The organism is Mesorhizobium sp. M5C.F.Ca.IN.020.29.1.1, from assembly GCF_003997375.1.
In the GTDB taxonomy this organism is placed as follows: Bacteria; Pseudomonadota; Alphaproteobacteria; order Rhizobiales; family Rhizobiaceae; genus Mesorhizobium; species Mesorhizobium wenxiniae.
Genome location: NZ_RZSW01000001.1, coordinates 1 through 54,831, shown reverse-complemented (window position 1 = coordinate 54,831; position 54,831 = coordinate 1). Strand labels below are relative to the sequence as shown.

Annotated in this window: 63 protein-coding genes, 1 tRNA gene and 2 pseudogenes (1 of these 66 only partly in view); 22 read left to right on the top strand and 44 right to left on the bottom strand. The window is 63.5% G+C overall.

What is annotated here, in order from left to right; all coding sequences use genetic code 11:
- The 22 genes from EOA85_RS00320 to EOA85_RS00215 all read right to left on the bottom strand — a co-directional run.
- Positions 1 to 7,670, bottom strand: partial view of a strawberry notch C-terminal domain-containing protein gene (locus EOA85_RS00320; protein ID WP_127207916.1) — the 5' portion only. 5,146 nt of this gene lie to the left of the window's left edge; the window shows 7,670 of its 12,816 coding nt (coding positions 1–7,670); it begins with the start codon at positions 7,668 to 7,670; its stop codon lies off the left edge, out of view.
- Positions 7,667 to 8,800, bottom strand: coding sequence for a hypothetical protein (locus tag EOA85_RS00315; protein ID WP_127207915.1), 1,134 nt, complete (start codon positions 8,798 to 8,800; stop codon positions 7,667 to 7,669). Before EOA85_RS00315 ends, EOA85_RS00320 begins: the two co-directional genes overlap by 4 nt.
- A gap of 13 nt (positions 8,801 to 8,813) precedes the next feature.
- Positions 8,814 to 9,563, bottom strand: coding sequence for a hypothetical protein (locus tag EOA85_RS00310; protein WP_127207914.1), 750 nt, complete (start codon positions 9,561 to 9,563; stop codon positions 8,814 to 8,816).
- 114 nt (positions 9,564 to 9,677) lie between these two features.
- Positions 9,678 to 10,130: a hypothetical protein gene (locus EOA85_RS00305; protein WP_127207913.1), complete on the bottom strand. Its 453-nt coding sequence runs from the start codon at positions 10,128 to 10,130 to the stop codon at positions 9,678 to 9,680.
- An 11-nt stretch (positions 10,131 to 10,141) separates the two neighbouring features.
- Positions 10,142 to 10,453, bottom strand: a complete 312-nt coding sequence (locus EOA85_RS00300; RefSeq protein WP_127207912.1) for a hypothetical protein — start codon at positions 10,451 to 10,453, stop codon at positions 10,142 to 10,144.
- A 28-nt stretch (positions 10,454 to 10,481) separates the two neighbouring features.
- On the bottom strand, positions 10,482 to 11,309 hold the full coding sequence (locus EOA85_RS37180) for a hypothetical protein (RefSeq protein WP_164759423.1): 828 nt from the start codon (positions 11,307 to 11,309) through the stop codon (positions 10,482 to 10,484).
- 21 nt (positions 11,310 to 11,330) lie between these two features.
- Positions 11,331 to 12,017: a hypothetical protein gene (locus EOA85_RS00290; protein WP_127207911.1), complete on the bottom strand. Its 687-nt coding sequence runs from the start codon at positions 12,015 to 12,017 to the stop codon at positions 11,331 to 11,333.
- An 11-nt stretch (positions 12,018 to 12,028) separates the two neighbouring features.
- A complete protein-coding gene (locus EOA85_RS00285; RefSeq protein WP_127207910.1) occupies positions 12,029 to 12,607 on the bottom strand; it encodes a hypothetical protein in 579 nt (192 codons plus the stop codon).
- Complete coding sequence (locus EOA85_RS00280) at positions 12,607 to 14,055, bottom strand: hypothetical protein (RefSeq protein WP_127207909.1); 1,449 nt, start codon at positions 14,053 to 14,055, stop codon at positions 12,607 to 12,609. The genes EOA85_RS00285 and EOA85_RS00280 overlap by 1 nt, the downstream gene beginning before the upstream one ends.
- Entirely contained in the window at positions 14,022 to 15,899 is a 1,878-nt protein-coding gene (locus tag EOA85_RS00275) for a hypothetical protein (protein WP_127207908.1), read from the bottom strand. The genes EOA85_RS00280 and EOA85_RS00275 overlap by 34 nt, the downstream gene beginning before the upstream one ends.
- A gap of 9 nt (positions 15,900 to 15,908) precedes the next feature.
- On the bottom strand, positions 15,909 to 17,582 hold the full coding sequence (locus tag EOA85_RS00270; RefSeq protein ID WP_127207907.1) for a hypothetical protein: 1,674 nt from the start codon (positions 17,580 to 17,582) through the stop codon (positions 15,909 to 15,911).
- The gene (locus EOA85_RS00265; RefSeq protein WP_127207906.1) at positions 17,582 to 18,328 is read right to left on the bottom strand and encodes a hypothetical protein; all 747 of its coding nucleotides are present in this window, start codon (positions 18,326 to 18,328) and stop codon (positions 17,582 to 17,584) included. Before EOA85_RS00265 ends, EOA85_RS00270 begins: the two co-directional genes overlap by 1 nt.
- Positions 18,329 to 18,338: 10 nt before the next feature.
- A complete protein-coding gene (locus EOA85_RS00260) occupies positions 18,339 to 18,848 on the bottom strand; it encodes a hypothetical protein (protein ID WP_127207905.1) in 510 nt (169 codons plus the stop codon).
- A gap of 105 nt (positions 18,849 to 18,953) precedes the next feature.
- Positions 18,954 to 19,670: a hypothetical protein gene (locus EOA85_RS00255; protein WP_127207904.1), complete on the bottom strand. Its 717-nt coding sequence runs from the start codon at positions 19,668 to 19,670 to the stop codon at positions 18,954 to 18,956.
- Between the two features lie 75 nt (positions 19,671 to 19,745).
- A complete protein-coding gene (locus tag EOA85_RS00250; RefSeq protein ID WP_127207903.1) occupies positions 19,746 to 20,858 on the bottom strand; it encodes a N4-gp56 family major capsid protein in 1,113 nt (370 codons plus the stop codon).
- A 16-nt stretch (positions 20,859 to 20,874) separates the two neighbouring features.
- Entirely contained in the window at positions 20,875 to 21,957 is a 1,083-nt protein-coding gene (locus EOA85_RS00245) for a hypothetical protein (protein WP_127207902.1), read from the bottom strand.
- 160 nt (positions 21,958 to 22,117) lie between these two features.
- Entirely contained in the window at positions 22,118 to 22,651 is a 534-nt protein-coding gene (locus EOA85_RS00240; RefSeq protein ID WP_127207901.1) for a hypothetical protein, read from the bottom strand.
- Positions 22,648 to 23,010, bottom strand: a complete 363-nt coding sequence (locus EOA85_RS00235; protein WP_127207900.1) for a hypothetical protein — start codon at positions 23,008 to 23,010, stop codon at positions 22,648 to 22,650. Before EOA85_RS00235 ends, EOA85_RS00240 begins: the two co-directional genes overlap by 4 nt.
- Before the next feature lie 18 nt (positions 23,011 to 23,028).
- Positions 23,029 to 24,969, bottom strand: a complete 1,941-nt coding sequence (locus EOA85_RS00230) for a hypothetical protein (protein WP_127207899.1) — start codon at positions 24,967 to 24,969, stop codon at positions 23,029 to 23,031.
- A 7-nt stretch (positions 24,970 to 24,976) separates the two neighbouring features.
- Positions 24,977 to 25,717 carry a hypothetical protein gene (locus EOA85_RS00225; RefSeq protein ID WP_127207898.1) on the bottom strand — a complete coding sequence of 247 codons (741 nt, stop codon included), beginning with the start codon at positions 25,715 to 25,717 and terminating at the stop codon, positions 24,977 to 24,979.
- Between the two features lie 3 nt (positions 25,718 to 25,720).
- Positions 25,721 to 25,996, bottom strand: coding sequence for a hypothetical protein (locus tag EOA85_RS00220; RefSeq protein WP_127207897.1), 276 nt, complete (start codon positions 25,994 to 25,996; stop codon positions 25,721 to 25,723).
- A 26-nt stretch (positions 25,997 to 26,022) separates the two neighbouring features.
- A complete protein-coding gene (locus tag EOA85_RS00215) occupies positions 26,023 to 26,244 on the bottom strand; it encodes a hypothetical protein (RefSeq protein ID WP_127207896.1) in 222 nt (73 codons plus the stop codon).
- A 105-nt stretch (positions 26,245 to 26,349) separates the two neighbouring features.
- On the opposite strand from EOA85_RS00215, the gene EOA85_RS00210 reads away from it, so the two are divergent.
- A complete protein-coding gene (locus EOA85_RS00210) occupies positions 26,350 to 28,281 on the top strand; it encodes an acyltransferase family protein (protein WP_127207895.1) in 1,932 nt (643 codons plus the stop codon).
- On the opposite strand, the gene EOA85_RS00205 is transcribed toward EOA85_RS00210, so the two are convergent.
- The 22 genes and pseudogenes from EOA85_RS00205 to EOA85_RS00110 all read right to left on the bottom strand — a co-directional run bounded on the left by EOA85_RS00205 (position 28,278) and on the right by EOA85_RS00110 (position 43,225).
- Positions 28,278 to 30,650, bottom strand: a complete 2,373-nt coding sequence (locus EOA85_RS00205; protein WP_127207894.1) for a hypothetical protein — start codon at positions 30,648 to 30,650, stop codon at positions 28,278 to 28,280. The genes EOA85_RS00210 and EOA85_RS00205 overlap by 4 nt on opposite strands.
- An 18-nt stretch (positions 30,651 to 30,668) precedes the next feature.
- A complete protein-coding gene (locus EOA85_RS00200) occupies positions 30,669 to 32,255 on the bottom strand; it encodes a hypothetical protein (protein WP_127207893.1) in 1,587 nt (528 codons plus the stop codon).
- Entirely contained in the window at positions 32,209 to 32,832 is a 624-nt protein-coding gene (locus EOA85_RS00195) for a hypothetical protein (RefSeq protein ID WP_127207892.1), read from the bottom strand. Before EOA85_RS00195 ends, EOA85_RS00200 begins: the two co-directional genes overlap by 47 nt.
- A 7-nt stretch (positions 32,833 to 32,839) precedes the next feature.
- A complete protein-coding gene (locus tag EOA85_RS00190) occupies positions 32,840 to 33,136 on the bottom strand; it encodes a hypothetical protein (protein WP_127207891.1) in 297 nt (98 codons plus the stop codon).
- Positions 33,137 to 33,221: 85 nt separating this feature from the next.
- A complete protein-coding gene (locus EOA85_RS00185; protein WP_127207890.1) occupies positions 33,222 to 33,536 on the bottom strand; it encodes a hypothetical protein in 315 nt (104 codons plus the stop codon).
- A gap of 57 nt (positions 33,537 to 33,593) precedes the next feature.
- Positions 33,594 to 33,670, bottom strand: a tRNA-Met gene (locus tag EOA85_RS00180).
- Between the two features lie 158 nt (positions 33,671 to 33,828).
- A complete protein-coding gene (locus tag EOA85_RS37175; protein ID WP_164759422.1) occupies positions 33,829 to 34,005 on the bottom strand; it encodes a hypothetical protein in 177 nt (58 codons plus the stop codon).
- The gene (locus EOA85_RS00175; protein WP_127207889.1) at positions 34,002 to 34,346 is read right to left on the bottom strand and encodes a hypothetical protein; all 345 of its coding nucleotides are present in this window, start codon (positions 34,344 to 34,346) and stop codon (positions 34,002 to 34,004) included. Before EOA85_RS00175 ends, EOA85_RS37175 begins: the two co-directional genes overlap by 4 nt.
- Complete coding sequence (locus tag EOA85_RS00170; protein WP_164759421.1) at positions 34,343 to 34,879, bottom strand: transcription termination/antitermination NusG family protein; 537 nt, start codon at positions 34,877 to 34,879, stop codon at positions 34,343 to 34,345. Before EOA85_RS00170 ends, EOA85_RS00175 begins: the two co-directional genes overlap by 4 nt.
- Before the next feature lie 17 nt (positions 34,880 to 34,896).
- Complete coding sequence (locus EOA85_RS00165; protein ID WP_127207887.1) at positions 34,897 to 35,763, bottom strand: helix-turn-helix domain-containing protein; 867 nt, start codon at positions 35,761 to 35,763, stop codon at positions 34,897 to 34,899.
- Positions 35,760 to 36,575, bottom strand: coding sequence for a hypothetical protein (locus EOA85_RS00160; RefSeq protein ID WP_127207886.1), 816 nt, complete (start codon positions 36,573 to 36,575; stop codon positions 35,760 to 35,762). The genes EOA85_RS00165 and EOA85_RS00160 overlap by 4 nt, the downstream gene beginning before the upstream one ends.
- A complete protein-coding gene (locus EOA85_RS00155; protein ID WP_127207885.1) occupies positions 36,572 to 36,781 on the bottom strand; it encodes a hypothetical protein in 210 nt (69 codons plus the stop codon). Before EOA85_RS00155 ends, EOA85_RS00160 begins: the two co-directional genes overlap by 4 nt.
- Positions 36,778 to 37,605, bottom strand: a complete 828-nt coding sequence (locus tag EOA85_RS00150; RefSeq protein ID WP_127207884.1) for a hypothetical protein — start codon at positions 37,603 to 37,605, stop codon at positions 36,778 to 36,780. The genes EOA85_RS00155 and EOA85_RS00150 overlap by 4 nt, the downstream gene beginning before the upstream one ends.
- The gene (locus tag EOA85_RS00145) at positions 37,602 to 38,159 is read right to left on the bottom strand and encodes a GcrA family cell cycle regulator (RefSeq protein ID WP_127207883.1); all 558 of its coding nucleotides are present in this window, start codon (positions 38,157 to 38,159) and stop codon (positions 37,602 to 37,604) included. The genes EOA85_RS00150 and EOA85_RS00145 overlap by 4 nt, the downstream gene beginning before the upstream one ends.
- Entirely contained in the window at positions 38,156 to 39,601 is a 1,446-nt protein-coding gene (locus tag EOA85_RS00140; RefSeq protein WP_127207882.1) for a site-specific DNA-methyltransferase, read from the bottom strand. The genes EOA85_RS00145 and EOA85_RS00140 overlap by 4 nt, the downstream gene beginning before the upstream one ends.
- Positions 39,598 to 40,326: a sigma-70 family RNA polymerase sigma factor gene (locus EOA85_RS00135; RefSeq protein WP_127207881.1), complete on the bottom strand. Its 729-nt coding sequence runs from the start codon at positions 40,324 to 40,326 to the stop codon at positions 39,598 to 39,600. Before EOA85_RS00135 ends, EOA85_RS00140 begins: the two co-directional genes overlap by 4 nt.
- Positions 40,326 to 40,691: a hypothetical protein gene (locus EOA85_RS00130; RefSeq protein WP_245485538.1), complete on the bottom strand. Its 366-nt coding sequence runs from the start codon at positions 40,689 to 40,691 to the stop codon at positions 40,326 to 40,328. Before EOA85_RS00130 ends, EOA85_RS00135 begins: the two co-directional genes overlap by 1 nt.
- 102 nt (positions 40,692 to 40,793) lie before the next feature.
- Positions 40,794 to 41,033: pseudogene (locus EOA85_RS00125) on the bottom strand (DUF2303 family protein); the annotation flags it as partial.
- Positions 41,034 to 41,082: 49 nt separating this feature from the next.
- On the bottom strand, positions 41,083 to 41,637 hold the full coding sequence (locus EOA85_RS00120) for a hypothetical protein (RefSeq protein ID WP_127207879.1): 555 nt from the start codon (positions 41,635 to 41,637) through the stop codon (positions 41,083 to 41,085).
- A gap of 897 nt (positions 41,638 to 42,534) precedes the next feature.
- A pseudogene (locus tag EOA85_RS40025) lies at positions 42,535 to 42,810 on the bottom strand (DUF2312 domain-containing protein); the annotation flags it as partial.
- Positions 42,810 to 42,971 carry a hypothetical protein gene (locus EOA85_RS37170; RefSeq protein WP_164759420.1) on the bottom strand — a complete coding sequence of 54 codons (162 nt, stop codon included), beginning with the start codon at positions 42,969 to 42,971 and terminating at the stop codon, positions 42,810 to 42,812. The gene EOA85_RS37170 and the pseudogene EOA85_RS40025, both read right to left, overlap by 1 nt.
- Positions 42,968 to 43,225 carry a YdaS family helix-turn-helix protein gene (locus EOA85_RS00110; protein ID WP_127207877.1) on the bottom strand — a complete coding sequence of 86 codons (258 nt, stop codon included), beginning with the start codon at positions 43,223 to 43,225 and terminating at the stop codon, positions 42,968 to 42,970. The genes EOA85_RS37170 and EOA85_RS00110 overlap by 4 nt, the downstream gene beginning before the upstream one ends.
- A gap of 70 nt (positions 43,226 to 43,295) precedes the next feature.
- On the opposite strand from EOA85_RS00110, the gene EOA85_RS00105 reads away from it, so the two are divergent.
- The 21 genes from EOA85_RS00105 (at position 43,296) to EOA85_RS00005 (ending at position 54,625) form a co-directional block, all read left to right on the top strand.
- A complete protein-coding gene (locus EOA85_RS00105; protein ID WP_127207876.1) occupies positions 43,296 to 43,637 on the top strand; it encodes a helix-turn-helix transcriptional regulator in 342 nt (113 codons plus the stop codon).
- A 134-nt stretch (positions 43,638 to 43,771) separates the two neighbouring features.
- Positions 43,772 to 44,239, top strand: coding sequence for a hypothetical protein (locus tag EOA85_RS00100; RefSeq protein WP_127207875.1), 468 nt, complete (start codon positions 43,772 to 43,774; stop codon positions 44,237 to 44,239).
- A gap of 131 nt (positions 44,240 to 44,370) precedes the next feature.
- Complete coding sequence (locus tag EOA85_RS00095) at positions 44,371 to 44,559, top strand: hypothetical protein (protein WP_127207874.1); 189 nt, start codon at positions 44,371 to 44,373, stop codon at positions 44,557 to 44,559.
- Positions 44,556 to 44,897, top strand: coding sequence for a hypothetical protein (locus EOA85_RS00090; RefSeq protein ID WP_127207873.1), 342 nt, complete (start codon positions 44,556 to 44,558; stop codon positions 44,895 to 44,897). Before EOA85_RS00095 ends, EOA85_RS00090 begins: the two co-directional genes overlap by 4 nt.
- Positions 44,897 to 45,157, top strand: coding sequence for a hypothetical protein (locus EOA85_RS00085; RefSeq protein ID WP_127207872.1), 261 nt, complete (start codon positions 44,897 to 44,899; stop codon positions 45,155 to 45,157). Before EOA85_RS00090 ends, EOA85_RS00085 begins: the two co-directional genes overlap by 1 nt.
- 4 nt (positions 45,158 to 45,161) lie before the next feature.
- Positions 45,162 to 45,500 carry a hypothetical protein gene (locus EOA85_RS00080; RefSeq protein ID WP_127207871.1) on the top strand — a complete coding sequence of 113 codons (339 nt, stop codon included), beginning with the start codon at positions 45,162 to 45,164 and terminating at the stop codon, positions 45,498 to 45,500.
- Complete coding sequence (locus tag EOA85_RS00075; protein WP_127207870.1) at positions 45,497 to 45,715, top strand: hypothetical protein; 219 nt, start codon at positions 45,497 to 45,499, stop codon at positions 45,713 to 45,715. The genes EOA85_RS00080 and EOA85_RS00075 overlap by 4 nt, the downstream gene beginning before the upstream one ends.
- Complete coding sequence (locus EOA85_RS00070; protein WP_127207869.1) at positions 45,712 to 45,993, top strand: hypothetical protein; 282 nt, start codon at positions 45,712 to 45,714, stop codon at positions 45,991 to 45,993. Before EOA85_RS00075 ends, EOA85_RS00070 begins: the two co-directional genes overlap by 4 nt.
- Positions 45,990 to 47,003, top strand: coding sequence for a hypothetical protein (locus EOA85_RS00065; RefSeq protein ID WP_127207868.1), 1,014 nt, complete (start codon positions 45,990 to 45,992; stop codon positions 47,001 to 47,003). Before EOA85_RS00070 ends, EOA85_RS00065 begins: the two co-directional genes overlap by 4 nt.
- On the top strand, positions 47,003 to 47,356 hold the full coding sequence (locus EOA85_RS00060; protein WP_127207867.1) for a hypothetical protein: 354 nt from the start codon (positions 47,003 to 47,005) through the stop codon (positions 47,354 to 47,356). Before EOA85_RS00065 ends, EOA85_RS00060 begins: the two co-directional genes overlap by 1 nt.
- A 40-nt stretch (positions 47,357 to 47,396) precedes the next feature.
- Entirely contained in the window at positions 47,397 to 48,032 is a 636-nt protein-coding gene (locus EOA85_RS00055) for a 3'-5' exonuclease (RefSeq protein WP_127207866.1), read from the top strand.
- Positions 48,033 to 48,061: 29 nt separating this feature from the next.
- Entirely contained in the window at positions 48,062 to 49,150 is a 1,089-nt protein-coding gene (gene bet, locus EOA85_RS00050; RefSeq protein ID WP_127207865.1) for a phage recombination protein Bet, read from the top strand.
- A gap of 4 nt (positions 49,151 to 49,154) precedes the next feature.
- Positions 49,155 to 50,285, top strand: a complete 1,131-nt coding sequence (locus tag EOA85_RS00045) for a phage Gp37/Gp68 family protein (protein WP_127207864.1) — start codon at positions 49,155 to 49,157, stop codon at positions 50,283 to 50,285.
- Positions 50,285 to 50,563, top strand: a complete 279-nt coding sequence (locus tag EOA85_RS00040; RefSeq protein ID WP_127207863.1) for a hypothetical protein — start codon at positions 50,285 to 50,287, stop codon at positions 50,561 to 50,563. Before EOA85_RS00045 ends, EOA85_RS00040 begins: the two co-directional genes overlap by 1 nt.
- A complete protein-coding gene (locus EOA85_RS00035) occupies positions 50,560 to 51,018 on the top strand; it encodes a hypothetical protein (protein ID WP_127207862.1) in 459 nt (152 codons plus the stop codon). Before EOA85_RS00040 ends, EOA85_RS00035 begins: the two co-directional genes overlap by 4 nt.
- The gene (locus EOA85_RS00030; RefSeq protein ID WP_127207861.1) at positions 51,015 to 51,617 is read left to right on the top strand and encodes a hypothetical protein; all 603 of its coding nucleotides are present in this window, start codon (positions 51,015 to 51,017) and stop codon (positions 51,615 to 51,617) included. Before EOA85_RS00035 ends, EOA85_RS00030 begins: the two co-directional genes overlap by 4 nt.
- On the top strand, positions 51,614 to 52,096 hold the full coding sequence (locus EOA85_RS00025; protein ID WP_127207860.1) for a hypothetical protein: 483 nt from the start codon (positions 51,614 to 51,616) through the stop codon (positions 52,094 to 52,096). The genes EOA85_RS00030 and EOA85_RS00025 overlap by 4 nt, the downstream gene beginning before the upstream one ends.
- Complete coding sequence (locus EOA85_RS00020; RefSeq protein WP_127207859.1) at positions 52,096 to 52,497, top strand: HNH endonuclease; 402 nt, start codon at positions 52,096 to 52,098, stop codon at positions 52,495 to 52,497. The genes EOA85_RS00025 and EOA85_RS00020 overlap by 1 nt, the downstream gene beginning before the upstream one ends.
- 32 nt (positions 52,498 to 52,529) lie before the next feature.
- Positions 52,530 to 53,243, top strand: a complete 714-nt coding sequence (locus EOA85_RS37995) for a hypothetical protein (RefSeq protein ID WP_206523214.1) — start codon at positions 52,530 to 52,532, stop codon at positions 53,241 to 53,243.
- Complete coding sequence (locus EOA85_RS00010; RefSeq protein WP_127207858.1) at positions 53,240 to 53,479, top strand: hypothetical protein; 240 nt, start codon at positions 53,240 to 53,242, stop codon at positions 53,477 to 53,479. The genes EOA85_RS37995 and EOA85_RS00010 overlap by 4 nt, the downstream gene beginning before the upstream one ends.
- A 21-nt stretch (positions 53,480 to 53,500) precedes the next feature.
- Positions 53,501 to 54,625: a tyrosine-type recombinase/integrase gene (locus tag EOA85_RS00005; protein WP_245485537.1), complete on the top strand. Its 1,125-nt coding sequence runs from the start codon at positions 53,501 to 53,503 to the stop codon at positions 54,623 to 54,625.
- Positions 54,626 to 54,831 lie beyond the last annotated feature (206 nt).

The window sequence follows — 54,831 nt, the reverse complement described above, 5'->3', positions numbered from 1 at the left end:
ACCTGCCCGGTGCGGTGGACGCGGCCGAGCATCTGCATGTGGGTGTCGATGTTGCCTTCCGCCTGGGCGATGATCATGTGCCGCTTGCGGCGGTCCTTGACCTTCTCGGAAGCGTGCAGCGACAGGCCGGTGGATCCCGCCTGGTTGAGGATCATGGCGTCGAGCGCGCCGCCGTTGAAATCGGTGATGGCCTTGCGGCGGCCGGCGATCGACTTGGCGCTGCCGGCGCGCATCTGCAGGACCTGCGTGCCGTCGGCGCGATAGTCGATGACCATGGAACGCCCGGTGATCTCGCCGACCTTGTGCCCGGCCTGGGCGATGCGGCTCCTGATCCAGTCGATCGGCGAGACCGGCAGTGAGCCGAAATCGCCGTCCTGAATAAGCTTTTTCGCGGCCTTGAACGCTGCTACGCCAGCCGGCCCCAACTCCTCGTCGGTCAGGTAGTGCCGTTCGCTCTCGCCCTTCTTGGCGAACGGCTTCCTGATGATCAGCACGCGGCTGCGCTCGAGGTAGCGGATAAGCAGGTCGGCGAAGTTGATGCTGATGGCGTCTCCGGGCTTCAGGCCCTTTTCGCCGGCATACTCGTCGAGGAACGATTCCAGCGTGTTGGCCAGCGTGATGACAGGCTTTTCGCCCTTGGCGATGGTCTCTATGGCAAGGTTCGCCGCCACGTCGGCTTTCAGCGCCAGGAGGATCTGGTTTATGACGTTGTGCATGATCGACGTGAAGTTCGTCGAGGTCGCGCCGGCGCCGCCGGTCGAGTTGTCGCTGCTGATCTGCTTGGCGTCGGCCTTCATCTCCTTGTCGATCGCCTTGCTGGCGCCTTTGACGTGGTCTTCCGAAAACGTCTGGATCGCCTTGATCGAGGTCGAGAACCGCTCATAGGTCTTGCGGTCGACGGGCACGACCGGGCTGTCGTAGACGACGCCGTCAAACGAGCGCTCGCGCCTGACATACTGGCCAGCCTTGCTCAGCATGGTGGCGACGATCTGCTGCATCGGCACGCCGCCGCGCTGGATCAGTTCGCCGAGCTTGGTGATGTCGTCGACGGCAAGCCGCATGTCGGTCTTGGCGTAGAGGTCCATGACGTCGGGGCGCTTGGCATAGGTCGCCGACGAATAGAGCACGGCGTCGGCGGTTTGGGCGATCTCGCGGGCGAACGTCGCCCGGTTCATCGCCTTGTCGTCGACCATGCCGGCTGCGTTGCCACCGGCGTTGTGGCTCTCGTCGAACACGACGACGCCATTGGCACCGACCATCGCGCGCAGGAAGGCCATGCGCTCGGTCTGCTCGCCCTTGACGGTCTGCATCTGCGAATAGGTGGTGAACACCAGGTCGAAGCCGTCGAGTTTGCCGGCGGTTGCCATGCGGCGCATAAGCTGGGCGTGCGGTCCGGGCCCCTGCGACTTGATGAACTTGGTGCCTTCCTCGTCGAGCGGCACGCTTTCGCCTGAGTTGGTCATCAGGATCTTCGGCTCGCGGCCGAGCATCTCGACAATGCCGATGTCGACCAGGTCGCGATACATATCCGCGTAGAGGTTAGGCTTTTCGGTGACGAAGATCGGCGTCTTCTTGTTGCGCATAGCCCAGCGCAGCACCGCCGCCACCTGCCTGCCCTTGCCGATGCCGGTCTGGTCGCCGACGATAAAGCCGGCTTTCTTCCTGAAATTCTCGATCGCCAGCGCGATGCCGTCGACCTGCTCGGCCGCGAAATAGTCGCCGAGCCTGTCCTTGGGATAGCCGAGTTCCTTGGCGACGAAGGTGTCGAGGTCGCCGACCTTCTTGGAAAGAGCGGCCAGCGATTCCGAAACCGTCGTCTGCATGTTGACGGGAACCAGCGTTCCCATGCCGGACTGCCCGGATTTCGGCTTGTAGGCCACCTGCTTGTCGGCGGTGTCGATCTTGGGGGCGCGCTTGGTCTTGGCCTGCTCGCCATCGGAACCGATCGCCGCAGCGGTTTCGGCCGCCGCCTCGGTCGGCTGGATCGCTTCGCGGTTGCCCTGGCGGACCTCTTTGGGTGATGGTGCGGCGCCGAACAGATCCGCCTGCGGCGCGGGAGCGGTCGGCTGGGGCGGTTCCTTGGTCAGTAAGTCCCACACGGCAGGGGCATCGGTCGCGCGAATGACGACTGCCTCGCCAGAGGCGCCGCCGACATAGCCTTCCAGATAGGGGTTTATCGGATCATAGCGGCCCGGCCCCATGTCTGCTGTCGGTGCGTCCGGCTTCTCCGGCGCTTTACCGGCCTTGGCATCGAGCCAGCCGCGCACCCGCTCGAATGCGACCGGGCTCTCGGGATGGGCGTAGTGATCGCCGGGCGCATTGATATTTGTGGTCGAGCCAAAGACAGCCTTCCACTCTTTCGAGCGGACGATCTCCTTGACCTTGTCGGATGTTACGTCAGTGCGTCGGCCATTTGCTGCGGGCTGGTCGCCGCCATTGCGCGCTTGAACGCCTGCATCCGGTTCAGGCTGAGGCGCTGGTACAGGCTCTCGTTGCTGCCGATCAGGTCCAGGCTGAACGCTTGCGGGCTGTCCGTCCGCAATCTCGGCGATTGGTCCGGCGCCAGAAGGTTCGACGCCACGAACTGCGACGTTATCAGGCGCATTGCCTCGAGGCGCTGGCTCTGCGGCAGCTTCGACAGAAGGTCGGACATCTTCTCCACCAGAAGGTCGCGTTGCTCGATCGTATCTTGCATCGAGAAGGCCCTTTACTTCGTTCCACGAGTTGAGGACGCGCGGAACATCTGCGGCCGGCAGCCGAAGGGCGGACTTGCCCTTGCCCCGGATCACGATCACGTCGACTGGCCAGCCGGCCCCCTGCTTTTCGTAGAGCTCACCGGCCACGGTGAAATGATCGACCACATTGTACCGCGAATAGAGCGTAAGGTAAAATTCCCGTTTCGCCTTGCCGTTGTAGGCGTTCGAGCGGGCTTCCTCGGTCTTGGCGAGCTTGTTGATGCCGCCCAGGATCAGCACCGCCGAACCGTCGTCCTTCATGCGATCGAGCGCGCTCAGGCTGATGGCATGGTCGATTTCGCCGGTGGTGTAGCGATCGTCGATCCTGAACTGCTTGGTCTTGCCGCCCGCTTCATGCACCGCGCCGAAGGGCGGGTTGGCAATGACTACATCGACGCCGCCCGCCGGCAGGCTCGCGCCGGCCCTGTCGCTGGCAGCGTCCTCGCTGGTCGTGTCGAACCTCAGTTCGCGCAGCATGGCGGCGCGCTCGGGATCCAGTTCATTGGCGAACGCCTGGTCGGGTGTCGCCTCGATCAGCAACGCGCCGTTGCCGGCGGTCGGCTCATAGACGGAACCGGCCTCGCTGACGTTTGCCAGCCGCGACGCCACATAGGCCAGCGGTACCGGTGTCGAATACGCTTGGTTCTGGATACTGGTCGAGGTCCGGACCGAGAGGTTCGGCTGCCGGCGATAGAGGCTGACCAGGCGGTCAAAGGTGATCTTATCGCCACGGGTCCGCGACGCCTTGACGATCTCGCGGCCGGCGAGCACCGCACCGACCTCGACCGCCTCATCGACGGCCTTTGCCGCCTCCGTGCCTGGCTTGATGGCGCCGCCGACGCGCTCGGCCGCGAACTGGCGCGCCTGGGCGATCGACGGGAAACCATTGTCCGGCGACGAGAAATACTCGGCGAAGGCGATGCCGAGATTTAGAACGTCGGGTTTCTCGGGTGTGCCAAAGCCGGCGCTCGCGGCCGGTGCAGTTTGTCTAGCGAGCACCTTCGTCGGTTTGCCCGCCTGCTCCTTGGCATATCTGGTGTTCTCCACCATCGCCCGGCCTGCGCCGTCGTCGATGTGGAAATAGCGATCTCCAACCTTGAAAAAGCTGTCGTAGGCGTCGAGATCGATGGGCGCCTCGATGCCCTCGACGATCATCTGCACAAACTCGGCCGCATCGTCCTCGCCAGCCGGCATGTTTCGGCCACGATCGCCAAGATCGTAAAGCAGGTCGATATCCTGACCCTGACCAGAAACCATGCTGCCGACGAGCGTGACCGACTGCACTTCGTCGCCGACGACAGATTGCGCGTATTTCGTCAGCGCAGGAAGGTCGACGCGCTTGGGTTCGGCCGGCTTGGGCGTCTCGTCGACAGGCTCATACGCTGCCGAGCGCTCGCGGACGGAAACGCCACCGCCCGGCTTGAGCGTGACCGGCTCGGTGATCCTGATGCCGCCGTCGGTGGTGAAAGAGCGGACGCCGCGCTGATCTTCAAAGAGCGGGCGGTCGTCCTGGTTTACGCCGATCTGCCGCCATTGCGGCTTGGCTGCGACTTCATCCGCTCCTCGAGACGGTTCGCCGCTTCCAGATTGGTCGCCGCCCTGCGGAGTTCCTTCCGGTCCTCGACGCTCAGGTTGGGCTGGTTGAGCGACCGCTGGCGCAATTGCTTCGCCTTGTCGGTCCTCTGCTGCGGGGTCAAACGGGATGACATTGTCGATGTCCTCTGTTTGTTCACTCTGCTCCGTTTCGGCGTCGATCGCAAGAGCATGGCGTTCCATGACCTCGACGGCAGCCTCTTCCGGCCACCAGCCATCGGCAATCAGCGCCTCGATTTCCGCCATTTCGGCGGGCCGAAGATTGGCGCCGACGGCTTGAAGCGTCTGTTTCAGGTCGTCGAGAATGGCTTGGGTGCGCGATTCGCCGGGATCGCCTGGCACCTTGATGCCGGCGCCCTTGGCCTGGTCGGCGCGCGAAAACACGCGCTGGCCGCGCCGCGTGGCTTCGATCGCGTTGAGCAGATCGGGGATGGTGCTTACCTGATACTGGCCCGCCTGCCCGAGATAGCCCGCCTCTTCGGCGAGTTCGCGGGCTCGATCGAGCGTCAGGCCGCCGGAACGGACCAGACGGCCGGCACCAGGCACGAATAGATTGCGCAGGTCGAGCGAGCGCAGTTCGCCCTGATAGTCCTGAAGGCCGCCGGCTTGCGCCAGAAACTGCACGATGTCGGGCGTTCCGGCTGTACCGCCGCCGCTGCGCTTCTGCTCCGGCTTGGTGTAAGCGATGGGCTTCTTCGGGTTGCCGTTCTTCAGCCATTGCCGGAATTGCGCCACGGTCATGCCCGAGACGGCGCCGGCGCGCGTTGGGCCGCTGCCGTCCGAGAACGCCGCTTCGTAGGTGTCCATCGCCGACTGAAGGTCATTGTAACCGAGCATCACCTTATGCTCGTCGAACTTGCCGGTGCGCGGGTCGATCTGGTCGACGACGAAGACGCTGCCGGTGTTCTCCTGGCCGAGATAGACGTCGACCGCATCGCCGTCGGCGCCATTGGTGCGCTTGAGATAGCCGTAGGGCGCCGGCATCCGCACCGACCAAGGCGTGCCGCTCGGATCGATGCCGGTACGCTCCTGCCCCGCCTCTGTCTCGATGGCGATGGGCATGCCCTGCCATTCGACGTGACGCTTGCGGTAGTTGCCGGCCTCGGCCTGTGCCGGCGTCGGCTCGGCGGTCTGCTCGGCATTGATGTGGATGTCGGAGGGCCGCTCGATCACTACGGGCGCTTGGCGCGTGCCTGGCGCCGGCTGTAGCCTCGCCATGGTCGCGCCGTTCTCGGTCTTTGTCTCAAGCCCTTCGACCTTGGCGCCGGTCGGCACGGTCCGCCACGTCGCCGACGGCGTGAACTCTTCGGCGGCTTTGCGCTCGGCGACGATGTCGGACAGTTTGCGCTTGTCGGAAAGCAGGGCGTCGAGGTTGGGCCGGCTGTCGTTCGCGCCGGGGATCATTTCAGCGGTTGGGATGCTGCCTGGACGCCGCGGCGCCTGCTCGATCTGGCCGCCCATGTGGCGGCCAATGACGTCAGCCGCCCAAGTCGGCAGGCTTTCGGCACCATAGCTCGGGCCCCAATAGCGGCGCGCGCCAAGATCGATGTGGATGGCGTTATTGTAGACGCCGATGCCGGTGAAGCCCATGGCGGACGCAGCCTCGATCAGGCGCACGCGCTCGGCGATCGGCATGCCGCGCACGTCGATGTCGAGCGCATTGCCGTCCATGTGCTGTGACTGTTTCGCGCCGCCTGCCTTGGCGTTGCGGTCTGGATCGCGAAAACCGGAATTGATCGGCAATTGCGCGCCGAACGCATCCTGCAACTGCTGGAAGCGGTCGAGGACTTCCGGGCGGACGTTTTTCACGTCGGCGGACCCGGATTCTATGGTGAAGCTCTCGGGCTCCGGCACGATCGCGGCCATGCCCGTCGGCTTGTCTTCGACCGGGATCAGGCTCGGATCGGCGACGGGCGGCGGCTGTTCCGGGTTTGTTTCACGAGAAACAGGAGCCGCGGTCGGTGCCACCCCGCCAGCGTCAAGCTGCTGCAACTCCGGAAAGAAATGCTTGTTGCCCGGCATGTTGGCGTAGTGTTCGAACTGGGCGGGATCGAGCCTTTTCAGGTCGCGCATCGAGGCGATGAACTCCTGCCGCGCGGCTTCGATAGCGGCAGGATCGTTCGTCGCCGTTGCGTCATTGAACGCTTTGGCCGCGCGTGAGCGGCGCAAGGTGACGGCACCGAGCGCTTCATCGCCGGTCGGGGTTGGCGTGACCGGCATGCCGACTGCTGGCGGCTGCGGCTCGAACGCCTGCTCGACACGGGCGGTCGGATCAAACCCGGCCATCTCCTGACCGAAGGCTTCGTCGATCCTGCCGTTGACGGCTTCTTCGGACTCGGGATCAAGACCGATGATCTGGTCGGCCGGCAAAGCGCCATCAGGCACGGCTTCGACCGACCGAAGCCGTGATCCCTTCCCCTGGCGGGCCATGCCGATGCCGATTTCAGGCACGCCAGTGACGACCTCGGCCATGCCCTCCATGAGCACGTCGGCGGGCTTGCTGACCTCGCCCTCGTCGACAAACTGCGCCGACGCCTCGCCGGCTGCGCCCGTGCCGGCCTGCGCGGCGAGCTCGGCCACTGGCTTGCCGATCCTGCCGGCAATGCCGAATGAAAGCGCGTCGAAAGCCGCGATCGGGATGCCGCGCTTGATGGCGTGCTCGCGCGCCTCTGCCATGATGGCCGGATCACGGAAAGCGGCGACGACCTTGGCGTCGTCGTTGAAATCGACGCCGTGCTTGCGCATGGTGTCGATCATGGTCGCGGAATACTCGCCGGCGAAAGAACCGATGAACGTGCCGCCGACAAGGCCGGCTGTGGCGCCAGCGGCGGTGCCGGCGACAGGAACCACGGAACCGGCTGCACCACCGGCAGCGCCGCCCGCTATACCACCTGCCAGCGGCGCGATCGACTGCGGCACGCTCTCGCCGATGGTCGACAGGACCGCCTGCGGATTGCTCAGGATGGCATAGGCGCCGCCGCCCCAGCCTTTCGACTCCGCAATCTCCTTCATGCCCTGCTCGACGGCAGGCGATGGCGGATAGTTGGCGATGTCCAGTTCGTCGCGGACCAGGTCCTTGGCGGCTTCCTCGTCGGTGATGAAGCCGGTTTCCCGCTTGATCATGGTGCCGGCCTGCTGCAGGCGGTTGAAACCGCGTGCGACAGAGCCGAACGGGACGGAGCGGTCTTCCGACATCGGATCGGCGCGGCCGATCGCCGGCATCGCGGTCAAGCCAGTCGTGTCGAGCTTCTTCAAGCCCTGCGTGTCGAATGCCGACGGCGCACCAGCCGGGCGCAAGCCCGTAGTGTCGAGTTTCTTCAGGCCGAGCGTGTTGAGGGTCATTTGGTGTAAAGCTGCCCGTCAATCATGATGATGGAGCCGGCGGGCGCGCTGTTTTTGAACCAATCGACTTGCTCCTGTGTCGTTGCCTGGAACGGGCTGGCCTGCGACCCATCGCCTTGCATGGCTGGAACTGCGGCTGCGGGCGCCGCCACCGCTGGTGCTGGCTGGGCCGGGGCTGCGGCGCCTGGCTGCGGGCGCTGCTGGTTGCCCGTCTTGAGATCGTTGAGGATCTGCTCGTAGCGCGCGCGGCGATCCTCCGGCGACGTGCGAAAATCGCTCGACGGCATTTCCATGGCGGTCAGTTTGCGCGCCAGTTCCATGAACTCGACATCGGTCGGCGGCTTGCGACCCGACGCCATGGCAAAGGCGTCCTCTTCGGAATAGCCGAGCGCCCGCGCGGCATCTCGCACGACCTCGAACTGCAACGGCCTGCTGTTGGTGTTGGTCGCGCTCATGTCCGGCTCGGGCGCATTGTCGACCCGGAACGGATAGCCCGGATCGGCGCGGTTCTGCGCGCCGGTAGTGCCGTCTTGGAGCCCTTTGACCGCCTCGGTCATGAACTGCTCCTGCCGCTTGGGCGAGTTCGGATATTGCGACTTGGCCTGCTCGGAGAGCGCCTTCAACTGCTTGATGACCAGCCGGTTGTTGATGACGGCGTCGGGCAGGTCGACGCCAAGTTGCTTCGCCACGGTGCGCGCTGTCTCGACGTCGCCCTGGTCGAGCAGGTCGATGACCTTGTAGGTGCCATCGAGCTCGGCATTGTCGGCCTTGACCGCGCCAAGCCGGGTGTTCTGGCCAGCCTGGGCGATGCGATCGGCAGACGTCGCCTGATTTTCGGCCGCGGCAAGCTCGGCCTCGCCAGTCCTGATCGGCGCCTGTGCGGCCTGCTCGCGCGCGACGATGACGTCGTAGGGCGCGGTTTGCGCTGCGATATCGGCGCGGGTGCGGTCGAAATCGGCGCCGGCCTGGACCGAGCGCAGCCGCGACGGCATGGCGGCGGCGGCCTCGGCGTTCTGCTGCATCCTCGCCTCATTGGCGATGTCGGTGGTCAGGAGGTCCTGATAGGCCTGCTGGCCGCGGTGGAAGGCTGCGGTGCCGGGGTTTTCGCGAATGAACTGGATGTCGGACATGGTCTGTCGCCCCTCAGTAAAGCCCTGCGCCGGATTCGTACTTGGACATCCGGTCGGCATAGGTGCTCGCCCGCGCGCCCGATGCGATTGCGGAGCCGATGTCGCCGATCGCCTGGCCCATGAGGTTGCCGTTCGCCGTCATCGCGTTGGCGGTCGTGTTGCCCATGGTCTGCATGCCGGCGGCCTGCGTCTTGCCGATCGAGACATAGGCGTTGCCGAGATTGCTGTGATAATTGTCGTACATGGCGCCGGCGCGCGCCGATGCGGTGTCGGCCGCCTGCGCCTTGGCGTTGCCCTCCGACGACTGCAAGCCGGCAATGCCGCGCCCCGACTGGTCGTAGCTGTCGGCCAGCCCGCCGGCCGCAGCCATGGCGGCGGCACGGTTCTTTTCGAGCATCGCGTTGGTGGTGTCGTTCTCGACCTTGTTCATGAGCGCGGCGGCGGTGCGCCCGGATCCCGCGAAACCGGAAGAGCGGATGTTCTGCGCGTTGATGCGGCGCGACTCGTCGAGTTGATACTTCTGGTCCGACGTCAGCCGCATCGGATTGGCGATGACGTTGCGCAGGAACCGCATGCCCGGCTCGGCTTCGTCGCGCATCGCGCCAAGCGTCGCCTGGGCGGCATGGCTGCCTTCCTCGATCGAGCCGACGGTCGCGTCATAGCCGGACTGGATGGCGGCGCGCTGGATGTCGAGACCGGCATAGATCGCGTCGATGTACTTGTTGATCGCGTCGGTCGAAATCCGCATGCCTTCGTAGGTCATTTGGTTCGCAGCGTTCGCCGCATCGGCGTTCGCGCTCGAGCCAATCGCAGCACCGCCTATTGAGGCAGCCGCACCGATGATCGCGCCAAGCATTGTCCTGCCCCCTGTTTTCTCTTAGACGCTGGCGAGGCGCGTGCGAGCCATGCCCTGCTGGGGCGGCTGCTGCGGCTGCTGCGGTGCGGGCGCTGCCATCGGCTGCGGAGCGCCGCCCGGCTGCTCTGCGCCCTGTTCGTCGCCCATGCCGCCGGCCTGTTGAGCCATGTAGTCGATGACGAAGCCGACCTCGGGCAGAAGCTTCTTCAGCGCCATGCCGGCGCCCTCGTCGATGCCGCCGAGCAATGCTTCCTGCTCTTCGTCCGACAGCGCATCGAGGCGCTTCAGCAAGAGCGCCTGGACCGGGTTCCTCGGATCGATGTGGCGCTGCAATTCCGGCGGCAGGCCAGACTGCGCGGCCCCAGGCTGCGGAGCGCCGCCCGGGGGCGGTGCACCACCAGGCTGCGGTGCGGCTGGCTGTTGAGCGGCTTGCGGCATACCGCCGGGCTGGCCGGGCTGCATGGGCATGTTCATGGGAAATTCTCCTATGTGAGCATGTCAGGGTCGACGCCGTCGCCGATCAGGCGAAAGGCCGTGTGGACCGGGCCGCCATTGCGGAAGCCAAGATATTCGGTGGCGACGTGATGAAGGCCCCAAAGGTGAGTCGGCATCTCGATGAATCCGCGCCCGTTGAGGAATGCCTCGGCGATCTCGACCGCGCCTTGGATGGCGCGCTTGGCGACAGCGAGGCGGACACGACCGGATAGAGCGGGATTGACGCAGGTGAAGGCGATATAGGCGATCGCCGCATTGGGCAGGTAGGCGAAACTGGCGCCGGCCGGCTTGCCGTCGACCATGACGACAACGCCGCTCGGCGGCAGGCACTCAGGCGGCAGGAACTGGTTTCCATCCCTCGCCTGCAACCAACTCTTGATAAGCGGATAGTGATCCTCTTGCCGGTACGGGATCATTGCCGAAGATGGTTCCTTCGCTGACGATCCAGTCGAGGCATTCGAGGCGGTCTCGGTCTGCATTGAGTTCCCCAAGGCGCTGGTCGGGAAGCTGATCGACGGAGGTGTCCGTCTCGGCGAAGTCGGCGGAAATGTGGGTGCGAAGCACCATCAGGTGATTGGTCGTCACCAACGGATATACGGTGATCCAGCCATCTCGACCAATGTCGAATGGCTCGGCGCCGGCGGTGTCTTCGACGCGGCTGAACCGGCCCTCATCGGAAAAGACCGCATGGCTGCCGGTGACGATCTGACCCTTGTAGCGGAACGCATTGTCCGACAGCGCTTCGCCGCGGCCGATGACCATCCCGCCGAGCATGACTTCCTCGAACAGGGCGATCGTCTCGACCGGCTTCCATGAGCCGTCGGCCATGCGGACCTCCGTCCCCTTGGTGTAGCAGACCTTTTTCGGGCTTTTCGGCTTGGTGGCATGTTCCGGGCGGGGCGGCATGCCGGGCATCTGAAAGACGCTGCCAAGCCTGGTCGTCGGCGTCGTCGGCGCCGGCGTTGTTGCCGGCAGCGTCGTAGCCGGCGGTGTGGTGGCGGCCGGTGTGGTCGGCGCCGGCGTCACGGTCGTCGTTACCGGCGCGGGCGTCGGCGCGGCTGCGGGAGCCGTCGGCGTCGGAGCGGCTGCGGTCGAGCCGACGAAGCCGGTTGCCCGCTGCGCCTGACCCTGCTCTTGATAGCCGTTTTGGAGTGCCATTTTGATCTCCGTTTGATCGGTTTAGCGGAATGAAGCGACGATGTTGGCGTGGTTGGGATTGCCGCCGCCGCCCCCATTCGTCAGGGTCGAGTTGAACGCTCGTGGCGTTTCGTCTGCTAGCGGCAGGTAGAAACCACCGGACGCGAAATTGTCGATGCCTCGGACGGCCTGTTCGAAGTCTTGCGACGTACCCGTTAGATCGCAGGTCTCGGGATTCCAGCCTGCGCACAGGGCGAAGAATACAACGCCACCCGCCACCACGTCGCAGTCAGCATCGAGCGAGATATCCGATGCCGTGCCGCCATTGATCTGCGAATCGATCACCGCATCCGACACAAGATTGATGACCCGGTAGGTGAAGATATCCGGCCGGTCGACGTCGCCAGAGAAGGTCGTGGCAATGTCCACGGCAGCGCCAGCAGGGACTTCCGCCGAGATGAGCACAAAACCACGCTCGGGGCGCGTGAAACCGCCGGAGCTGAACGATGTCTGCGGATAGATTTCCGCATCCACCCCGGCAATTGTCGCCGATACAAGGGTCTCTGTGAGCGCCGAAACCCAATAGACCCAGGCAAAAACATACCTGCCGGCGTAATCGGCCCCAGCCGGGCAATCCGGCGTCAAGTGTGATGTGGCGGTCACAACCGCCGTGGTCGTAAATCCCTCAAAGCTGCACTCGACCGGAACGCTGCCGATGCCGTCGATCATGATGAACTGCATCAGGGAATGCGGCTGTATTTGATGGTGAAGCTCATGCCGGAGCACACCGCATTGGCCGATATCGTCACCGAGATGTCGGTTCCTGCCGCCGCGACATTGGCCGATGCCTGTGCCTGCGCGTCTTCGGCCGATGAAACCGCGTTGGCCGTGCCGCCCAGGGCGACGCCGTCGATCTTGAATGTTGCGGTGCAGGTGCCGGAAATGCTCTTGGTCACGGTCTCGACGATGGTCAGGCCGAACGGGACCTTGACGACGAGAAGATACGTGCCGTCGAGCGGCGTCTGAATGATGCCGCTGATTGCATCGATGCCGGCCAGGGCATCGGCATAGGCTTTGACGCTCTGCTGCGTCGGAACCATCGTGTCGCTGTCCGATGCCATGTCGTCCTCGTCGATCACGTTGGACTCCATCAGCGCGCCGGCTGCCGCGACCTGCTGTGTGGTCGGCGGGACGTTGGTGTTCTCGACATTGACGGTGTTCTGCGACATGGCGAACGCCGTCAGCCAGTCGATGATGGCCACGATGTCCTTGCCGTTGTCGCCGGTCAGGCGCGGCGGCTGCGGGACCTTGTCGACCATCAGTGCCCGATTGCCTCGGTCTTGACGCCGGCGCCGATCAACTGGACGTCGCAGTCCGACGAGCAGGTGATTTCGAACTGGAACGTCGATCCGACGCCATAGGCGCCGAACTCGATCGTTTGCACCCTGTGGCCTGCCTTGCCGAGCCCGCGGCGGATGCGCGTGCCGAACGGCTTGCCGTCGCGGCTGCAACGCACGCTGATCTGCGGATCGAAGGTGTTGGAGCCGATGCCACGCTTGAGTTGAAGCCGAAGGCCCTTCACCTGCACCTGGTTGCCCGAGACCATGTGCGAGGTCCTGATAAGCCAGCGCTGTGTCGCGCCGGCGTGGCTGAAGGTGTCGGTCTTCAGTTCGTAGATCCTGCCCTCGCCGCCGATGAAGATGCGGTCCCATAGCCGCCAGTGCGACCAGCCAGGCCAGCGGATCGGCGTTCCGGTCAGATCGTCCCAGCCATAGAGGTTCGACCACCGCTTGTTCTTGTAGTCGAACAGGAAGGTCATGCCCTTGGTGCCGTAGGGGTTTGTCGCCTTCGGCGCCTGCATGAGTAGGAATTTCTGCCCAAGAACATGCATGGGCTTATCCGGAAAGCCGCCAATCCATGCGTCGGTCCAGTCGTCGATTTGCTCGAGCAGAAGCCCGATCGCCGACGAAACAACCTCTGAAATCTGGCCCGAGAAGCGCACCAGTTCGGTCTGGCTGTTCATGGTCCACACCGCATTGTCGGCGAAGATCATGGCGTAGGGCAGCGATACGCCCTCGCCGATCGACCAGCGGCGGAAGAACGGCACGTCGGCGCCGGGGTTGCGCTCGAACTGCTCGATCGAGGCCGAGCCAGACAGCATGATCTCGCGAAACGGCGTGACGATCATGGCGTTGATGTTGTCGGCGCTGCCATCGGCGGCAAAGGTGTCGAGCGGATCCCACTGGTCCGGCGTGCCGGCGCCGGAATGGTAGAACCGCCCCGAGTTGACCTCGGCGGCGATGGTGAAGTTGTCGAGCCAGCCGACATGCGAGGCAAGCGGCGCGTTGACGCTCAAAAGCTCGGCCTTGTCGGTGCGCAGCCGGATGATCGGCCCTCCGGCGGCCATGTCCAGTTCGCGGTCTGTCTTGGAGAAGATGGTCCGTCGGCCGCCCGAAACCGGCACGCCCGGGATGCGGAACACCGTGCCGGCTCGGTTGATGCGGTAGACCGCACCCTTGCTGGTCGAGGCGATCAGGTCGCCGTTGAGGTCGTTGAGATAGACGCGGCCATTGTCGCCGAGCTCGGCGAAGTCGATGAAGCCCGGAAACCGCACCTGCACGCCCTGGTCGTTGAGAAACCCGTTCTCCATCGCCGTCTGGTAGCCGATGACCGAGTCCGGGTCGGCGTTGGCATAGACGGGCTTGTCGATCGGGAGCGGCGTCCAGTCTTCCATTACGACGACACGACCTCGACCTCGACGGTCCATTCGACCGTCTGCCCGGTGTCGCCTGTGACGCGCAACTCGATCTCGGGACCGTTGGCGGCAAAGGCGCACGCCCAATTGGCATTGGTCTCCTGCGGCGCGCGGACCTCTTCGTTGGTGCCGGCAAGCGCGACATTGGCGGCCACGAGCGCGCCATTGGCCAGCGCCGAGCCGCCGCTGCCGTCGGTGATGATCTCGTTGTCGACGAATACACCGTCGATGTCCTGCAAGGTCAGCGTGCCCGTGGCGCCGCCATCTGCGTCGGCGGTGATGCGCCCCGTGGCGCCCGACGTGGCGCCGGTCAGGATGGCGCCGAGCGTGAAGTTGCCGGTCTGCGTGTCGTAGGCGAGCGCCGAGCCTGGCCGGCGTGCCGAGACGGCGACGAAGTAGAAGCCGTCGTTGGTGCCGTTCTGCTGGCGGCCGACGACCTTGGCGGTGAGAAACACGCGCTGGCCCGGGTCAAGCTCGATGCCCCACGCCTTGGTCGCGCCGTTCGACGTGGTGACGCCGAAGCTCTCGCCCTTGTCGGTGGTGCGCGAGCGCAGCCATGCGGTTGCCGTGCCGGCGAGCGTGACGTCGTTGATCTCGCGGCAATCCAGCGCCAGGACGTTGTTGAGCGGGCTGGTCAGCGTGATGTCGACGTCGTCGATCTCGACCTCTTGGAACACGACGCTTTCGAGCGTGCCGGAAAGCTCCATCTCGCCGCCGGAAATCCGGCCGCGCAGGAAGCGGATGTTGGCGATGCTGTTGTCGCCATCGAGCGGCGAGCCGTCATCGATTTCGAGGTCGACCGTGTTGCCGACAAACACCGGATCGATGACTGTGACGCCTCGAGCGCCGATGATCGACAGCGCGGTGCCGGTGTTGGTGTCGAACTCGACGCCTTCCAGCGTGATCTGGCCGCATGGCGCATCGACGTTGCGGACATCAAGGCCGGTGACGGAGCAAAGATCGATGCGACCGCCGATCCACCGGACATTGCCGAGACGCTTGCCGAGCCCGGAATCGCCGGCATCGGTGTCGCCATGCAGTTTCGAGCCGTCGGCGCAGTCGGAGATGTAGAGCTTTTCCCAAACCATGTTTTCGCCGCCGCGAATGTGCTTGCTGGCCGCGAACCGCTTGATCTCGACATCGTCGAGCACGATCTGGTCATTGGCTACGGAATAGAGGCCGACCGATCCGGCGACCACTGAAACGCCGTCCAGTGTCAGCCGGGACAGGCCGGCGCGCGGGCCGGCGATGGTGGCGACGCGGCTTGCCTGGTTGCACTGAAGCGTCGTGGCGCCCCTGCCTTGGCCGCGCAGCACGACATTTTCAGCGAGCGAGAACGGATTGACGGTGTAGAAGCCGGGGGGCAGTTCGACAAAGCCGCCACCGGCCGCACCGGCGACACCAAGGGCTGCCTGCAGCGTGGCGCTGTTGGTGGCGGCCGACGCGCCGACCACTCCGACCTCGACGAACTCGCCATAGTCGCGCGCGTCGATGCGGCGGCCGAGACGCTCGGCCAGCGAGTATGCTTCGGACCCGCCGTCGACAGTCACGAGCAGGTCGGAGCCGTCCTCGCCCTCGAGATCGTCGATCGCCGGACGGATGACGCCGGTGCGGTCGACAGTGTCGATGTGCAATTCGACCGCCAGCCCAACATAGAGCGGGGCTGACCATTTGCCGTAGGAGGTTTCGCCGACGGTGTTGCCAAGCAGGGTTTGCGGGTTGGCGGCGACGTTCTGAAGATCCTCGTCGGAATAGACCGTGGCAAGGCTGTCCGTTCCGGCGCGCACGATCGTGACCGTCGCCAGCCCATAGCCTGGGCGCCACGTATCGAACTCGGAAAGCCGGATGGATGCCATGGGGTCCGCCTATTCGTAGAGGATGTTGACTTTGCCGGCGTCGAACGTGTCGGTGCCGCCGAGCGTCGTCAGGCGGACGCGATCGAGCGTTGCCGACAAGGACTTCGATCCGCCGCCAGACAGGGCGGAAAGGTTCGATGCGCCGGCGAGCGAGGCGACCCAGGTATTGGTCGCTGGATCGACCAGGAGAAGTGTCATCGAGCCGTGCAGGACGCTCGCTGCCGCGTGGTTGGTGCTATTCACCCCAAACCCGGTGGTGAAACTGTCGAGGGTGACGTCGTCGCTGGCCACGCTGGTGGACGCCAGGCCGACATAGCCGGTTGCCTCAATGCCGCCAGCGTCGCCGAGCTGGATCATCGGCGGCGAGGTTCCGCTGGTGGAAAGAGCGGACCATGAGACGATGATCTTCCTCGTCCCATCGGGAATGCCGGTGAAATCGATCGCGACCCCGGAGGTCGCCGCCGCCACCGCGCCGATGCCGCCGCCCCATTCCGGCGCCGAGGCGCCGGGGTTCATCCTGAGCCTTTGGCCAGCCAGCCCTTTCGGGATCCGTGTATAAGCCTTGGCACCGGACAGATAGAGCAGATCGCCGGCCACGATCCCGGCTGGCAGCGGCGCGAATATCTTCTGCCCTGCGCCGTCGCCGATCACCAGGACGTTGTCGTCGGTGTCCCATTGCGCATCGCCTTCGACCGTCGGCGTCGGCGCAGCGCTCTGCTTCAGGGTCAGCGTCGGTTGCGTGAGGGTGTTGACGGTCAGGCCGCCGTTGGCGCGCTGATAGTGGGTGCAAACGACCTGGTTCACGCCGATCGAGCGCAGCCGGATGATGTCGCCGGCCGCACCAAGGATGTTGACGCCGCCGGGCAGGATCAGGCTGGCGGCATCATGCGTGAAGGTCGGGGTTCCGGTGAGCGTCAATTCCCGCTCGACGCCGGCCGCGCCAGTGATGAAGGATGTGATCGTGGCGCCGCCGGTCAGGTTGCCGGTGCGCCCGGTCATGGCGGTGAGGTCAGTCGCAGGAGCCGACGAGATGTTGGCCGCGACGACAGCCGCGTCGTCGTTCATCTGAAGCGGCGTGCGGTTTTCGTACTGCGTGTTGGCCGCATTGCGGCGGACGTAGTTGTGAATGACGGGAACCGTCGGCATCTCGGCGTTGGAAGCCGACGATGCGCTGGCGGCGGCAGCGGCGGCGCTGGCGGCGGCAGCGGCGGCGGCGGCGGTAGCAACGGCTGAGATGGGCGAAATCTCGACCATGATGACGAGGTTGCCGGCCGCAATGTCGGCAGCGAGCGACACGGCGAGATAATCGTTGGTGACGACGTAGACGTCGCCGGTCAGGCTGTCGCGGACAATGTCGGATGAGGAATAGATCGCGGCGGCGATATAGTTGCCCTTGTAGGTGCCGCGCACCTGGATGACGCCGGTGTCGTGCGAGGCGACCGACGCGCCGCTGATCTCGGCAATGACGGCATCGGCGATATAGACCGGCGCCTCGAACTTGCCGTCGCCGTCCAGCGTCTGCGGGTTTCGCGCGGTTGTCGAGCCGGTCGGGCCGGAATAGAGCGTCGCCAGCGTCGTCGTCTTGACGCCGTTGATGTCGACTTCGAAGAACGTCGCTGTCGCGCCGATGTAGATCGGGTTGGCCAGTTGGAAATCGGGGATCGAACTGCGAAGGCTGGCCATCAGCAATCCTCCATTCCAAAGGGCTCTGTCGTCGGGGATTCCGTGTCGTGCTCGCGGTTCTCGAACGCCTCGAGGCCGGCGAACGCCTTGAGCTCCTCGCGCTCAAAGCGCGCAAGGCTCTGCTCGGGCAGTTTGACGACGGCGCCGCCGCCGATGTCGACCGCGAGCTTGTAGACCATCCAGCGCTGCCAAGCTTGCCGGAACAGCGTCTGGACCGTGCCTTCCGGCCGGGTGCCGCTGACGCCGCCCGGTGCGACGTTGGGCGCGTAGGACTGGAAATCGAGGATGATCGTGTAGACGTCCGTGTCGGTCGCCTCGATCGTCGGATAGGTGTAGAGGGTCGGATCGGGCAGCCGGTCGATATAGACCTCGCAAGGCGTGCCCGTGGTCGAGAGTTTCGACTTTTCCAGCCATGTATCGCGAGCCACGAGGGTCAGCGGCGTGCGGTTGCCGGCGGCGTCTTCCAGCCATGCCGCGACCGGGAACTGAAACCCGTTGTCGGGAAATTCCTCGATGTCGTCGGACAGCAGATAGGATTGCTGGCCCGCGACAAGCGTCAGGGTGATGCTCGCCGGTATCAAAAAGAACAGCCTGGTGGTGCCGGCGACCTGCGCCATGATCAGGTCGAGCCAAAACAGCGCCTCGCGCAGATCCTCGCCGTCGGGAGCGCTCTCCGTCGTCGGGAACTTCCCGATCAGGCGAAGAGCGCGCTCGCAGATTTCCTTGGCTTTGAGGACGCGCGACATCGCTGGCTACCTATGCCGCGTCTTCTTCGGCGTCGGCCGGCGGCGTCCAATCGTCGGGGCTGGCCTCGTTGACGCTGTTGAGCTTCTTGCGCTCGGCGATCGCGCCGATGATGAAGGCAATCACGTCCTCGCGAGAACCGTCCTTGGTGACCTTCTCGCCGCCGGGCAGGCTTACCGCGCGCAGCCAAAGGGCTTCATCGTGCAGATCGTTGTAGTTGGCGACGGTCTCGTCGGGCGCCAGCCGCAGCTTTTCGCCGGCCTGCAACTCGTCGGGCTGCTTGGGCACGCCGCGCCACGGCTGCACGTTGCCGTCGGCATCGGTCAGTTTGAACGCGGTGCTGATCTTCAGGAATTTGACGGCGACCTCGCGCGGCATCTTGTAGGGCTTGCCCGGTACGAACTTGATCGAGCGGACGACGCCGTCGACCATCATGTCGTGCTCGCGCGGCCCGCTGCTCGGCGTCGCGGTCATGTCGATGACGTGCATCATGCCGGCATCGCCGGCTTTGGGTGTGGTCATTTGAGTGGTTCCTTTTGCGGGGAGCATGGGGATTGAGGCGGCGGGTAGCCGGGCGTCCGTCCCGTCGGACACCCGGCCCCCCGCATCCGGTCGCGTAGGAGGAAACTACGCGGCCAGAAGATAAGGCAGGTAGATGAAGCCCTTGCCGGTGTCGGAACCGGCAGAGGTGGTGACGGTGATGGCCTTGCCGACCATCGAAACATCGCCTTCGGGTGCGTCGTCGCCTGCGTTGGCCGAGTCCAGCACCGAAAACAGCGCGCCCATCGTGTCCGCAGACGCGAGCAGGCTTGCCTTGATGATGCCGAGTGCGGCGACCGACACGCCGTCCATATAGCCGTCGGCGTCGCCGGTGTCGGTCGAGAGCGTGCCGACGTCGATGTCTTCGGTGGCATCGATCGCCGTGACGTGGATGAAGGGCGTCGGCAGCATCATGCCCGAAGGCACGGTGAAGCCGGTGTTCGTCTCGGTCGCTGCAGTGATGTCTGCCGCGGCAAACGGGATCACCATGCACTGGTTGCGGCCCGTCCCGACGAGGATTTCATTCGGACCGGACGGTTTGACGTTCTTCACGACGATGAACTGGCCGCCGGGCGCCTGGATATAGAGATCGACCAGGAGCACGGTTTCGGCGGTGAAGAAGTTGATGAAGCCGCGCGTCAGCGAAATCGGGTTGGCGAGAGCCGCACCGTCGGCGTCCTTGAGCGTGGCTTTCAGCGCATCGCCATTGACGGCAACAAAGGCTTTGCCGCCTGCGGTGATGATCGCCTCGAGGGTGTTCGCATCCTTCAACTGGATGCGGTATTCGAGTTGACGAAGGGTCATTTTCGTAGTCTCCGAAAATGGTGATTGAAGGGGACCGGGCAGATCATCCGCCCGGTCGCGATCACGGGTTGCGGCTTACGCTGCGGCGGCGGTCTTGACGGCGATCGTGCCGAAGTCCTCGCGGTTGTTCGAGTCGTAGATCGACTTGAACTGAGGCTTCAGCATGCCGATCTTGCGGCCCGAACCGATGCCCGGCCGGTTGCCGTAGTCGGTCTTGTCGCTTTCACGCCAGAAGGTATTGCCGATCGTGGCAATGCCGCCGGCCTGGGCGCCGAGATAGAGCGCCTGAGCACCATCGATCAGCCCGCCGGCGCCCCACTTCGAGGCCGAAGCGAGGCCGGAAGTGTTGAACACCTTGTTGTGCTGATAGATGATGGTGCCGTCGATCGTCGCCATGGCGCCGGTGAACAGCTTGTTGTCGCCGCCGGGCTTTTCCGCCGTGCGCATGATGGTCTGGTAGGTCGGGTCGAGCACCAGGTCGCGGCGCTGACGCGGGTGGATGACCATCACGTAGTAGCTGCGACCGCCCGAACGGATCGGGCGAAGACGCTTTTCAGCCGCCTGGGTGTTGGCGCGGACGATGGTCGCCCACGACATCTTGTCAGACGAGGTGATCGAGCCTTCGCTGGTCGCCGAACCGCCGTAGAGGATGCGGTTGGTCGAGGGAGCCGCCACGTCCGCGCCGAAGCGCAGCGAGGGAAGTTGCGAGCCAGTGCGGGTCGCACCGTTCGTCTTCAGCGTATAGGCACGGCCAGACAAGGTGAGGAACATCAGTTCGTCCATCTTGTCGGAGAGCCAGAACGCCAGCTTTTCCTTGGACTGAGCGCGGAACCGGATGACGGTCGCCTGCTCGGCCATTTCGCCCTTGGACTTGGTGCCGTGGCGCAGCTGGTCGATGCGGATGACCTGTGCGTCGTTGATCATCGCCTCTTCGTTGCCGTCGAGTTCGTTGTCGCCGACGACACCGTCGCCCTGAAGGTCCTGCACAAGCTGCATGACGCATTCCAGGCCACGTTCGGTTTCGGTGAGCTTCGTCACGCGCTGGATGACGGAGTTCATGTCGGAATCGGACTTGCCGATATAGCCGTTTGCAAACCAGAACGACTCGTCGCGGCCGGCTTGCCAGGTTTCTGCGGCCCACACTCGTTTCTGAGCGATGGTGAGGGCGCCGAAGTCAGTAGCGGACATTGAAGTCCTCCTATTTCTAGGTGGTGATGCCGAGGAAGCGGTTTCGCGTGGCGATCGGCAGGGCTGCCAGATCGTCGTCGCTCATGTTTTCGATGGAGGCTTCCGAGATTACTTCGCCTGCGGAACCCGTCATCGACGCCACGTTCGGGGGCATGTTCCCCTGCATGGCGATCTTGGCTGCCCGAGCCTGAGCGTCTGGACTGAGGCCGGGGGCGGCAGGCGTGGCCGGTGCTGGCGCTGCCGGTGTGGCACCGGGGATGGCCAGCGTCTTGCCCGTCAGCATCGGGCCAAACTTGTCAGACAGAACAGCGACGCGTTCGCGCAGCTTATACGAGCCAACCGGCCCTTTCGGCAGTTCGACGCGCTCGGCGGCGAGTTCATCCTTGGCCTTTTCGACGAGCCAGGCGAAGTCCTTCTCGCTGGCGATTTCCGCCAGATAGGGGTGCTGCGTCTCGAGCGTCGCGGTAAGCTGGTCAAGGTAGAGGTCTGTGGTCGCCGTCGGCTGCTGCTGCTGCGGGACCTTGGCGAGAAGGATTTCCTCGCGGATCGCTTGCTCCTGATTGGTGAGAGCCCGCTCCTGCGTCTTCAGTTCGGCGTAGGAGATTTCCCCTGCGTCGTACCGTTTGGCAAGCGCGTCGATCTGCGTGCCGACCGCAAGGAGGCGGTCCGCTGCCGGAGGCGTGGCCGGTGCGGGCGGGGTTGCCGCCGGAGCCGGTGCCGCCGGTCCTCTCACTTTCAACGCCTCGACCTGTCCAGCAAGGAACGCGTTCTGGCGAGCCAGTTCGTCGTTCTTGTTGTTGACTTCGTCGAAGCGGGCCTTCGGGATCATCGGGGCAGCTGGTTGCTGCTCCTGCTGGCCCTTGGGCTTTTCTGGTGCGCCCGGCGCGGCTGCTGCTGCCGGTTGTGCGGTCCCTGACTCCGCTGTTGCTGCTGGCTTGGCCTCCTCGGCTTGAGCGGCTGCCTTGGCATTTTGAAGTTCGAGATCGTCGAGATCGTCCGAAACGACCGCCGGCTGTTCTGCCGGGGCTGGTGCGGCCGGCGTTGCTGCCGGTGTCTCGAGTGCGGGCACAATAAGGTCCTGTCCGATTGTCTCGGCCATTGTCGTCATCTCCTGTCGCGTGATGGTGCGGAAACGCCCGTGAAGTCGGCGGCACTTCGATCCTGTATCGCCGGATCATGCGGAAGACGCCCGTCAAAGCCGGCGGCGCTCTTGGAATGGTCAACCTGCGCAAAAACGCAAACTGACCGAAAATGCTTGGCTAATGCGCGGTAGGCTGCTGCCCCTGCGCACGCTTGAAGGTCTGGCCCTCGCCGTGGTCGATCACGTCGACCATCAGCTTTTTCCATGTCTGCCATGCGCCTTCGCAGCGCTGGGCCCAGGACTCGCGGCCGGACAGCATGACGTCGGCGAAATCGAACTCTTCGCCCTCGCCGTGCTGCCACTCGACGGTGAACTGCGGATCCCCGTCGACGTCGACCCATATGATGCACATGCGATGATAGTCGGCATGGAGCAACAGGACCGAGTTGCCGGGGACCGGATGTGTGTAGACCATCACCCATGCGCCGCCGAAGTGCAGTTCGCGGTTGAGCAGGGTGAGCAGGTCGCGGCCGAATATCATCTGGTCGGGTGCGAGCTCCGGCGATCCGGGGTTGTGGTCGATGAAGTCGCCATTGTCGCGCTGCATCAGCGCGTAGTGATAGCCCTGCCCGCCTTCAAGCTCGGCCTCGCGGGTGAAACGCCGCAGCATGAACGGCGTGATCAGGCGCTCGTCGGGAACGCGGTGCATCACTTCTTGGCCCGCGCCTTGGCTTTGGCGACCGGCTGCTTGCGCGGTGCAGACTCCACCGTGGCAACGGTCGCTGGCGCATTTGCCGTGGTGGCGTCGCCGATGATGGCGTCTGCGACGTCCTTCTTGGCGTCATCGAGCATCGCCAGCGTCTCGTCGATGGCATCAATGGCTGGGGAAAAGTCCGGCACCTCAATCCGTTCCACAAGGTTGCGGTAGGAAACGCCGATGACGTCGCCTGTCTCGATATCGAGCGACCGGCCTGGCCGGATGGTGTGCACCGTGCCGTCAAGCGTCGTGACGACCACGTCGCGCTCGGATTCGGCGGCTTCCATATTCACGATCTGCACTTTGCGGGACATTGCAGTTTCCTCTTGAGGTTAGCCGGCGGGACCGGCTGGGGGTGGAAGTTGCGGCGGTGCACCAGGCGCGCCCGGAGGCACGGCGCCCGGGGCTCCTGGCGGTTGCATCATCTGGCCTTGCATCGCCTTGAAGCGCTCGATCCATTCGGTCTTGCGCGGCAGCGACGACATGTCGACGATCAGGTCGGCGAAGGCCGGCAGCGCCGGGCCGATCGCCGGACCCATCTTCTCCAACAGCGTCATCATCTCTTCGAACTGCGCATTGGCGAAGGTCGAGGAAAGCGGCTGCTCGTCGACAACGGCCGAATACTTGCCGATGGTGATGTCGTTGAGGATGCGCTTGATCCCGCTCGTCGGGTCCATCTGCATCTGGTTGATCAGGATCTGCGTGAACTTGCCGTCCTCGCCGAGCACGCGGTACATGCGCTTTTCGGTGTAGTGGTTCTGGAACAATTCCAGATGCTTGCCGCCCAGGATGGTCTTGGTCCGGGTGAAATTATCCATGTATAGCTGGATGGCGATGACGGCCTGACGCTGGCGTGCCTCGATCGCCCTGCCCGACTGGACGCGGTCGAGCTCGCCGAGCGCGCTCTCGTTGATGCCCGAGATCGTGCGGATGTCGTCCTGCGCCTTCTGCTCGAGGCGCTCATGCGCCATGGCAGGTGCGGCCGGCGCCATCTGGTGCGGTTCCTTTTCGCCCTTCCACTTCAGCATGAAGCCGGGCGATGAGCCGAAATTCTTGAGCTTGCGCTCCTGCACCGGGTCGAGGCTGTTCTCGTGATAGGACCAGCCGCCGTTTGATAGCTTCGACGTGACGTCGACCTCGACCGAGCGGCGCTTGTTCTTCTCCTTCTGCGGGTCGATCAGGTCCTCGACCGCGCCGCGCGTCATGCCGCGGCGGAAATAGGGGAAGTAGCCGGCAATCGAATAGGTGTCGTAGGGCGACGGCGCGTCGTGCAAGAGCATGTCGCCGACCATTGTGGTGCATTGCAGCCTGGTGACTTGCCGGCGCTCGACGATCAGCGGGTTGCCGATCGACTGGCCGTAGTAGAGGATTTTCTCGATCCGGTCCTTGTTCCAGTCGACCGGCAGCACCTTCTTGTCGCCCGTCTCGAGGTCGATGCAGACGTTGCGCTGCTCGGTGACGCGGTGCTCGGACTGGATGATCTTGATCGTCTTGCGGTACGTGTCGACGAAATCGCCCATCGTACCGTAGAACGTGTCCCACCATTCGTTGCTGGTCTCGTCGCGCTGGCCGAAGGTGCGCACCGGCGAGACCTCGTCGCCGACCATCATGGACGTGACCGGCGCCACCGGCGTGTGGCCTTGCGTGAAGGGCCGCACCAGGCCAGCCACCTTCTTGCCGAACGTGCCTTCGATCTCGTCGATCGAGACCATCTTGGCGGTCTGGATATAGGCGGCCGAGTCGTTGAGGTCGTAGGTGTCGGCGTCCGGGTCGATGTAGGTGGCGAACGGGTCCTGGCCTATGGTGCTGATCTCGCCCAGGTCGTTGTTTTCGAAGTCGAGCACGGTCTTGTAGAAGCCGCGGCCGGCGACGATGCCATCGAGGAACACTTCGCCATCGACGAACTTCAGGCCGGTGGACAGGGCCGTGTTCTTTTCCAGACGGCTCAGGATTTCGGCAATCTCTTCGCTCGAGCGCGCGTCGGATCCCGGGCTGAAGGTGATGTCGGTCTTGTTGTTGGCGTGGTAGCCGAGAATGAGGCGGACCAGCGGCGCAATGACGTTGAATTGCAGTGCGGGCCGCTTCTGCGCCGCCATGTCGGCCAGCGCCTTGGCGGTCCACTGCCTGCCTTCGAAGAAGTCGACGCAAACCTTGGCGCTCTCGGCCCATTTGTTGTGGGCCCATGAGGCACGCTGATGCCGTTCGGCGAGGATCATGACTTTCGTCTGATCCTGCTCCGGCAGCTTATCGGTCGGGGTTGGGCCGTATTTCATGCGGGATTTAGCCGACCATCCAGTTGGCGCCGTCGCTGTAGACCGGCACATTGACCGCGCCGCCACCGACGACGGCCGAGCCGAACGCCGGCCCCAATGCATCGGAGACGAACATGCGTGCGCCTGCCCCTGCCGTGGCCGCCACGGGCAGCGTGGCGACGGTCTGCGGCGTCATCTTCAATTGGACAGGACGAACCACGCCGGCGCCGGCCGCTTCCGCGCCGATGACGCACACATTGCCAACCCACCGCATGCCCAGGCGCTCGTACAGCGCCGCGCTCGTGAATGTGTTGTACAGGTTGAAGGCTTGCGCGTTCGTACCGTTGCGCTGGCCGAGTTGGTTGGCCGCATCTCGATTGAGAGCAACGTCGACTGCCGCGCCAGCCGTTGCCGAGAAATTATACGCTTGGTGCGTGATGAAGCCTGCCGCAGCTACGCGTCCGCGCTCATTGCTTGTCGCGCTAAAGCCCATCATACCATCGGCGGTGAAGAAGATGCCGTTGGCGTTGGCCGCTGAGTAGCCGAAGGCTGGCGAGCTTGCCGTGCTCGTAGTGGTGTTGCGCGCACGCCCGGCTTTGCTGATGGTGAACTGCGACACGCCACCAATCTGGAAATCCGCCAACAGTGAGCCGGCAGCGCTCGCCGTGTCGATGACGTTGACCTTCAAGGCGGTGAACGTCGTCGCGACGTTGTTCCAGACGATCGCCGGCAGGTTGGCCAGATCGGTGAAGAGTTGCCAGATTTTCATGGCCTACCACTCCGTCGCAGTGAACTTCTGCGCGGTAGTCGCCCCGATGATCGAGATGGCGAAGACGGTCTCGATCTCGAACATGCTGTTGGTCGGGATCTTGTAGGAGCCGGTGCCGTCGACCGCAGCGGTGCCGCCGGTTTCGTTGATCCAGAGATCGCCGGCAGAAATGTTCTGCCCGGTGAGGCCGCGGCGGTCCGGATTGGCCGCAGCCAGGACCTGTGCGGTGCCGCCTACGGTTATGGCGCCGGACCGATCCGTTCCGCTGCTCAAGGTCATGACTGCGTCCCTCCTTTATTGCCGGATCAGGCCGTGACCTGTTTCCAGTCGGTGTCGGTCAGGCCGGTCGAGATGTAGAAGGCCGCGCCAGCGGTATCGAAGTGCCACTTGCCGATGAACGTCGGCGTGATCACACCCGACGGCGAGGCCGCGCTGGTCGAATAGGTCATGCGGTCCTTGATGTCCTTGCCATCGACGTGCCAGGCCGAGCCGAAGATGGCGTCGTAAGCGGATTCCGACATGGGCATTTGCGTGTCTCCTGGGTTGGTGCTGCCCTCGCGGGCAGGTTGTGAATTTCAAATTGAGGTTTTAGAAACGCTCCGGCACCGTGCGCCGAGCAAATAGGGGGATGCATGCACACCAAAGTTGGCAGCGCCGATTCACACGTCATGGCTTACCGGCCGGATGTCGACGGGCTGCGCGCCGTTGCCGTCATTTCCGTGATTGCGTTCCACCTGTCGCCATCATGGCTGCCGGGCGGATATCTCGGCGTCGACGTCTTCTTCGTGCTCTCGGGCTACCTGATCACGCTGATACTGTGGCGCGAGGCGCTGAACGGGCAGTTTTCCATCCTGAGGTTCTATGAGCGGCGGATCCGCAGGATCATGCCGGCGCTGCTCCTCGTGCTGTTTTTCGCCACCATCGCGGCGGCAATGCTGCTGCTTCCCGCCGACTTGATCGGCTATGGAAAGAGCATGCTGGCCACGCTCGGGTTTGTGGCGAACATCTATTTCTGGCGAGACACCGACTATTTTTCGAGGGCTGCCGAAGCCAAGCCGCTGCTGCATGTCTGGTCGCTGGGCGTCGAGGAGCAGTTCTATATCCTCTTTCCGCTGCTCATTGCGGCCTTCGCCCGCTTCTGGCCCCGCGCGACCTTTCCAGCGATCACGCTGCTCACCGTCCTATCCCTTGCCGCCAATTACCTGGCGCTGCGATTTGGCGGCGCATCGCCGGCCTTCTTCCTGCTGCCGACGCGGGCATGGGAGCTCGGCGCCGGCGCCATGATCGCGCTTCTGCCGCTTCGGCTGACACCCCGAGGAACGACCGCCAATCTGCTCGGGGCGATCGGAGCGGTTGCAATCCTCATCGGCATCATCAGCCCCGCCCAGGTCTACGCTTTCGTGCCTGTCGCGCTGCCCGTGGTCGTGGGAGCGATGCTTGTGATCGCCGCCGGTCGGGTCCAGCAACCGCTTGCCAACCGGCTAATCGCGGCCCCGCCCCTCGTCTTTGTCGGGCTGATCTCTTACTCGCTGTACCTGTGGCACTGGCCGATCATCGTCTTTTCGCAATACTACCTCATCCGCGAACTCAACATCGGCGAGATGGTGATTGCCGTGGCCGTCATGTCCCTTGGCGCTTATGCCTCGTGGCGCTATGTCGAGCGCCCCTTCCGCAGCAAATTCATGCCGGCGCGAACCGTGTGTCTCGCAGCGGCCGGCGGCGCCGGCGCTCTCGCGGTGATCGCGTCGGTGCTGATCTGGTCCAACGGGATGCCCGGCCGCATGAGCGGTGAAGCAGCAGCGATCAATGCTGCCGTGGGAACCAACTACCGCTGCCCCGTCTCGAATTACGTCCGCATGGGCCAATCGCGCGCCTGCGTGCTGAACCTCCCCTCCCGCGACCCGTCCGACGCAAATGTCGTCCTGCTGGGCAATTCGCACGCTCAGATGTACGCGCCGGTCTGGCAGTCCATATTTGCCGAGAGGAACATGGCTGGCCTCCTCGTTCCGGCGAATGGATGCCTGCCAACAGTCTCGGTCAACATCTCTCGCTCTTGCATCGATGTCGCCGCCGCTAACCTGGCCGAACTCGGCAAGCTTCCGAACGTCCGGACCGTGATCCTCGGCTTGACATGGGAGCATGCCAGGCTGGTCGATGCGACCGGGAAGAAGATCGAAACCCGACACGATGCTGAGCTGGTGCGCGGGCTTGATGACCTAATCGCCCGCCTGCGGGCATTCGGCAAGAAAGTCGTCCTGATCGGCCCGATCGCCTACCCGGGATGGGATCTCCCTTCCGATCTCAGCCGCAGCCTCGCCTTTGGCCGACCTCTGGAAGCACCGACCTACCTACCAGTTGCGAAATTCCAGCAGCAGTATGGGCCGGCGATCCAACATTTCGAGGCGCAAGGCATCGGCTTTGTGCGGCCGGATAAGGTGCTGTGCGACGCGAGCCGGTGCAATTATCTGCTGGACGGCCGATCCATGTTCGCCGATGCCAGCCATATTGCAGAGGCCGAATTGTTCCGGTTCCGCGCCATCTTCGCAGAGGCGCTGATTGACTAGGCCAGGTTGGCCAGCGCCGAAAACACAGCCTGCGGACCGACGTAATCCCATACACACCCGGTGCCGTCAGTTATGCCGGTTCCCGTGCCGGTCGGCCCGCCCGCGCCCGCCGACGTTCCTGCGGTGATAAGCTTGTAGGCTTTCCCGGTATCGTTGATGACGATGCGGCCCGGAACAGAATAGACCGTGCTCGGCACCCACGGCTTGGCAAGCCAGCCGGCCGTCGTGCATTGCCAGCCCATCGGCTGACCGCTTGTCGCGCCGGAGTTGTAAACGACATGCCCGCGCGAATAGTAGCCGTGCGTCCCTGCCGTCGATGGATTGGCCGTCGCCAGCGGAACGGACCCATCGTCATCGAGTGGGACGAACGTTGAGACTGTTGAAACGCCGGCTACGTTGGCTGCCGTCTCAGAGGTGGCAAAGCCGATGAGTTCCATCGAACGGACAGGGGCGCCGACTAGCCCGATCCACATGGTGGCGACTTCGGCACGGACACTGAAGTTGCCGACGCTGAAGCTCGTCGCGGTGTACGCACCGCCAAAGTTTGCCGTCGCGGCCCAGGACCCGCTCGAGTTCTTGACGTACTTTTCGTTGCCGAGCACATCGACCGCATTGCCAGTGAGCCGAGCACCTGTAGAATCGAAGGCGATCACCAGGACGCTAGCCGTGAAGCCGTTCAGCGCACCAGCGACAAACCTCCATTGCTTGATCTTGGTCGTATCGACCGCGAACATGACGGCAGTGGCAGAACTGAGCTCCAGTGCATCGGCATTGGACAGCAGCCGATTGGCTATGGTTGTGGAGCGCTTTGCGACGCTCGACGTGGATTCCATCAGGAAGACGTCGCCGCGCACATAGGGGACATCGGCCCCACCGTTCGACGAAAGTAGTCTGCGCAGACCGCGGTATGACGCCCGGACTTCGGTCATGGCGCGACCGGTCAGCCGGTTGCCGTTTGCCCCGTTGACTTCACTGATGGCGTTGATCTGTCCAGCATTCGCGGCAGTGAGGAAGGAGACGCCGATATCGTTGTCTCTGACGTTCGACCCGTTGAAGACAGCAATGGGACCTTGCGCGCCTTCGACACGGGCGTTCAGGACGTTGTTGAACCCACCAGCACCTTCGTAGAAGATCGGGATGCGATCGACACTGCCCGAACCAACACCGCCGGCCATTTCGTAGTTCGGATCAATCCAGCGGTTGTCATTGTGCCCGTTGTAAGCACCCGGATCGGCAATGAGATGGGTGCCATAAGCGACACCCGAGGCATTCGCTGCGCTGGTGTTTCCGTAGTTGCCCTTGATGAAGGTGTTTTCGTTGATGAAGCCGCCTGCCGTCAGCGAACGGAGTTGCTCGCAATATTTATTGTCACGCAGAACACCGGGATAGATGGTGTTGTATGCCGTGCCAGTATCGACCGAGCCGATCAGCGCATAGCCGACAGTAAAGCGCCTCGTTAATCTAAGTGTGATCCGACAATTGACTACGTCACGCAGGTAGATACCGTAGTAATCAGCGCTCGCCCAGCTGATCGTATCGCCCTGCACCGTGCCGAACTTAAGGATTTTCGTGTTGGCGCTCTGGATATAAAGAACTTTCCGGTCCTTGGTGCCGGTGTAGGTAATGGAAAGCTCAGTCAGGTCACACGCCAGATTGGCCGGGAAAGTAACGGTGTCGGTGGTTTTGATGTGAGCCGGTACTTTGACAATCGCCGGCTTGGCGAGAATGCCGCAGAGATCGAGCCATGCCTGGAAGATGGCCGTCTGATCGAGCGCGGCAGCATCATTGATCAGGCCGAGCATCTGCGGCTGCGGCTCGTCGGCATCCAGAACCCAATAGCCGCCATTCGTGTCGTCGGCAGGTGCGCCGCCCGGCATGTTTCTGTCTAGCGATCGAATGTATGACTGCGCGGGGTAGCCGGCGGCATCGATATCGGCCTTCGACATACGAACGTAGTGGGCGCCACCTACCTTTGAATTCGCCAACACTCCTGGGGCGAAGAAGAAGGTTTCGAGCCTGTCGATCGAGGCGTCGATGGTGCTGGCTTCGACGTGCGCCTTGGACCGGAACTTGCCTGTAATCGCACCGACAGTGCTGCCCGTCTCCGCAGCAAGCACCAACTGTCCGGCCGCGCCGATGAGTTCAGAGAGCCCTTGACGGACCCAATCGGCACTCGTCAGCCCGACCGCTGTGTAAAACTCCTGTGCGACGGTATCGTAAGCGGACTGGCCGATGAACTCCGGCGTGATGACGCCGGTCGGCGCACCCTCTACCTCGAGATAGGTAAAACGCTTCCTGATCGCCGAGCCCTGCACATGCCAGGCGTCGCCGAAAATCGCGTCGTAGCTCTTTGGTTCCATCGCCAGCAAGGCTTGGTCGTCTCCTGGTTAAGCTGTTTCCCAGCCGCTGCCGGCCTGGGCTTCCATGTCGAGGTCCTGCATCCACTTCGGCATCTCGGCCTCTTCGTCAGGCATCGGGAAGGAAGTCGGGAAGTCCTCGTCGAGGATCCGCGCCGCACAATCGAGCATGTCGTCATGGGCGCAGACCGGGAATGCCATGTATTCGTCCTGCACGAAGGTGCGGACCAAGTTGACCGCCTTGCCCTCGTAGTCGGTCTTGATCAGGCTCTCGGGCAGATAGAACTGGCCGCTCTCGAACTTCGGCACCAGGCGCTTGATGCGGTCTTCCTTGGCCATGGAGCCGCCAAGCGGGATGATCTCGAACCGATAGTTGTCGGTGTCCATCACCGTCTTGTGGTGCTCGATGTCGGCCTGCAGGCCGTACTCTTCGTAGCCGACGCCGCGCGGGCGCCACTGGCGATGCAGGCGGAACAGGGTCTTTTGCCGCTCGGTCAGGTTGAGGCGATCGCGGACCATGTCGAGGACGTAGAAGTTGCCGTCGCCGCCGAGCCCGATCACCAGCATGGTGGTGTAGTCGCTGGTCTTCTTCTTCTTCGAAGCGGGGTCGACCAGGATGTAGACGTTGAGATTGTGCGCCCTCGTCGCCGGCCAGTATTTGAGCCACTCCTCGCGAAAACCCTGCTGCCGGTCGGCGGTCGGGTTGAGAAGCATCTGCGCGCCGAAGGTGTACGGGCCCTGTATCCGGCGCTTGTCTGACAGCGCGGTCGACGAGAGCAGCACCGCCTTGCTGAAGTCCTCCGAGCCGTCCGACGTGCACGGATGGGTGCGGGCTGGTATGCCGCGCTCGACCATCACCGCATAGGTGTCGAACAGATGGTATCGGGTGCCGATGGTGCGGACCCAGCCGCCATCGGTGCCAAGGTTGTCCGAGAGCTCCCACGCCGCGGTCGTCTTCAGGATCATGTCGGGCGTGCCGACCGATTCCCTTGTCACCACGTCATCGTAAACCCGGATGAAATAGTGCTTGCCGGTGGGTTGGCCGTCGACCAGGCCGTGCGCCTCGACCGTGGCTTCCTTCGGGTTGGTCTTCCTGATGAAGATCAGGCCGTCATCTTCGGACCATTTCGGCGCGTCGAACTTCGGGTTGCCCCACATCACGTCGGGGAACAGCGCCTTGAGGTCTTCGTTGTTCTCGGCCTCGAACTTGATCTGGCGAAGGAAGGCTTTCGCCGTCGGCCGGTTGAACGACAGGATGCCGATCGTGACCTCGCGCCCGCCGTAGCGCTTCTCCGGGTCCTCGCCGTGGCTGGCGAGAATATCCTGCAGCGACAGGCCGAAGGTGATCAGCGTCGACTTGTAGTGCTCACGGGCCCACAGATCGAGGTTGCCATTGGGGTTGCGCTCGACCTCACGGCAGCGATCGAACAGCCAGTCGCGGTTGATGTCCTTGCGCTTGCAGCCGACGGTCAGCAGGTAGAACAGATCGTTCCGGCACAGCCAGCGCTTGGCTTGCGTCAGGTGGTACTCGGACTTGCGTGCTGCGGCCTCGAGGAAGCGGCCGTAGAACTCAATTGACCCGAGGCGTGTCGTCGGAAGAAGCTCGCGGGAGAGCATCGCCGAAGATCTCCGAAAGGTCGTCCTTCACCTGGGCGACAATCACGGTGGTGTTGTTGATCGTCGTGTTGTTGACGATCTGAGAGGGTTTGGCGTCGGGCTGGTCGTTCTCGGGGCGCCAGTGGCGCGAACGGTTCATCAGCCATAGCCGCTGCGCCTGGACGTCAGGCGGGATGTATTTCTGAACCTCGACGATCTCGACGCGCTCAATCACCTTGCCGGTGTGGTCGTCCTTGGCCTTGACCTTGACCGCCTGCGTCTCGAACACCATGCCGCCGGTTGCCCGGAAGTGGGTGCTTTCGGCGACGTCGAAGTCGGCGTTTTCCTTGCCCGCGCGAATGGCTGCTGCGAACGACGGATGGTCCCGTTTGTACTTTGTCAGCGTGGCGACGCTGAATTGCAGGAACTCGGCGAGCTTCTCATCTGTCGCATTGGTCAGCAAACAGAAGCGGCGAGCGAGATCATCGAGCGAAGGATCATACCCGCTATTTTTTTTTGCGGTGCTGTTCCCCACGACGAAAGGCACGCCCGCCTTGTTGCCCTTGGTGAACCTGCCCTTGTTGTCGTGGTTGGACACGATGCGGTCAGCCGACGACGGAAGCGGCGGTTGCGCCTTCGCCGGCGCGGCTGGCGGTCTTGCGGTTGAAGTTGTCGCCTATGCCCTGATGCGGCAGATGGTGCACGGCGACGGTCTTGCCGTGTGAGTTCATGACGTAGGCGACACCGCCCCACAGGGCCGCGACGACGGTATCCTCGCCCATGCGGATTTCGAGCGCGCCGAGATTGCCTTGGTCTGGATGGACCGTGATGCGGTCGCCCTCGTACAGGTTCTCGATCGGCTGGCCGACGCCGGCGTTCTGGACATGCTTGACGGTGAACATTGGTGCTTCTCCTGGTGCGTGCTGCTGCTGCGAAAAAGGCCCCCGCCCGGTTAAGGGCGAAGGGCTGGGGTCAAACTCTACGGGATCAGCCGGCCGCGATGTGCGGATCGATGTGATTGAAGGTCACGTCTGCGGCGGTGCGCCATGCGGCAAGCGGGTTGTTGGCGCGGATGTAAGCGGCCTTGTGAGCATCGGCCGGCGTTCGGATCGCGCTGGCGTCGGCGACGATGGCGCTGTGCTCGACCAGGTAGAGCACCGGCAGACCGAGATCCGGCGCCTGCCACGAGACGGCGGTGACGCGCTCGCCGTAGTCGAAATTCGGCGACGGTGCGGCGAAGAACGAAAGCGCGATGGCAACGGCCAGGCTCGCGAACGGCATAAGCATGCGGGAAATTCGCATTGCAGTCTCCATGGGGTTTGAGGAGTTCCGCATGTAGACCCGCACGCGGTCGGGAACTGGTTGCGGAGGGCCGATTCGAACGGCCGACGGCGGGATTATGAGACCCGAGCTCTACCTGGCTGAGCTACTCCGCGGAAAGTGAATGGCTTCGCTGCCACCGGGAGAGCATGGGCTCAATCCCGATGGGGACAAACGCTAGTCGCTCGGCCCCGAAGGGCTGCGGTCTGGTCAGCAAGTCGTCCCGTGCGGAGAATTAAACTGATTTGCGTTGTGCTGCAAGGGCTTGGGATGTTCAATCCCTCACCGCCCGGTAAACCGCGAGCACGTAGAGCGGCGGGATGATGATCGGCCACAGGATGACGAAGATCGCCTTGCCCGTCATCGAGCAGCCGAGCGTGTCGAACGCCACATGCGTAGCGAGGATCAGACCGGCGAGGTAGACGTAGGCGTAGACGAGCCAGATCATCACGCCGCCTCGCCTTTGCCATTGAACCAGTCATAGAACCGCACAGGCCCGCATGTGCACCGCCAGCCGTTCTTGCGGAGCGTTGCCAGAAGTTGCTTCGCCTCTGACCTCGGCAGCGCATACCGATTCCAGCACCAATTGCCGAACCAGTCCTTCGACCCGACGATCTTGAAGTTGCGCCTATGGATGCGAATAAACCCCACTCCCGTCGAGAAGGAGAAGCTCTGCCAGCCGGGCGCCTCAAGCTCGATGTCGCCATAGGTCGCCATCATGGCTTTCCCGGAAAACAGGCCGTTATCGGGGTTGTTGCAGGCGAAGTCGATATAGGCGGTGTGCTTCATCACGCCGCCTCGATGAAGGCTTCTTCGATCCGCGTCACGGTATCCTTGCCGAACATGCGGTCGATGATGACGCGGACGCAGCCAGGCTTGGTCCTGCCGTCCTTGAACGTCGCCCATGTGCCGGCAAGTGGTCCTTCGTTGATCAGGATGCGATCGCCGGGCAGATAGCCCTCACCGCTGCGAGCCTTGCCCTGGTCGAACCGGCCGGCCTCGCATTCGGCGCGCAGCTGCTCGATCTTCGCGTCGTCGACAAAGACCGGGCGCGGCGCGTTGAGCGGCTTCACGATCCCGTCGAAATGGCGGAAGTGGCGACGGTCGTGCAGCTTGGTGAAGTCGTCGCCGGACAGGCGGCCAAAGAGATATCCCGGCAGCAACGGCAGCCGAACCTCCTTGCGGCGGCCCTTGGTGTGGCGGACCAGCGTCCAGCGGCCATACATCGGCAGGAAGTGCTCGATCTCCGCCGCCTTCATCTCGTCGGCGCAGCGGATCTCGCCGCGAAACGTCGGACGGATCACGTACCAGTGGGGGGATTTCATGAATTTTTCCTCGTTGTTCATGCTGCTGCTTGTGCCTTCGGATCGGGCCATCGGGATGGCGCCAGGTAACGTCCGCCCTTGACGATCGACTGAACGCCGCGCTCGCCGAAGCGGGAGCGGATGTTGCCGAGCCATGCCGACCACTCCGGCCGGTCGTGGGTGATGATGAACCGGCCCTCGTCGTCGAACTCAGGGCCGCCGTCGAGCTCGGCGAACAGCCGCTCGCGCAGATAGGTGACCATGCGCGGCGGCTTCTTGCGGCAGGCCATCAGCCTGCGATAGGTCGCGGCCTGGGCGATCGCAGCGGCTCGCGCTTCCTCCGAAAGGTTGCGGTAGATCCCGGCGCAGTGGTGACGATTGTCGGGACGAAGCAGGACAGGCCATTCATCCCAAAATATAGAAAACCCTCCCTCCCACGGCGCGCTTGCGCGCACCTCCTGGGGTTCAATTACTGGTTCCCTTACAAGGTTAGTGTCCGGAATCAGGACACGGCTTTCGGCATTTTCCGGACACGGCTCTGCCTGTTTTCCGGACACGGCCCCGTGTCCTGTTTCCGGACACGGCTCCACCACACCTTGTGTCGCCACCGACTGGGAGGCACTAACGAAATCAGGCTCGAAAGCGAGCGCGTAGCTGGTCGATTCCTGTTGCTTGGTCTTCGGATTGATACGCTGCTCTCGCCTGATCAGCCCCTTCGCTTCGAGGATTTTCAGGTGCTCGTTGAGCGCCGAGCGCGACATCTCACAGTCGTAGGCAAGCTTGTCCTGAGAGGGGAAACAGCCCTGGTCGGGGTTGTGGCGGTCGCACAGGTGCCACAGGACGACGCGCGTCGCCGGCTTAAGCCCGCGCTGGGTGATCGCCCAATTGGTGGCAGCGTGGCTCATGCAGGCACCGCCATATTGAACGGCAGGGACGTCTGCCACCATTCCGCACCGCGGCTCGATGCTGCCTCAATCTTCGTCGCGAACGCCTTTGCCTCATGCCACGAGTTCCCGTCCCGGCCTTGACGACGGGCTGCATACGACCACGCCATGCTGTCGGCCGTGGCGAGCAGAGCGCGCACACCAGGATGCTGCAGTGATGTTTGCTTGATGCCGAAGCCATGAAGACGAAGATCAGGACGAACCGCATGGATGGCCGACAAGACTTCAACGATCCGCTCCGGAGCGCCGTTGCGCTTGCAGACTGAGCCGACACCCACCCACATACCGAATTTCAGGCGGTCGCCATACATCTCAACGTGGCGGGCATAATCCGAAGGCGCGTAGCCTTGGAGGACCGGCATCACCGGAAATGGACATTTGCCACCAAAGAGCCGGTCCAGTTCGGCTTTCAGAGCGTCATAGCGCTCAATGGTGAGGCGCTGGTGATCGGCAATGGTGCCATCCGATGCCCCTGTCGCCTTGGTCTTCGCGAGCATGAACGGCTCGCACATATAATCTTGGGTGACGGCGGCAGCGATCTTGACGACGCCAGCGGTATGAAGCCGATAGAGCTCGGCGGCGTATTCCTCGACGCCGTGGCGATAGCCGCCGTGGAGGTTCAGTTCGGTGAAGGCGCCACTGTCGACGATCACTTCGTCGCAATCGACCGGCTTCTTTCGCCCGCGCAAACAATTAATGCTGATGCAAGCCGCTTCGAAGTGCTGCGCGTCAGCAGGATGGTGTAGACCGACAAAAAAGCGAACCTTTGTCATGCCACCTTCCCCGCTTCGACCTCAACAGCGACGCGGTAGTCTTGCTCGATCGTCCTCAGGATGATGACCTCGTGGCGCTTGGCCTCGACCTCGTAGTCGGGGCGCTTATTGCGGCCGGTCGAGAACTTCTCGAGCCAATCGTTTTTGGCGACGATCATCTGCCGGATGCAGTGAAGCTTGGTCGCGTAGGTGATGGGCTCGCTCATACGCCGCACATCCCCTCGCACTCGTTGAGGAAGAGATTGAGCTGGCCGCGTTCTTCCGGGGTCGACAGGTCGACCTGGTCGAGCGGCTTCAGCGACCGATGCATGAATTGCTGGCCGCGAAACCCTGGCTGGATCCTGATCGCTTTATCCACCTCGACTGCGTCAGCAAATTCGTCGCGGGTGAGAGCGCGCCATTGATCGTTGTCATGGAATGGGCAGCCGACGCAGGAGGATTTCGGCGGCCATTGAGGACGATCGGCGGTGGCGTCTTCCGGCCGGACGACCGGATAGCCCATGGCCTCCAAATCGTCGAAGCAGTCGCGACGTGATGTTCCGGCGTCAATTAGAGGATGGCCGTTGACGATGTATTGCACGCGCGACGGCTTTTTGCGCCACGCTTCATCGGTCGAGATGCCGATCAGGACCTCGGCGCCGCCTTTCGGCCGCTTCCCTCCAAGGAGCTCGACGACCTTTCGCTGAACCGGTCGAAGCTTGTATTCCTTCGTGCACTGGCGGCGGCCCATGCCCTTCTTGCCGCGCGGCGAGATCATGAACCACGGGATCGCCGCAAACCGGCCGCCTGTCGTGTTCGATCTGGCAAGAGCATCGGCCCGAATGTCGCCGGCGCTGACCACATGAACGGGGAACGGCAGGACGCCGGGAGACCTCAACCACTCAAGGTGTTGGTAGACCGCTCGCGGCTCCCATCCGGTGTCGGAGAAGATCGCGCAGTCGATATGGCCGTACTCGCCATGCGCAGCGCCAAGGACAAGCCTTGTCGACTGAACGCCAGCGCCGAGAGAGATGGTACGGAGAATGCTCATGCGGCTTCCTTGGTCTTCACCTGCCGCGCCTGATGGGACCGGCAGTAGCTCTCAAGGGCGCCGACCGGCATGCCGCAGCAAAGCGACTGGCTGGTCGCCGGCGCGTCCAGGCTCATGTCGACGGGCCAGCGGCAGCGACCGAACAGGCAGTCGATGAAGCGCATGCCGACCAGGTGCGGCTCTGCCGTGCGTCGCGGATGGTATGCTGGCCTCGATCGGTATTCGAAGGTGGCCGGTGCCTGCTCGGAATCGAGGGCGGTGACGGCTTGGGCATGGATGCGCCCGGGGAGTTGATAGGGCGATGGTTTCCACGCTCTGCCTTCCGGCTTGGCCTTCTTCGGCCGTCCGCCGGATCGCCCGGCCTTGGGACCAGCCAGCCCGATCTTGTTCAGCACCTTGTTGCGGTGGACGATTCCGATGATGGCGTTGCGCGAGACGGCCCTGCCGTGCACGGCGCTGAACTCGGCGGCGATCTTCAACGCCGACAGGCCCTCTTTCAGCCATTGCTCTATGCTGACGATCTCAGCGTCGGTGTAGCCGCTGCCGGTGTTCATGCTGCATCTCCGAAAAGTGGACCGTGGTCGACGTCTGGCTTGCGCTTCCGCTTCACCCGCCATTCGGTTTCGATGCGGGATCGAGCCATCTCGGCGTAGGTCGGGTTCAGTTCGATCAGCGCGGCGCGGCGGTGGTGGCGAAGGGCGACCAGGGCGGTGGTGCCGGCGCCGCCGAAGGGATCGAGCACGAGGCCACCCTTCGGGCAGCCGGCGAGGATGCAGCGCTGGGCGAGCTCGGGCGGGAATGTGGCGAAGTGAGCGTCGGAAAATGCTTGTGTCGCCATCTCCCAAACAGACAGCGGCGCCGGCTCGTAGTTGCGGAGGTAGCGACCCTCGCCTCGCCCAAGTTCATCCAGCCCGGTGTGGTTGATGTGGCCGTCATGGCGCGGTGTCAGGCTGCGCCTCTGCTCGTCTGCCTCCCAGCGCTCATTGAAGCCGGCATGGCGGCGAGAATGGCCTGTCTGTTTGTCCGCTACTTCAATTACCTTGCCCGCCTCACGACCGTTGCGGTGGCGGGAGCCGTGGCCACCGGGACCGGTGTCCCAACCGTCAGGCTTCTTGATGCGCTTGTTGCCAGTCACCGCACGCGGCCCAGGCTGGCCTTCGACATAAGAGCCGCCCCGGTAGGTGGTCGCATCCTCGTCGCCGGCCCTGCCCTGCTTGACAGTCTCCGCGTCGTAGTAGGCGCCCATGCGCAGCCAGCGCGCTCCTTCACGCGCTGGGTCGGTTATCAGCGGGCAGCGTTCCGACAAATCCGGGTTGAACGAAATCTCGCCTGTGTCGCGAGCGCGCCAGACGTCGGCATCTTCGCTCTTTGTGAAGAGGAATATCTTCTCGTGAGCCGTCGACGGCCGGTAGGCGCCGGAACTGTCCGGCATCGGGTTGTTCTTGCCCCATATGATTTCCGAGCGGACCCACCAGCCGGCGTCCTGCAGGGCAATCGCCAGCCGGTTCGGGATCATGCAGAGGTCTTTCGGCTTCAGGTAGCCATCGCCTGCATAGTTGCGGCGAACGCCGTCAGACGCCGTGTTCCCCTTATTTTCAGATCGGCCGGCGCGTGGAAGGGCGCCGGTGGTGATCGGCCCGACTGTCGAGAACGGCTTGTCGCGGAAGGTCCGGTCATCATTGCCAGTCGCCTTGGTGTCGGCGGCCGAGCGGCCATTCGGCGACGTCGCATAGCAGTCGCCATAGTTGATCCACAGCGTCCCGGTTGGCTTGAGGACACGGCGCACGGCCTCGAACACGGCGACCATGACGGCCAAATGCTCGCCAAGCGTCGGCTCGAGCCCGATCTGCCCGGCAACGCCATAGTCGCGCAGTCCCCAATAGGGCGGCGACGTCACCACGCAGTCGACGGAGTCGGGCTCCATCGTGTCGAGCATGGCGATGCAGTCGCCGACGTAGAGCGCGACACGACCATCGAGGAACATCTGCGGGCTCAAGCGCTGACCGCCGTCCGGCGACGCTGCGTTGGCGCAGTGCCGCTCATCACACTGCGCAGCCGACCGAAGGCGACATGCTCGATCTGGCGCACGCGCTCCTTGGAGATGCCGAGCAGGCCGGCGAGGGTTTCCAGCGTCGAGCCTTCCTCGGACAGCCAGCGGGCTTCGATGATCACCTTCTCGCGGCCCTTGAGCTTGCCGACCGCGCCGGCGAGCTTTGCCGATAGGCGCTCGCCGTCGATCGAGGCTTCGGCGATCGCGTCGGGCAGCGGCGCGGTATCCGGCAGGATGTTGGCGTAAGCCTGGCCTTCGCCGTCGGCCGTGCGGCTCGGCGCCTCCATCGAGGTTTCCTTGACGATGCGATGGCCTCGGAAGAACTGTGCCCTGGTCTTGTTGGTGAGCGGCGGCTTGACCGCCGTCGTGCCGCGAATGACGGCTTCGGTGATTTCGTGGCGGACCCACCATTGCGCGTAGGTTGAAAAGCGCAGGCCGCGCTCCGGCTCGAACTTCTTGGCGGCAATCATCAGGCCGACGTTGCCTTCCTGGATCAGGTCTTCGCTCGGCACCGGCGATCTGGCGAATTTCTTGGCGATGGTGAGAACAAGCGGCCGGTGCGCCTCAACGATCTGGTGCAGCGCCGCCTCGTCGCGATGGTCGCGCCAGCGGATGGCGAGCGCCTGTTCCTGCTCTCGGGTGAGAAAGGGCTTTGAGCGGGGCCGGGCCATCAGAACCCCCTCGGCGGCACAAACAGGCAGATGGTCTTGCCGTCGGCCGCGCCAGCTTGGGTGCAGTGATGGAACCTGCCGTCAGGGCTGGGCTTGACCTTCGGGTCTGTCATCGGGATTAGTTCGCCGGTGAGGCGGATTTCGTAGCCGCGGGCGCCCTCAATGATGGCGGTGTCCTTGACCTCGCGGCAGTCGTAGCCGCTGCAGCATGAGAATGGATACGTCCATCCCTGCGGCGCTGCCGCCGTGGGCGTGGCCTCATGAGGATCGGCCGGCCGTGTCCCGAAAACGATTGCCAGCCCGACCAGGCCGACCCACGCTATAAGACCGAGCGTTGTGAACGCGACGGCCTTCGTCGATATCATCCGCATCTTCGTCCCCGTATTGTCCATCGACGAAGCGCCGCGCCTCGCCGTCCAGATCCCCGCCCGTTTCCATGCGGGCGAGGATGTCTTTGATCGAGCCGATCACGGTGCGCCGTAGAACACCGGCTGGCCGGTGGCGTCCGACACAGCCGAGACGACGTCCTGGAACGCCGCCTGCTCGCCGTTCTGGCGGTTCATGATCGCAATCTTGAAAGTCAGTTCGCCGCGATCGATCTTGTAGCGAAGCCGTGCCTGGAACTGCCGAACCTCCCCGCCCTGAAACACCGGGCAGACGATGGTGATCAGGTCGGGAACGGTGATCTTGCCGTTCTTGGTCGAGGTCTGGTCGGTTTCCTCTTCACGTCCGAAACCGGCATTGAAGGTTGCCGGATTACCTCACCAGTGCGGCCCGCTCTTTAGCTAGCCGAGTGATCTCACCGTCGATCTCGACGAGGCGTTCAGCCTCGCAGGCACGATCGACCCACTCAGCCGGGCGCCTTACCGCCGCTTTGAACAGCGACGGGCCGTAGACGCACAGCAACATCGAGAAATGTTCCGCCGACGGTCTCGACCGGCGATCGAGCCAGTTTTGTACGGTTGCCGCGCTGATCCCGGTCATTGCCTCGACGTGGTAGCCGGTCGAGGTCGGGAATTTGCACCGAAGCCAGCCGATAAGCCCGGCAAGGTCGAACAACTCTGCGGGAAGGTTCCCGTAAGTTTGCGGATCGGTATTGGCAGATTTGAACACGGTTTCGCTCCACGATTGATCTCGTGGATCCTCGCGGTTCGAAATCACCCGAAGCGAAAAAAGCGGCGGGTTCTGGTTGGCAGCAACGCGGGAAACACGGGACTGCCATGCACGTAACAGATGCATGGGTATGGCCTCCAAGAACAGGAACAACAGTTGGATGGCGATGGAGAGTGTCGGAAAGATCGCGATGCGCATCGTGCGAAGGTGCGCACCGCAGGACGAAAACAAGGACTTCAGCCGGGAGTCGTCCCCTCCCGTTGAAGGTGGAAGCGGGAACGCCGGAGTGACAGGGGTTGGTCAGCGTCACGGCGTTCCCGCGGACTCCTGCCGTCGCTGGCGGTTGGGCGGGGGGATGCGGCGGCAGGAATGACATCACGACTTGGCCTCCATGGCGGTCGTGCATTTGTGGCAGTGCACCCGGCCGTAGCCGGCGCACTCCGAAGGGTTGAGGCAATGTGGACGGAGCCTGGTGATTGCCTGCGTCACACCAGCCTTGAGAAAGGCCGGTACGTCCGCATCAGAAATGGTGACGGCTTGCCCGGCATTGCTCCCGACATGACATCCCGGCTCTTCGCCGACCTGACCGACGAGGCTATGAGCAACCTCGCTTTTAGCGCTGCTCGGTGCCGGGCTTGGCTTAGGCTCGCCGTCGTGAGCCTCCGAAAGGGACGGGTCAGGTTTAATTTCGGAATTGGTGGGGAGGTCGACCGGAGCCGCCTCCCCTTCGTTGCGGCCCTCACGATCCGCAAGCATCCCGGTATCGATCCCGACAAGGGAGGCTTCGGCTTGCGGACCTGCCTCCGGGGATGCCTCATCGTTGGTCGAGGGCCTCTCTTGGGTCTCGGAAATGGTTGCCGTGCTCTGGTCGCCAGACGGCACGGCATCGTCTGCTTGGGTCTGCGACGGAATGGTTTCCGGCTTGTCGTCGAGGATCTCGCCAGTTTCGGCGTCATGCGGCGGCAATTCGGTCGCGATGTTGGTGTGCTTCATCGTGATGTCGGCGCCGCCGTCAGCGGGCTTGGCCTTCACGGCGCGCGGAAATTGCGTAATGTTTTCTACGTGCGCAGGCGCGGGACGCGCGGGAGGCTGTTCAAGCGCAGTCCAGTAAAGGTCGTAGATGGCCTCGTTTTCCTGCAACTCGGCCTGATCCTTCATCTTGTCGCGGAACACGGCGCGCATCGCCTTGGTATCGAAGCCGGTGCCTTTGGCCTCGGCGAACATTTCCTTGAGATCGTCCGAGATGGTCTGCTTCTCTTCCTCCAACCGCTGCCAGCGTTCGAAGAACGCGCGCAGTTGGCCTGCGGCGGCGGTCTGCGACGTGATGATCGTCTCTTCGCGGACCGGCTCGGATTTGGATTTGCGGATCATCAGTTCCTCACGAAGATGAAGGCGACCAGCATCACCGCGTATCCGGTGAACGCCACGACGCCGAGCGTCAGGTTGGTCTGCGGCGGGTGGATGCCGTTGGCCATGCGCCAGCCGGCAAAGCACGACAGCAGCAGGCCGGCGATGAAGACCACGAAGCTCATGCTGCTTCCTCCGATTGGTCGGGCGCTGGCCCAAATACATCCGGCCGCATGACATGGCGCGATACGCCGGACGCCTGCTCGATCGGGATGACCTGGTCCGCAGGGATCATGCCCCTGTATTTCCACGTCGTGACGTGGCTGCGCGTCTTGCCGATCAGTTCCGCCAACTTCGCCTCGCCACCAACTGCCGTGCAGGCAGATGAAAGGGCGGCTCGCCGCTCGGCCTTGACCTTAGTGATTTGGTTCTCGTCCATGGCTCACCATACAAATGTAGGCGGGAGTGTCAATACCATTGTAGGCAAATAAAGCGATACCTTTGTAGACATGGCAAATTTCGGCGACAGGGTCAGAGAAGAACGGACGGCGCGGAACTGGTCGCTCCAGGAGCTTGCCGACCGCGTCACGAAGGCAGCCGGCATAGAGTGCCCGCGCGTCACGATCGAGAAGATCGAATCCCGCAGCAGCAAGAAATCCGAATGGTCATCAGCTATCGCCGCCGCCTTCAATGTCGATCACGACTGGCTGCTTACAGGCAAGGGCCAGAAGGAGATCGCGAAGGTCAGCATCGACAAGCAGCTTCGCGGTTTTCGGCCTGAAGTCGCCGACCGGCTCAAGGCCCAGATCAACGCGCTCATCGACAACGAGAAGCAGCGCAGCGATCAGTAACGGTTTGTTACCCATATAAATTAATTGTGGGGATTAGTTAACGCCGCTGCGTTTCGTGATTTGCATTTCAGCCCACCGGTTCTGAGTGTCGATCCCGTAAGGGCAATAAAGTAGCAGGGCGGAATCTCACAGAAATGACAATATCTTCCAGCGGCGGCCACGCGGCCGGCAGCACTTCTTCGACTGAAATTGACATTAAGCAGCGTCCGGAGCTCCTAGAGCTTTTAGGCATTCGATCGATAGTTCACCCCGACGGCGACGACGCCACCATTACATTACGCACATCTAATGGACCTATCGGCCTGAGCGTATCGCTGTCACAGATCGCCGCCGCAGACATCGAGATTCGCAACACCGCAATCCTGATGCACTACCGGCAATCGATGAAAAAGGATGCTGGCGTTCGCGCCTTCGATGACCTCCTACGCACTGCCGTCAGTCCAGCCGAGACTGACGTCTATGTTGATGGCGATACCGGCGACAGGCTCTTCGTTTTGCGTTTCGCGGACGATCGGCTGCCGCTCGTGGTGCGCCAATCACCAGAGAAACTTGCCGCCATCCTTCAAGACGTAGCCGACATCAGCAGACGCACGGCCAACTGAACCACCCTGGACTGTCCCGGCTCTCGCGAGTCGGGATTTTTTTGTGCGGTCTGTCTACGTTTGTAGAACTTTCCGTTTGACGCGCCTACATTTGTATGCGACGCTTTCCTTCGACACAGAGGGAGAGCCCGATGGCCACCGAAATCGAGAAATGCCCGTTCGAACACCCGATCCGCGCCGGCTCGAAGGTTGAAGACCTGAATGGCGGCGCGGTTGTTCGCTGCGAGGACTGCAACGCGACCGGGCCGGAAAAGTCGACCTACGCGGCGGCTATCAAGGCTTGGAACAAACGTCGCAAGACGAATGGCGGTGCGTCATGAGCGCCATCGCCGCCCAGGTCGCACTGCTTGCCGAGACGCTGGCGAAGTGCGCCGCTCCGTCCATCAACATCGCCCCGAGCGTCATCGACTTCGGCCAGCAGAAGGCCGAACGCCTGGCTGCACTGGCCCGCGCCGCCGGGAAGATTTCCACGTCAGTCCATGGCGGCAACCGCTATGCGCAGATGCTCGACCCTGGCGACTTCGCGGTACTCAAGGCTTTTGTCGCCTATGCCGATGGTGAGTTCGCGCTGTCGCAGGTGACGCGCCGCGATGACCTCGTCGACTTCCAGCACAGCCCGGATGGCTATTCCGACTATCGCGATCGGGAGAAGCTGTGATGTCGGTCGAGACACCGGAAGAGCGCATCGCCCGCGTTCGCCGCACGCCGGTCGGCCTGCTGACCGAAGAGGAAATCGGCCTGCTTGATCCAGACGGGCAGATATTCGCCATTCGCTATCAGGCCCGCGTTGCACGTGAGGCGGCCTGCCCCGGCCATGAGCGCATCGAAACAGCGACCCGCGAGCAATCGAACCGTGGCAACCATCGCGGCGAGTGCAAGCACTGCGGTTGCGACATGTCATACGACAGCGGGGATTGAGACGATGAGCGACTGGTTCAAGCGCGCACGCATCGCATGGATAGCCGAGACGGTCGAGATTTTCGGCTTCATCAACCGCGAGCATATCCAGGCCAAGTTCGGGGTTTCGACGCCGCAGGCTTCTTACGATCTGCGCGACGCAATGCAGGCCCAGCCGGGGCGGATCGTCTATAACAAAAGCACCAAGCGCTTCGAAAAGGCAGACGAGCGCATCCTCACTGGTGCCGAGCAGAAGGCCCAAGGCGCGCGCTGTGGCTGCCTTGGTGCCGACGATTATTGCGTCTGCCAGAACGTGCCAGACGCCATCACCAAGCACGAGCGCGCTGCGCAGGTGCAGCCATGACCGGCGCCCGCGAATGCCGCTGCAAGGACCGCGCATCTGGCGGCTTTCTTTCAGGCGATCTCGCCATGGCGGCAATCGTCCTGTGGTCGAGCGGCCAGTTCTGCACCGCCGATATTTCAAACCTTCTGACCGTCGGCGAGGACCATGTCGACCGCACCATTCGCGCGGCGCGCGACACCGCCCGGCAGAACGACAGGAAGGCCGCACGCGCATGACCGGACCAAGCATTATCGACGCCCTGGCGATGTGGTCGGAATGGCACGCCGATGTGCCGCCGGCCGGCTCGACCGGCTGCTACGCGGTCGACATGCAGATCGCCGACGCCTTCCGCATGATGATCTACCTCGGCGACCACACACAGCGCCTGCGCTGGATCGAGCGCGAGGCCAGCGACCCGAACGACCAGCGCGTCGGCGAGCCCTACCGGGCCGCGATCATCGCGTGGTGGCTCGCAATCTACGACGACAGGAAAAACAGGAGGATGGCGGCATGATGTGGTCTTACGACTGGTGGCGCGAAGCGCTCGAGAGCCCGCATGAAATCGGGCGCAAGCTCAAGATCCACGAAGACGAGCCGCAGCCCGGTTTCTACCGCAAGCGGGCGCACAAGGACGGTCCGTGGGTGCCGGTCGCGATCTGGCCAACCGACGCCGGCATGGTGGCGACCGTCGCCAACCGCCGCGTCGACGCCAACAGCACCTGGACGTTCTGTTGCGAGCATCCGGTTTCGGAAGAAATCTACCGCGCCGTCGCGGCCGGCGGCCAGTGGCCCGACGATCCGCCGGCGATCGGCCACAACCTGCCGAAGTCGGACGATCCGCACGAGGCACTGTCGGCCGAGTTTTTGGCCGAAACCGAGCTCGCCGTCACCTTCCTGCGCAAGCCGATCCAGACCAAGGACGACGCCGACCGGGCCGCGGTCTGGTCGAAGCGGCTGGCGACGATCGCCAAGCGCGCGACCGATCTGCACAAGGTCGAGAAGCAGCCGCATCTCGATGCCGGCCGCGCCGTCGACGACAAGTGGCGCGGCCTGAAAGAAGACGCCGACGCGCTGTCGAAGAAGCTCAAGCGTCATCTCGACGACTTTCTGCGCGAGCAGGACCGCATCGAGCAGGAACGTCAGCGCAAGGCACGCGAGGAAGCCGACAAGGTCCGGCGCGAGGCCGAAGCCGCGGCACTCAAGGCGGCCGAAGCGGCAGCCGCGCCCGGCGTTGCCTCGAACTTTGCCGAAGAGGCCGCGCGCGAAGCCGACCGCCTGGCCGAAAAGGCTGCGGACGCGCAGCGCGACACCGAAGCGCGCAATTCCGGCGCAGGCAGGACCGGCGCCAAGGTTTCGCTGCGCACCTTCGTGACCGCCGAAATCACCGACTACGACGCGCTGGTGATGGCGCTCAAGGACCGTCCAGAGGTCCGCGAGGTCATCCAGACGCTCGCCAACCGTGCAGCGAAATCCGGCGTCCAGGTTCCCGGCATGAAAGCCGTCGAGGAAAGGCGGGCCGCGTGATGGCAAAATTCCGCAAAGGCGACCGGGTGTCGATCCAAGGCGTAATCGCAGGCGACTACGTCCACGAGGGCAAGATCAAGGTTCAGGTCGAGCCGTATCACGACATTTTCGTCGAGATGTCGGACGTCACCATGGTCCGCCCAAACATCCTCGTCGGCGACACGGTGTGGTGCCCTGAGAAGGGCCACGCTCACGCGACCGTGCTGGCGATCGGCGAGGAACACCTTTGGGTGTCGTTCGGCGATGGCAACTACGCGACGTGGTGGGCACCGCAGGTTCAGCGCATCGATCCCGAGGCTGTGCCGGCCGAGCCAGAGCCGCCGCCGATAGCGCCAGATCCCATCCCTTATTGAATTTCAACGAGCCCACCGAAGGGCAACCAGGAGAAGCCGCATGACCAAATATGCCGTGTTCGACACCGAAACCAACGGGTTCTTTCGCTTCAAGGATGCCGACGGCAAGCCGGTGCCCGCCGACGATCCCAGCCAGCCGCGCCTGGCGCAACTCGGCATCGTGCTGCTCGACGACAACCTCGTCGAGGAACGCGCGATCGACCTGTTCGTCAAGCCGGACGGCTGGGAGATGACGCCGGAGGCAAGCGCGGCGAACGGGCTGACGACCGAGTTCCTGCATGAGCACGGCGCCTCGGTGCTCGATGTGCTCGACCAGTATGCCCGCGTCGTCGACGCCGGCTATGTGATGGTCGCCTACCATGCGCAGTTCGATCTCAAGCAAATGCGCGGCGAGCTGCGCCGCGCCGGGCTCGACGATCGCTTCGAAAAGACGCTGAACGTCTGCCTGATGCGCTCGAGCATGAATCTCGGCGTCCAGAAGGCCAGCGGCAAGGGCGGCTTCCCGAAGCTGTCCGACATCTGCACGCATTTCGGCATCGTCAACCAGCGCGCCCATGACGCCGGCTGCGATGCCAGGGCGACCGCCGACGTGTTCCGCAAGATGCTGGCGCTCGGGATACTGCCCGAGCCTGCGATCCACTACGCCAAGAACCATCCCGACCAGGCTGCCGCCTGAAACCTGCCACCGCGAGAGGAACCGCAACAATGAACGCCGTCACTGTCCTTCAGCCTTCCCGCTTGCCGATCGCAGCGTCGCTCGCCAAGGAGTTCGAAATCGGGGCCGCTGAGTGGCGGGTTCTCGTCGACCAGATATTCCCGGCGGCGCAGAGCGTCGAGGCGATCTCCATGGCGCTGTCCTACTGCCGCGCCCGCAAGCTCGATATCTACAAGAAGCCGGTTCACATCGTGCCGATGTATTCGAGCGCCCTGAAAAGGATGGTCGAGACGGTCTGGCCCGGAATATCGGAAATCCGCACCACGGCCACGCGCACCGGCGACTATGGCGGCATCGACGAAGTGATCTTCGGGCCGATGGTCGAGCGCACGTTCACCGGCGAAAAGGACAAGTGGGAGAACCAGCGCAAGGTCGGCACCGAGAAATTCACAAAGACGGTCCGCTTTCCTGAGTGGGCGAGCGTCGTCGTCTATCGCTGGGTGCATGGCGAAAAGGCAGCCTTCCACACCAAGATTTATTGGGAGGAAACCTACGCCTCGGTCGGCAAGATGGAAGTGCCGAACGATATGTGGGGCAAGCGCCCGCGCGGCCAGCTGGACAAGTGCGTCGAGGCCGCCGCGCTGCGCAAAGCCTTCCCCGAAGAGGTCGGCTCGATGTACGCGGCCGAAGAGATGGAAGGCCGCACGCTCATCGAGCATGAGGCGACGTTGCCGCCGGCGCCACCGCCTGCTCCTGCCGCGAAGATCGCCGCGCCGACCGATGAAACTGTCGAGATCGACAGCAAGATCGTGGAAGGCGATGTCGTCGACGCCGAGATCGTCGGAGAAGAGATCGTCGCGCCGCCACCGCCGGCCGCCAAGAAGGCCGCAGCGGCGCCGGCCAAGACCGAGTTCGCCAATCCCGACGACATGCTGAAAGACGCCGAAGAGCGGTTCAGCAAGGCCCAGGACGAAGGCGATTGGGGCGAGATCCACTCCGAGTTTGTCCACCTGCAGGAGACGCTGTTTCCGCCGGATTGGGACCGGCTGGTTGCTATCATGTCGCGCCACTTCGACCGCGTGAGCATGAGCGAGGAAGAGCGCCAGGCTTTGGCGCAGCATCCGTTGAACGGTGGCTGATATCATGGCCGACGGTACGCACATCGAATGGACCGACGCGACGTGGAATCCCATCGTCGGCTGCTCCATCGTCTCCCCCGGCTGCACCAATTGCTATGCGATGAAACTGGCTGGAACGCGGCTCAAGCACATCGAAAGCCGCAGGGGCCTCACGCGCGACACCAAGGCCGGGCCGGTCTGGACCGGCGAGGTTCGGCTCAATGAGCAATGGCTCGATCAGCCATTGAAGTGGAAGCAGCCGCGCCGGATCTTCGTCTGCGCCCATGGCGACCTGTTCGCCGAGAACGTGCCAGACGAGTGGATCGACAAGGTTTTCGCCATCATGGCGCTGGCGCCGCAGCACACGTTTCAGGTGCTGACCAAGCGCGCAAAGCGCATGCGGGAGTATTTCGAGAAGATCGACACCGAGCTCCGTGCGGCCGGCGAGCACGGTTATACCCCGAGGCGGTTCGACCAGATCGCGTGCGACATCACTCGCTCGCCATGCGCTGCCGGCTGGATGGAGGAGCAAGATTGGCCTTTCCCCAACGTCTGGCTTGGCGTCTCAGCCGAGCGGCAGCAGGAGGCTGACGAACGGATCCCGCATCTGCTGATGACGCCGGCTGCGATTCGCTTCGTCTCAGCTGAACCGCTTCTAGGGCCGATCGACTTCACATCGATTTGCTGGCGAGACGACGACGCCGATATTCGGGCCAATTCGCTGACGGCGGAGGCTTGGGTCGAGAACAGCGATAGCGCCTCGGCCTATTCGAATGATTGTGACGGCGTGACCGGGCTGGACTGGATCATCGTCGGCGGCGAGAGCGGCCCCGGCGCCCGGCCGATGCATCCCGCCTGGGCCCGCTCGATCCGCGACCAGTGTGCCGCCGCCGGCGTGCCGTTCTTCTTCAAGCAGTGGGGCGCGTGGGGCTTGGAGGAACCTGTCTTCGGCGGTCACGAGATGCACGCCCTGGCCGACGATGGCACGCTCTACCGTTCAACCGATCTGGCTTATCCGGACGGGAAGCGTCGCGGCGAAGCAATCCGCGCCAATCACGATCAGGCGCGACTGCATTCGGTCTACCGCGTCGGCAAGAAAGCCGCCGGCCGCCTGCTCGACGGCATCGAACACAACGCCATGCCGGAGGCGCGCTGATGAGCGGTTCATCGCAATGCCCGCATCTGGATTTCTCGTTCCAGATCAACGTGGCCCGCTTCGAGGACGACACGATCAAGCAGGCCGACATCACCGGCAAGTGCATCAACTGCGACAAGCCGCTGGTGTTCTTCTGCGATCTGCCCATGGGCGTCAGTTGGACGCATCCGACGCTGTCGAGCGACGCGCAGGAGCTTCGTCTGCCTGTGGTCGTGCTCGGCGACGAGGTCGACGAGGCCAAGCCGCGCCCGAGCTTCAGCGTGAGGGAAATCCGATGAAAGCTTTGACCATCTGGCAGCCCTGGGCGACGCTGATCATGGGCGGCGTCAAGCCCTACGAGTTCCGCGGCTGGTACGCTCCGAAGGCCATCATCGGCCAGCGGATTGCCATCCACGCCGGTGCGCGGCCGGTCAAGAAGGCCGAGATAGCAGACTTGATCTTGCGCCTGCGCTCGGCTGAACCGTGGTCGACGGCTTTGAAGCCGGAAGCTCTGGCAATGCTCGAACGCTGGCACTCGAATCCGCTCGCCCTGCCGCTCGCCTCGATCCTCGGTACGGCCGTGCTCGGCCAGCCGAAGCTCGGCACTGCCATCATCCCGGAATTTGGCGGCAAGGTGAACGACAGCGACAGGCAGGCGCACAGCAATTGGGCTTGGCCGCTGACCGACATCGTATTGATCGAGCCGATCAGACCGGCCAAGGGCGCGCAGGGCTTTTGGGATTGGACATCATGACAAAACTCCCCGCCATCGTCGTCGCTGGCCTCGGCCGCTGTGGCACGTCGCTCATGATGCAGATGCTGCAGGCCGGCGGCGTCAAATGCATCGGCGACTGGCCGGCCTTCGAAACCAGCGCCAGCATGTTCGGCAGCTTTGACCCGGCAGCCTTCGCCGCTCTACGCGGTACCGCCATCAAACTCATTGACCCGGCCAGGCTGCCGATCGGCGCCATGCCGAACCATATCGTCATCTGGCTCGATCGCGGTGTCGTCGAGCAGGCCAGGTCGCAGATAAAGATGGTGCGTGGTTTCGGCGGTCCGGTAGCGTCGAACCGGCAGACGCTCCGCGCGATGGTCAGCGGTTTACGCAGTGACCGAGCGCCAAACATGGCCGCGATCGGCGCCAAGGGGCGCCTGCCATCGATCGCGTTGACCTTCGACCGCCTTCTGACGCATCCGACCAAAACCGCGGCCGACTTGTACCTGTTCCTTCGCGCCCACGGCTATGAGCTCGACTTGGTCAAGATGGTCAAACAGATCCGGGGCCGATCGCCCGCCTGCTACCCGGGCATGATGGAGATCGAGTTGCTGGGCCAGAGAGGCATTGCAGCATGACCTCCAAAGCAGCCTTCCGCCACGACGTCATCGCCGGCATGCACTGCCTGGTGCCGTGCGATAACGACGGATTCGAGATGCTGCTCGCAATGAAGCGCGGCAAGGAGGTCCTGACCGAGATCCACACCCCGCGAAACGTCCGGCATCACCGGATGCTCTTCCTGCTGATCCGCCACGTCATCGACGGCGGCGCATGGGAGGGCGACGAGGAAACCCTGCTCGACTGGATCAAATACGCCACCGGCCACGTCAAGACCTCGATCGACCATATGGGCAATCCGCATTACGTGCCGAAGTCGATCGCCTTCGTCAGCATGGACCAGGCGGCGTTCCTGCGGTTTTTCGAGCGGGCGGTGTTCGCGATCTGCCACCGCCTGCTCGGCGACGGCGAGAATTGGGAAAAGCTTCGCGACCAGATCATCGAGATTGTCGACGGCCGGTTCACCAGCCAGGCCAACCACATGGGAAGGGCCGCCTGATGGCGCGCGCCGTCAAAGAGTGGGTTGGCAAGACCGACAACACCAAGGCGCCGCCGCGCGTCTGCCAGCGCGTGTTCGATCGTGACAACGGCATCTGCCATTTCTGCGGCCAACCGATTCAGAAGCCGCACCAGGCTCACGAGACAGACCACATCAAGGCGCTGATCAACGGCGGCGAGAACCGGGAAACCAATCTCGCTCCGATCCACAAGAAGCCCTGCCACACGGTCAAGACCGCTGCCGACGTCACCGACAAGGCCAAGGTCGCCGCGGTGCGCAAGAAGCACATCGGGATCACCAAGCCGAAGCGCTCTATCCCCGGCCCACCAAAACCCGAGAAACCAGCACCGAAGGGCCATGCGTGCCCGCGTCGGTCGCTCTACACCGCGAGGACCGCATGACCGACCCGACATCTGCCCCCGCTGAGGCAGCGGTGAACGAATCGCTTCAGGCCCGCGTCCAGCCGTGGATGATGGCCTGCTTCGGCCCCGAGATTAGCGCCGACAAGGTGGAGCGCGGCGACAGGCTCTTGGAGGAAGTCTTCGAACTCTTGCAGTCGGGCGGCTACGATCCGGCTCGCGTGCTGGCTCTGCGGGACTATGTTTGGAACCGCGAAGCCGGCGAGCCATCCCAAGAAGCCGGCGGCGTTCAGATCACGCTGGCGGCATACTGCCTAGCCCACGATCTCGACATGCACGAGGCCGGCGAAACCGAGCTGGCACGTATCTGGACCAAGGTAGACAAGATCAGGGCGAAGCAAGCCGCCAGGCCTGTAGGGTCAGCGCTGCCTGTTGCCCTCGCCCCTGCCCAGGCAGTGCCGGGAGATATGGTGAGCAGCGCGATTGCTGACATTGCATCCGAACGCCAGAGGCAGATCAGCGCCGAAGGCTGGACGCCAGAGCATGACGACGCACACAGCGCCGGTGAACTAGCGGCCGCCGCAGCGTGCTATGCCGCTTCCGCCAAAGGCCATGGCTTTATCTCATTGGACCGCGCGCCAAGCAGATGGCCTTGGTCGCTTGATTGGTGGAAACCCACCGACCGCCGCCGCGATCTCGTCAAGGCTGGCGCCCTCATAGCCGCTGAAATCGAACGGCTCGACCGCCTCGCCGGTCAAGTCTCTCCCGCAAGTGGGAGGCAGGGATGACGCGATCTGATCCTATCGCATATCCGCCGCGCGGGCTGTCCCGAGACGAAGCGGCGCGCTACATCGGCGTCGGCGCGACCAAATTTGACGAAATGGTCAAGGACGGCCGGATGCCGAAGCCGAAGCGCCTGGACGGGCGGACCGTGTGGGACCGCGTCGCAGTCGACCTCGCCTTTACCGATATCCCCGAAGATGGCCACAGAAATTTCTTCGACGGCCTCTATTCGGTGAAATAGCCGGCGCGCTATGGTCCCGCCATGAAGCATCCTGACTACCCCGGCGTTTCCGACATGACGACGCGTCATGGCAAGGTGCGCTGGCGCCTGCGCAGAAGCGGCAAGAAGGACGTGATGCTGCCGGGCGAGCCGCACACTGCGGAGTTCGACGAAGCCTACCAGAACGCCGTCCTTGGACGGCCAGCGCCCGTTGTGCAGATGCCGGGCAGCGCCAGCCCGCGAAGCCTCAAAGCCGCCTACCGTCTGCTGAAGAAGACCGATGAATGGCTTGCGCTCGATGACAAGAGCAGCACCCGCTATCAGCAGACGATCGAGCGCATCCTGTCAATGCCGGCCGGCGGCAAGATGATGCTCGGTGATGGGCCCGTCGAGGATCTGAAGCGCTCCCATGTCAAGTCGATCCTGTCCGCCTTCCGCGATACACCGCACATGGAACGCATCGTTCTGATCTGCCTTCGCAAGCTGATCATGGTGGCGATCGACGAGGAATGGATCGAGGTCGATCCAACCTACAAGATGACGCGGAACCCGCAGACCGATGGCCACAAAGCGTGGCCGCTCGAGATCATGGCGAAATACGAGGCCAGATGGGAAGTTGGCACACGGCAGCGCACCGCCTACGCCCTGGCGCTTTGGCTCGGCAACCGCGTGAGCGACATCACCCGGCTTCGCTGGGATCACCAAACAACGAAGCACATTGCGGCCGACGGGGAGATTCACACCGTCGACGGATTCGAGTTCGTCCAGTTCAAGGGGCGGAAGCGCGGCAAGAAACTGTTCCTGCCAATGACGCCAATGCTCGATCGCGAACTCGCACCGCTGTCGAGAGATACCGAGACAGTGCTGGTCTCATCGCGGGGCGGCGCATACACGGACGGCTCTCTCAGCACGCGCATGGCCGACTGGTGCAGGGACGCCGGGATCGAGCCAGGGTACACGATGCACGGCCTGCGCAAGGCCCTTGGCGTCAAGCTGGCCGAGGCAGACGCATCGACGCGACAGTTGATGGAGATACTCGGCCACAAGAACATTGCCTATGCCGAGCTCTACAGCCGAGAAGCCTCGCAGACCAGGCTTGCGGTGAAGGCCATGGAGAAGGTAACGAAGATCGAGGAAGCCCGGAGCAGCCGAAAATTTCGGTCGTGAAATGACCGATGGAAACCTGTTCTGGAAACCTTTTGGAAACCTGTTTCTAAGCCATTGGAATTGTTCAATATGCAAGAAGCAAGCGGTTCCTACGATAGGTAACAAATTCAGTCGCTTGGATGGCCGGTTTCCAAGATCGGTTTCCGCAACGTTCCGCCTAGAGTTGGAAACCCCAAAATGAGAATCCGTCCTGACGCCAGGCTCAT

Coding starts and splice junctions, on each gene's coding strand:
- EOA85_RS00290 (WP_127207911.1), bottom strand. CDS start 12,017: ATGATCGACGGCATCGGCAGCGTTCCGGTCGAGTGCAGCTTTGAGGGA.
- EOA85_RS00160 (WP_127207886.1), bottom strand. CDS start 36,575: ATGACAAAGGTTCGCTTTTTTGTCGGTCTACACCATCCTGCTGACGCG.
- EOA85_RS37170 (WP_164759420.1), bottom strand. CDS start 42,971: ATGAGCTTCGTGGTCTTCATCGCCGGCCTGCTGCTGTCGTGCTTTGCC.
- EOA85_RS00185 (WP_127207890.1), bottom strand. CDS start 33,536: ATGCGAATTTCCCGCATGCTTATGCCGTTCGCGAGCCTGGCCGTTGCC.
- EOA85_RS00190 (WP_127207891.1), bottom strand. CDS start 33,136: ATGTTCACCGTCAAGCATGTCCAGAACGCCGGCGTCGGCCAGCCGATC.
- EOA85_RS00065 (WP_127207868.1), top strand. CDS start 45,990: ATGATGTGGTCTTACGACTGGTGGCGCGAAGCGCTCGAGAGCCCGCAT.
- EOA85_RS00090 (WP_127207873.1), top strand. CDS start 44,556: ATGAGCGCCATCGCCGCCCAGGTCGCACTGCTTGCCGAGACGCTGGCG.
- EOA85_RS00170 (WP_164759421.1), bottom strand. CDS start 34,879: ATGAAATCCCCCCACTGGTACGTGATCCGTCCGACGTTTCGCGGCGAG.
- EOA85_RS00045 (WP_127207864.1), top strand. CDS start 49,155: ATGGCCGACGGTACGCACATCGAATGGACCGACGCGACGTGGAATCCC.
- EOA85_RS00010 (WP_127207858.1), top strand. CDS start 53,240: ATGACGCGATCTGATCCTATCGCATATCCGCCGCGCGGGCTGTCCCGA.
- EOA85_RS00215 (WP_127207896.1), bottom strand. CDS start 26,244: ATGCCCATGTCGGAATCCGCTTACGACGCCATCTTCGGCTCGGCCTGG.
- EOA85_RS00280 (WP_127207909.1), bottom strand. CDS start 14,055: ATGGACCGTCGAGGTCGAGGTCGTGTCGTCGTAATGGAAGACTGGACG.
- EOA85_RS00130 (WP_245485538.1), bottom strand. CDS start 40,691: ATGATATCGACGAAGGCCGTCGCGTTCACAACGCTCGGTCTTATAGCG.
- EOA85_RS00285 (WP_127207910.1), bottom strand. CDS start 12,607: ATGGTCGACAAGGTCCCGCAGCCGCCGCGCCTGACCGGCGACAACGGC.
- EOA85_RS00230 (WP_127207899.1), bottom strand. CDS start 24,969: ATGAAATACGGCCCAACCCCGACCGATAAGCTGCCGGAGCAGGATCAG.
- EOA85_RS00100 (WP_127207875.1), top strand. CDS start 43,772: ATGACAATATCTTCCAGCGGCGGCCACGCGGCCGGCAGCACTTCTTCG.
- EOA85_RS00275 (WP_127207908.1), bottom strand. CDS start 15,899: ATGGCATCCATCCGGCTTTCCGAGTTCGATACGTGGCGCCCAGGCTAT.
- EOA85_RS00025 (WP_127207860.1), top strand. CDS start 51,614: ATGACCTCCAAAGCAGCCTTCCGCCACGACGTCATCGCCGGCATGCAC.
- EOA85_RS00220 (WP_127207897.1), bottom strand. CDS start 25,996: ATGACCTTGAGCAGCGGAACGGATCGGTCCGGCGCCATAACCGTAGGC.
- EOA85_RS00300 (WP_127207912.1), bottom strand. CDS start 10,453: ATGGTCGACGGCAAGCCGGCCGGCGCCAGTTTCGCCTACCTGCCCAAT.
- EOA85_RS00310 (WP_127207914.1), bottom strand. CDS start 9,563: ATGACCTACGAAGGCATGCGGATTTCGACCGACGCGATCAACAAGTAC.
- EOA85_RS00055 (WP_127207866.1), top strand. CDS start 47,397: ATGACCAAATATGCCGTGTTCGACACCGAAACCAACGGGTTCTTTCGC.
- EOA85_RS00225 (WP_127207898.1), bottom strand. CDS start 25,717: ATGAAAATCTGGCAACTCTTCACCGATCTGGCCAACCTGCCGGCGATC.
- EOA85_RS00260 (WP_127207905.1), bottom strand. CDS start 18,848: ATGACCACACCCAAAGCCGGCGATGCCGGCATGATGCACGTCATCGAC.
- EOA85_RS00200 (WP_127207893.1), bottom strand. CDS start 32,255: ATGCTCTCCCGCGAGCTTCTTCCGACGACACGCCTCGGGTCAATTGAG.
- EOA85_RS00075 (WP_127207870.1), top strand. CDS start 45,497: ATGACCGGCGCCCGCGAATGCCGCTGCAAGGACCGCGCATCTGGCGGC.
- EOA85_RS00040 (WP_127207863.1), top strand. CDS start 50,285: ATGAGCGGTTCATCGCAATGCCCGCATCTGGATTTCTCGTTCCAGATC.
- EOA85_RS00110 (WP_127207877.1), bottom strand. CDS start 43,225: ATGGACGAGAACCAAATCACTAAGGTCAAGGCCGAGCGGCGAGCCGCC.
- EOA85_RS00210 (WP_127207895.1), top strand. CDS start 26,350: ATGCACACCAAAGTTGGCAGCGCCGATTCACACGTCATGGCTTACCGG.
- bet (WP_127207865.1), top strand. CDS start 48,062: ATGAACGCCGTCACTGTCCTTCAGCCTTCCCGCTTGCCGATCGCAGCG.
- EOA85_RS00145 (WP_127207883.1), bottom strand. CDS start 38,159: ATGAACACCGGCAGCGGCTACACCGACGCTGAGATCGTCAGCATAGAG.
- EOA85_RS00150 (WP_127207884.1), bottom strand. CDS start 37,605: ATGAGCATTCTCCGTACCATCTCTCTCGGCGCTGGCGTTCAGTCGACA.
- EOA85_RS00255 (WP_127207904.1), bottom strand. CDS start 19,670: ATGACCCTTCGTCAACTCGAATACCGCATCCAGTTGAAGGATGCGAAC.
- EOA85_RS00105 (WP_127207876.1), top strand. CDS start 43,296: ATGGCAAATTTCGGCGACAGGGTCAGAGAAGAACGGACGGCGCGGAAC.
- EOA85_RS00120 (WP_127207879.1), bottom strand. CDS start 41,637: ATGCGCATCGCGATCTTTCCGACACTCTCCATCGCCATCCAACTGTTG.
- EOA85_RS00030 (WP_127207861.1), top strand. CDS start 51,015: ATGACAAAACTCCCCGCCATCGTCGTCGCTGGCCTCGGCCGCTGTGGC.
- EOA85_RS00035 (WP_127207862.1), top strand. CDS start 50,560: ATGAAAGCTTTGACCATCTGGCAGCCCTGGGCGACGCTGATCATGGGC.
- EOA85_RS00070 (WP_127207869.1), top strand. CDS start 45,712: ATGACCGGACCAAGCATTATCGACGCCCTGGCGATGTGGTCGGAATGG.
- EOA85_RS00315 (WP_127207915.1), bottom strand. CDS start 8,800: ATGTCCGACATCCAGTTCATTCGCGAAAACCCCGGCACCGCAGCCTTC.
- EOA85_RS00080 (WP_127207871.1), top strand. CDS start 45,162: ATGAGCGACTGGTTCAAGCGCGCACGCATCGCATGGATAGCCGAGACG.
- EOA85_RS37180 (WP_164759423.1), bottom strand. CDS start 11,309: ATGGCACTCCAAAACGGCTATCAAGAGCAGGGTCAGGCGCAGCGGGCA.
- EOA85_RS00085 (WP_127207872.1), top strand. CDS start 44,897: ATGTCGGTCGAGACACCGGAAGAGCGCATCGCCCGCGTTCGCCGCACG.
- EOA85_RS00265 (WP_127207906.1), bottom strand. CDS start 18,328: ATGTCGCGCGTCCTCAAAGCCAAGGAAATCTGCGAGCGCGCTCTTCGC.
- EOA85_RS00005 (WP_245485537.1), top strand. CDS start 53,501: ATGAAGCATCCTGACTACCCCGGCGTTTCCGACATGACGACGCGTCAT.
- EOA85_RS00305 (WP_127207913.1), bottom strand. CDS start 10,130: ATGAACATGCCCATGCAGCCCGGCCAGCCCGGCGGTATGCCGCAAGCC.
- EOA85_RS00165 (WP_127207887.1), bottom strand. CDS start 35,763: ATGAGCCACGCTGCCACCAATTGGGCGATCACCCAGCGCGGGCTTAAG.
- EOA85_RS00060 (WP_127207867.1), top strand. CDS start 47,003: ATGGCAAAATTCCGCAAAGGCGACCGGGTGTCGATCCAAGGCGTAATC.
- EOA85_RS00020 (WP_127207859.1), top strand. CDS start 52,096: ATGGCGCGCGCCGTCAAAGAGTGGGTTGGCAAGACCGACAACACCAAG.
- EOA85_RS00135 (WP_127207881.1), bottom strand. CDS start 40,326: ATGGCCCGGCCCCGCTCAAAGCCCTTTCTCACCCGAGAGCAGGAACAG.
- EOA85_RS00155 (WP_127207885.1), bottom strand. CDS start 36,781: ATGAGCGAGCCCATCACCTACGCGACCAAGCTTCACTGCATCCGGCAG.
- EOA85_RS00250 (WP_127207903.1), bottom strand. CDS start 20,858: ATGTCCGCTACTGACTTCGGCGCCCTCACCATCGCTCAGAAACGAGTG.
- EOA85_RS00235 (WP_127207900.1), bottom strand. CDS start 23,010: ATGTCCCGCAAAGTGCAGATCGTGAATATGGAAGCCGCCGAATCCGAG.
- EOA85_RS00270 (WP_127207907.1), bottom strand. CDS start 17,582: ATGGCCAGCCTTCGCAGTTCGATCCCCGATTTCCAACTGGCCAACCCG.
- EOA85_RS00095 (WP_127207874.1), top strand. CDS start 44,371: ATGGCCACCGAAATCGAGAAATGCCCGTTCGAACACCCGATCCGCGCC.
- EOA85_RS00245 (WP_127207902.1), bottom strand. CDS start 21,957: ATGGCCGAGACAATCGGACAGGACCTTATTGTGCCCGCACTCGAGACA.